The organism is Serratia sp. JSRIV002 (assembly GCF_019968725.1).
Taxonomy (GTDB): domain Bacteria; phylum Pseudomonadota; class Gammaproteobacteria; order Enterobacterales; family Enterobacteriaceae; genus Chania; species Chania fonticola_B.
In genome coordinates this window covers 5,231,729-5,289,399 of sequence record NZ_CP074143.1, presented here as the reverse complement: position 1 = coordinate 5,289,399, position 57,671 = coordinate 5,231,729, and the positions used below count along the sequence as shown (strand labels likewise).

The 57,671-nt window shown below is 50.7% G+C and carries 47 protein-coding genes and 1 tRNA gene (2 of these 48 running past the window's edge); 23 read left to right on the top strand and 25 right to left on the bottom strand.

All coding sequences use genetic code 11. The features are described from left to right. From KGP26_RS24740 to KGP26_RS24685, 12 genes are all read left to right on the top strand, one after another. Positions 1 to 1,216, top strand: the end of a protein-coding gene (locus KGP26_RS24740; protein WP_223664711.1) for a DUF2339 domain-containing protein. 1,556 nt of this gene lie to the left of the window's left edge; 1,216 of the gene's 2,772 nt are visible here — the last part of the coding sequence; the start codon falls outside the window, past its left edge; it ends in the stop codon at positions 1,214 to 1,216. Beyond that, positions 1,213 to 2,589: a DUF3999 family protein gene (locus KGP26_RS24735; protein WP_223664710.1), complete on the top strand. Its 1,377-nt coding sequence runs from the start codon at positions 1,213 to 1,215 to the stop codon at positions 2,587 to 2,589. The genes KGP26_RS24740 and KGP26_RS24735 overlap by 4 nt, the downstream gene beginning before the upstream one ends. Before the next feature lie 553 nt (positions 2,590 to 3,142). Then, positions 3,143 to 4,147, top strand: coding sequence for an HlyD family secretion protein (locus tag KGP26_RS24730; RefSeq protein WP_223664709.1), 1,005 nt, complete (start codon positions 3,143 to 3,145; stop codon positions 4,145 to 4,147). Next, entirely contained in the window at positions 4,144 to 5,070 is a 927-nt protein-coding gene (locus tag KGP26_RS24725; protein WP_223664708.1) for an ABC transporter ATP-binding protein, read from the top strand. The genes KGP26_RS24730 and KGP26_RS24725 overlap by 4 nt, the downstream gene beginning before the upstream one ends. 3 nt (positions 5,071 to 5,073) lie before the next feature. Beyond that, the gene (locus tag KGP26_RS24720; protein ID WP_223664707.1) at positions 5,074 to 6,204 is read left to right on the top strand and encodes an ABC transporter permease; all 1,131 of its coding nucleotides are present in this window, start codon (positions 5,074 to 5,076) and stop codon (positions 6,202 to 6,204) included. 43 nt (positions 6,205 to 6,247) lie between these two features. After that, positions 6,248 to 7,189: a UbiA family prenyltransferase gene (locus KGP26_RS24715; RefSeq protein ID WP_223664706.1), complete on the top strand. Its 942-nt coding sequence runs from the start codon at positions 6,248 to 6,250 to the stop codon at positions 7,187 to 7,189. Between the two features lie 17 nt (positions 7,190 to 7,206). Continuing rightward, positions 7,207 to 9,582: a phosphotransferase gene (locus KGP26_RS24710; protein WP_021806906.1), complete on the top strand. Its 2,376-nt coding sequence runs from the start codon at positions 7,207 to 7,209 to the stop codon at positions 9,580 to 9,582. Positions 9,583 to 9,679: 97 nt separating this feature from the next. After that, positions 9,680 to 12,424, top strand: coding sequence for a phosphoenolpyruvate synthase (locus KGP26_RS24705; RefSeq protein WP_245399445.1), 2,745 nt, complete (start codon positions 9,680 to 9,682; stop codon positions 12,422 to 12,424). Then, on the top strand, positions 12,421 to 13,464 hold the full coding sequence (locus KGP26_RS24700) for a hypothetical protein (RefSeq protein ID WP_021806904.1): 1,044 nt from the start codon (positions 12,421 to 12,423) through the stop codon (positions 13,462 to 13,464). Before KGP26_RS24705 ends, KGP26_RS24700 begins: the two co-directional genes overlap by 4 nt. Then, positions 13,464 to 15,053, top strand: a complete 1,590-nt coding sequence (locus KGP26_RS24695) for an AMP-binding protein (protein WP_223664704.1) — start codon at positions 13,464 to 13,466, stop codon at positions 15,051 to 15,053. Before KGP26_RS24700 ends, KGP26_RS24695 begins: the two co-directional genes overlap by 1 nt. Continuing rightward, complete coding sequence (locus KGP26_RS24690) at positions 15,050 to 15,673, top strand: CDP-alcohol phosphatidyltransferase family protein (protein WP_209523682.1); 624 nt, start codon at positions 15,050 to 15,052, stop codon at positions 15,671 to 15,673. Before KGP26_RS24695 ends, KGP26_RS24690 begins: the two co-directional genes overlap by 4 nt. Further along, entirely contained in the window at positions 15,663 to 16,208 is a 546-nt protein-coding gene (locus KGP26_RS24685) for a CDP-archaeol synthase (RefSeq protein WP_223664703.1), read from the top strand. The genes KGP26_RS24690 and KGP26_RS24685 overlap by 11 nt, the downstream gene beginning before the upstream one ends. A gap of 232 nt (positions 16,209 to 16,440) precedes the next feature. Here the strand turns inward: KGP26_RS24685 and KGP26_RS24680 are convergent. Continuing rightward, positions 16,441 to 16,517: transfer RNA gene (locus tag KGP26_RS24680), tRNA-Ile, on the bottom strand. A 148-nt stretch (positions 16,518 to 16,665) separates the two neighbouring features. Between KGP26_RS24680 and mug the strand changes: the two genes are divergently transcribed. Next, entirely contained in the window at positions 16,666 to 17,154 is a 489-nt protein-coding gene (mug, locus tag KGP26_RS24675) for a G/U mismatch-specific DNA glycosylase (protein WP_071682895.1), read from the top strand. Positions 17,155 to 17,203: 49 nt separating this feature from the next. On the opposite strand, the gene rpoD is transcribed toward mug, so the two are convergent. From rpoD to rpsU, 3 genes are all read right to left on the bottom strand, one after another. Continuing rightward, the gene (gene rpoD / locus KGP26_RS24670; RefSeq protein ID WP_021179483.1) at positions 17,204 to 19,042 is read right to left on the bottom strand and encodes an RNA polymerase sigma factor RpoD; all 1,839 of its coding nucleotides are present in this window, start codon (positions 19,040 to 19,042) and stop codon (positions 17,204 to 17,206) included. A 157-nt stretch (positions 19,043 to 19,199) separates the two neighbouring features. Beyond that, positions 19,200 to 20,948: a DNA primase gene (dnaG, locus tag KGP26_RS24665; RefSeq protein WP_021179484.1), complete on the bottom strand. Its 1,749-nt coding sequence runs from the start codon at positions 20,946 to 20,948 to the stop codon at positions 19,200 to 19,202. Between the two features lie 137 nt (positions 20,949 to 21,085). After that, on the bottom strand, positions 21,086 to 21,301 hold the full coding sequence (gene rpsU, locus KGP26_RS24660; protein ID WP_001144069.1) for a 30S ribosomal protein S21: 216 nt from the start codon (positions 21,299 to 21,301) through the stop codon (positions 21,086 to 21,088). 324 nt (positions 21,302 to 21,625) lie between these two features. Here rpsU and tsaD point away from each other — a divergent pair, with 324 nt between their 5' ends. Continuing rightward, on the top strand, positions 21,626 to 22,639 hold the full coding sequence (gene tsaD, locus KGP26_RS24655) for a tRNA (adenosine(37)-N6)-threonylcarbamoyltransferase complex transferase subunit TsaD (protein ID WP_115159962.1): 1,014 nt from the start codon (positions 21,626 to 21,628) through the stop codon (positions 22,637 to 22,639). 89 nt (positions 22,640 to 22,728) lie between these two features. Here the strand turns inward: tsaD and KGP26_RS24650 are convergent, their stop codons facing one another. The 4 genes from KGP26_RS24650 to KGP26_RS24635 all read right to left on the bottom strand — a co-directional run bounded on the left by KGP26_RS24650 (position 22,729) and on the right by KGP26_RS24635 (position 27,795). Further along, positions 22,729 to 23,274, bottom strand: coding sequence for a fimbrial protein (locus KGP26_RS24650; RefSeq protein WP_059201867.1), 546 nt, complete (start codon positions 23,272 to 23,274; stop codon positions 22,729 to 22,731). A gap of 495 nt (positions 23,275 to 23,769) precedes the next feature. Further along, the gene (locus KGP26_RS24645; RefSeq protein WP_223664702.1) at positions 23,770 to 24,327 is read right to left on the bottom strand and encodes a helix-turn-helix transcriptional regulator; all 558 of its coding nucleotides are present in this window, start codon (positions 24,325 to 24,327) and stop codon (positions 23,770 to 23,772) included. Between the two features lie 110 nt (positions 24,328 to 24,437). Continuing rightward, entirely contained in the window at positions 24,438 to 27,053 is a 2,616-nt protein-coding gene (locus KGP26_RS24640; protein ID WP_223664701.1) for a fimbria/pilus outer membrane usher protein, read from the bottom strand. 193 nt (positions 27,054 to 27,246) lie between these two features. Further along, a complete protein-coding gene (locus KGP26_RS24635; protein ID WP_223664700.1) occupies positions 27,247 to 27,795 on the bottom strand; it encodes a fimbrial protein in 549 nt (182 codons plus the stop codon). Positions 27,796 to 29,236: 1,441 nt separating this feature from the next. Here KGP26_RS24635 and KGP26_RS24630 point away from each other — a divergent pair. Next, positions 29,237 to 30,577 carry an amidohydrolase family protein gene (locus KGP26_RS24630; RefSeq protein ID WP_223664699.1) on the top strand — a complete coding sequence of 447 codons (1,341 nt, stop codon included), beginning with the start codon at positions 29,237 to 29,239 and terminating at the stop codon, positions 30,575 to 30,577. Between the two features lie 478 nt (positions 30,578 to 31,055). Here the strand turns inward: KGP26_RS24630 and KGP26_RS24625 are convergent, their stop codons facing one another. The 13 genes from KGP26_RS24625 to KGP26_RS24565 all read right to left on the bottom strand — a co-directional run bounded on the left by KGP26_RS24625 (position 31,056) and on the right by KGP26_RS24565 (position 45,689). After that, positions 31,056 to 33,578, bottom strand: coding sequence for a fimbria/pilus outer membrane usher protein (locus KGP26_RS24625; RefSeq protein ID WP_371824925.1), 2,523 nt, complete (start codon positions 33,576 to 33,578; stop codon positions 31,056 to 31,058). Between the two features lie 118 nt (positions 33,579 to 33,696). Next, on the bottom strand, positions 33,697 to 34,398 hold the full coding sequence (locus KGP26_RS24620) for a fimbria/pilus periplasmic chaperone (protein WP_223664698.1): 702 nt from the start codon (positions 34,396 to 34,398) through the stop codon (positions 33,697 to 33,699). 48 nt (positions 34,399 to 34,446) lie between these two features. Continuing rightward, entirely contained in the window at positions 34,447 to 34,623 is a 177-nt protein-coding gene (locus tag KGP26_RS24615) for a hypothetical protein (protein WP_223664697.1), read from the bottom strand. Between the two features lie 425 nt (positions 34,624 to 35,048). Continuing rightward, entirely contained in the window at positions 35,049 to 35,285 is a 237-nt protein-coding gene (locus tag KGP26_RS24610) for a hypothetical protein (protein ID WP_223664696.1), read from the bottom strand. Positions 35,286 to 35,729: 444 nt separating this feature from the next. After that, positions 35,730 to 36,233, bottom strand: a complete 504-nt coding sequence (locus KGP26_RS24605; RefSeq protein WP_071682118.1) for an NlpC/P60 family protein — start codon at positions 36,231 to 36,233, stop codon at positions 35,730 to 35,732. 162 nt (positions 36,234 to 36,395) lie between these two features. Then, positions 36,396 to 36,941, bottom strand: coding sequence for a fimbrial protein (locus KGP26_RS24600; RefSeq protein ID WP_059201050.1), 546 nt, complete (start codon positions 36,939 to 36,941; stop codon positions 36,396 to 36,398). A 730-nt stretch (positions 36,942 to 37,671) separates the two neighbouring features. Then, complete coding sequence (locus KGP26_RS24595) at positions 37,672 to 38,766, bottom strand: fimbrial protein (RefSeq protein WP_223664695.1); 1,095 nt, start codon at positions 38,764 to 38,766, stop codon at positions 37,672 to 37,674. A gap of 178 nt (positions 38,767 to 38,944) precedes the next feature. Next, positions 38,945 to 39,511, bottom strand: coding sequence for a helix-turn-helix transcriptional regulator (locus KGP26_RS24590; protein WP_223664694.1), 567 nt, complete (start codon positions 39,509 to 39,511; stop codon positions 38,945 to 38,947). 333 nt (positions 39,512 to 39,844) lie between these two features. Further along, positions 39,845 to 40,996: a fimbrial protein gene (locus tag KGP26_RS24585; RefSeq protein WP_223664693.1), complete on the bottom strand. Its 1,152-nt coding sequence runs from the start codon at positions 40,994 to 40,996 to the stop codon at positions 39,845 to 39,847. 157 nt (positions 40,997 to 41,153) lie between these two features. After that, on the bottom strand, positions 41,154 to 43,808 hold the full coding sequence (locus KGP26_RS24580) for a fimbria/pilus outer membrane usher protein (protein WP_371824924.1): 2,655 nt from the start codon (positions 43,806 to 43,808) through the stop codon (positions 41,154 to 41,156). Between the two features lie 75 nt (positions 43,809 to 43,883). Next, positions 43,884 to 44,585, bottom strand: a complete 702-nt coding sequence (locus tag KGP26_RS24575; RefSeq protein ID WP_059201862.1) for a molecular chaperone — start codon at positions 44,583 to 44,585, stop codon at positions 43,884 to 43,886. A gap of 58 nt (positions 44,586 to 44,643) precedes the next feature. Next, positions 44,644 to 45,189 carry a fimbrial protein gene (locus KGP26_RS24570; protein ID WP_059201047.1) on the bottom strand — a complete coding sequence of 182 codons (546 nt, stop codon included), beginning with the start codon at positions 45,187 to 45,189 and terminating at the stop codon, positions 44,644 to 44,646. Between the two features lie 119 nt (positions 45,190 to 45,308). After that, entirely contained in the window at positions 45,309 to 45,689 is a 381-nt protein-coding gene (locus KGP26_RS24565) for a helix-turn-helix domain-containing protein (RefSeq protein WP_223664692.1), read from the bottom strand. Between the two features lie 724 nt (positions 45,690 to 46,413). On the opposite strand from KGP26_RS24565, the gene KGP26_RS24560 reads away from it, so the two are divergent. Continuing rightward, positions 46,414 to 47,346 (top strand): transcriptional regulator, encoded by a 933-nt coding sequence (locus tag KGP26_RS24560; protein ID WP_223664691.1) that lies wholly within the window; start codon positions 46,414 to 46,416, stop codon positions 47,344 to 47,346. 187 nt (positions 47,347 to 47,533) lie between these two features. Here KGP26_RS24560 and plsY read toward each other — a convergent pair whose 3' ends face one another. Continuing rightward, positions 47,534 to 48,172, bottom strand: coding sequence for a glycerol-3-phosphate 1-O-acyltransferase PlsY (gene plsY, locus KGP26_RS24555; RefSeq protein ID WP_024528268.1), 639 nt, complete (start codon positions 48,170 to 48,172; stop codon positions 47,534 to 47,536). Between the two features lie 107 nt (positions 48,173 to 48,279). On the opposite strand from plsY, the gene folB reads away from it, so the two are divergent. Continuing rightward, positions 48,280 to 48,639, top strand: coding sequence for a bifunctional dihydroneopterin aldolase/7,8-dihydroneopterin epimerase (gene folB / locus KGP26_RS24550; RefSeq protein WP_021806879.1), 360 nt, complete (start codon positions 48,280 to 48,282; stop codon positions 48,637 to 48,639). 140 nt (positions 48,640 to 48,779) lie between these two features. Further along, complete coding sequence (bacA, locus tag KGP26_RS24545; RefSeq protein ID WP_021179489.1) at positions 48,780 to 49,607, top strand: undecaprenyl-diphosphate phosphatase; 828 nt, start codon at positions 48,780 to 48,782, stop codon at positions 49,605 to 49,607. Positions 49,608 to 49,772: 165 nt separating this feature from the next. On the opposite strand, the gene KGP26_RS24540 is transcribed toward bacA, so the two are convergent. Further along, the gene (locus KGP26_RS24540; RefSeq protein ID WP_371822721.1) at positions 49,773 to 49,922 is read right to left on the bottom strand and encodes a type II toxin-antitoxin system CcdA family antitoxin; all 150 of its coding nucleotides are present in this window, start codon (positions 49,920 to 49,922) and stop codon (positions 49,773 to 49,775) included. A 331-nt stretch (positions 49,923 to 50,253) separates the two neighbouring features. Here KGP26_RS24540 and lldP point away from each other — a divergent pair, with 331 nt between their 5' ends. The 3 genes from lldP to lldD are packed head-to-tail and all read left to right on the top strand — an operon-like array spanning position 50,254 to position 53,845. Beyond that, positions 50,254 to 51,909, top strand: coding sequence for an L-lactate permease (gene lldP, locus KGP26_RS24535; RefSeq protein ID WP_115159748.1), 1,656 nt, complete (start codon positions 50,254 to 50,256; stop codon positions 51,907 to 51,909). Then, a complete protein-coding gene (gene lldR / locus KGP26_RS24530) occupies positions 51,906 to 52,688 on the top strand; it encodes a transcriptional regulator LldR (RefSeq protein WP_115159747.1) in 783 nt (260 codons plus the stop codon). Before lldP ends, lldR begins: the two co-directional genes overlap by 4 nt. 17 nt (positions 52,689 to 52,705) lie before the next feature. Then, positions 52,706 to 53,845, top strand: coding sequence for an FMN-dependent L-lactate dehydrogenase LldD (gene lldD, locus KGP26_RS24525; protein WP_223664690.1), 1,140 nt, complete (start codon positions 52,706 to 52,708; stop codon positions 53,843 to 53,845). 28 nt (positions 53,846 to 53,873) lie between these two features. Here lldD and KGP26_RS24520 read toward each other — a convergent pair whose 3' ends face one another. Continuing rightward, positions 53,874 to 55,109 (bottom strand): multifunctional CCA addition/repair protein, encoded by a 1,236-nt coding sequence (locus KGP26_RS24520; protein ID WP_179253954.1) that lies wholly within the window; start codon positions 55,107 to 55,109, stop codon positions 53,874 to 53,876. Positions 55,110 to 55,217: 108 nt separating this feature from the next. Further along, positions 55,218 to 55,835 carry a TIGR04211 family SH3 domain-containing protein gene (locus KGP26_RS24515; protein WP_021179496.1) on the bottom strand — a complete coding sequence of 206 codons (618 nt, stop codon included), beginning with the start codon at positions 55,833 to 55,835 and terminating at the stop codon, positions 55,218 to 55,220. A gap of 278 nt (positions 55,836 to 56,113) precedes the next feature. Between KGP26_RS24515 and KGP26_RS24510 the strand changes: the two genes are divergently transcribed. Further along, positions 56,114 to 57,421, top strand: a complete 1,308-nt coding sequence (locus tag KGP26_RS24510) for an inorganic triphosphatase (protein ID WP_223664689.1) — start codon at positions 56,114 to 56,116, stop codon at positions 57,419 to 57,421. Between the two features lie 47 nt (positions 57,422 to 57,468). After that, positions 57,469 to 57,671 carry the 5' portion of a bifunctional [glutamate--ammonia ligase]-adenylyl-L-tyrosine phosphorylase/[glutamate--ammonia-ligase] adenylyltransferase gene (glnE, locus tag KGP26_RS24505; RefSeq protein ID WP_223664688.1) on the top strand. It continues 2,635 nt past the right edge of the window, so 203 of the gene's 2,838 nt are visible here — the first part of the coding sequence; the start codon lies at positions 57,469 to 57,471; its stop codon lies beyond the right edge, outside the window.

Sequence of the window (57,671 nt, the reverse complement as noted above, 5' to 3'; positions counted from 1 at the left end):
GGCATTCCTCTGGCGCGATCTGGAGAGCGAGGCTGCATTCAGGCTGGTTGTCAGCCGCGCCTTCCTGGCTGGCGGCATCCTGCTCTGGCTGGTTTGCCTGCTCGGTTTTGCCGGGCGATTGCCGCTTGATTATGGCTACGGGGCTTTCCTGGCGTTGGCCTTGTTGACGCTATCCGCAGTGCTGTGGCGTTGGGTGGCACAAAGGCTGGCCTGGCTCGAACCAGGTTATAGCATTTGGTTACTGTGGCCGGGTATGTTGGCCATGCTGTTGTTCCAATTGGTCGACTTTGATTCTTTATTGTCCTTCGGCTGGCCGAATCTGGTCTGGTTACTGGCCTTGCCGGTGGCGTACTGGCTGCTGAAGCGCGAAGCGGGCTCCCTGCCGTTACTGCGCCTGCAGCAAGGATTACACCTGTCGCTGTTCTGGATGGTGGTGTTTGCGCTGGGTTATGAAGTCTTTTGGCGCACGATGCGCTTGCCGTGGGGCATGGATGAATGGCAATTGGGCCTGCAAATGGGCTTCCTCTCCCTGATCATCTTGGCTACACATGGTGCGCTGCGCAAAGGATGCTGGCCGTTTGCCGAACATCGTCAGCTGTATGGTGCGATTGCCTTGGCCCCATTGGCGGCGTTGGCTTTGCTGCTGTTGCTGGTAGGCAACGTGTTTGATGGGGTCAGTATAGGCTGGCGTTATTTACCACTGTTGAACCCGTTGGAAGAGGGGGCTGGTTTTGCACTCTTGGCACTGGTGACTCTGGGGCTGTTTGTCCGGCGGGAATACCCGCAGTTTGCTGCATTGCTGAAACAGGCGCTACCGCTGTTTACCCTCGCGATGCTGTTCTGGTGGGGCAATGGGGTGGTCCTGCGTGCGCTGGCCTATTACGCCGATATTGCCTGGCGGGTTGATACGCTCTGGGGCTCCCGCCTGGTGCAGACCACCTTCGCTTTGCTGTGGATGCTGATAGCGCTGATCGTCATGGTGTTGTCAACTCGCCGTGGGCAGCGTGAGGTCTGGTTTGGCGGTGCGGCGTTGCTCGGAATCGTCATTGTTAAGCTGATGCTGGTTGATAGCGCCCGGGGTGGGGGATTGGCTCGTGCCATCGCGTTTATCGGCGTGGCGATACTGGTGTTGATCGTGGGATATTTTTCCCCATTGCCACCCAAAGCGGTGCGCGGTAAGGAACCCAATGTGGCAAGCGAACGAGGGAATGTATGAAAGTAAAACTGAATAACTGGTTGCTGCTGGGGTCGCTTTGTCTGGCCGGTGCGGCCAATGCGGAGCCGGTGGCTGAAAAACCGCAAGATTTCGCCTATGGCATCTCGCTAACCACTGAAGGCAGCGCGCCATTTTTCCGTATTGAACTGCCTGAGGCAGTGTATACCGAGAGCGTTTGGCCGGATCTGCGCGATGTGCGGGTGTTCAACAATCAGGGGCAGGCCGTCCCCTTTGCATTGGCCGCGAACGTCACTACTCAGGACAATAGCCAGACTTTCCCTCTGCTCCTGTTCCCGATGAAGGGGAAAAGGGTCACTAATCAGGAACAACAGGTGATTTCGTTAAAATCCGCAGGTGGTGTTGAAGTTACCTTGCCTGTGGATAGCGACCAGCCAATGGGGAACACCTATCTGCTGGAGATCCCGCAGCATGAGGGCAACTATCCCCGTCTGACCCAGTTAAAACTGGCCTGGGAGCGTCTGCCCGAGAATTGGCAGACCCGCGTTAGCCTGTTTTCTAGCCGCGATTTAAAAGACTGGTCGAGCAGCGCTGAGGATGTGCCCTTGATGGATCTGGTCTCTGGCAGCGATCGGTTGCTGTTGGATACCATCGATCTTGATGACTATGCCAGACCTCGTTATCTGCTATTGGTGTTCAACGATGCCAAAACGGCCCCTGATTTGAAGATCCAGTCAGTGCAGGGGATTGCGGCGTCCAGACACACCGAACAGCAAAGGATCGGCCTGACCTTCAACCAAAAAGCCATTTCGGCCAGTGAGGCGGAATATAGCTGGCCGAATCCTCAACCCTTGAACAATATCAGCATTCGGCCGACGCAGAGCAATACGGTATTGCCGCTCGAGATCGATTACCGCAGCGCAGCAAGTGACAATTGGCACCCTCTGACCAAGCAGGTGGTGTTCTCGGTGAATGGCCGCACCGCAGAGGCAATCCCGCTGAACGGCTTGCTGGTGCAGGGTATTCGTTTGAAAGGCATCAACCAGCAATGGGGCGATTCACTGCCAGAAGTCTCGGCACAGCGCGATAGCCAAACTTTGATATTCAATGCCCAGGGAACCACGCCATTCCTGCTGGCGTGGGGAAATAAAGCGGCCCAGCCTCAGGCGATCCCTTTAGATAGCCTGATCCCGGCAGAGCTGCGTAAAACGATAGATGCCGATGCGTTGCCAGAAGCTGGGTTGCAATCCCAAGTGACCCTGGGCGGCACCGAACGCTTGAGCGCGGTAGATGCCGCAGAAGAGGCCAGTATGTGGAAGAAAGGCCTGCTCTGGCTGCTGCTGGTTGTGGGGGCGGGGGGATTGGTGTTGCTGGCCTTGAAGCTGTGGAAAGAGGTTCAGCAGAAGCCGCAATAGGGCAAGTGATTGCTGGCTGTTAGGATAGAAAACAAGGGGTGACGCGGTGGCGTTGCCCCTTGTGCATTTATAGATATAGAAGCGCCCTATAGGCTAAGGCGCTATCCTTTAAAGATGGTGCCCATTGTTCGTAGGTAGGATCAGTTTTACCTCAGTTGGGTCTGATATATATTGATGTATGGGCATTTTTATTTCGGTACTAATAGCTAAACACCATAATAAAACCACTGAAAATTAATAACCTGCCATTGATTAAAGTAACTGACTCCTGATTTAAAGAGTATTCTAATTAATTCTCATGTATTCGGAATCTCCAGGTGGTGGATATTGGACTGTCCGTAATCGATAATAATTTCATTAACTAATAATGTTGACCGACATGGATAACATGGTTATTCTTGGCACTCTATTCATTGCTGGTGAATTGATATAAGCAGTCTGCACCCTGACATCGTATACTGCATTTAGGACGCGGCCTCGACCAGTTGTTTAACGGGGGAATAGCTCGAGTATGTAAAATAGTTTGGTTTTACTGCTTAATTATTATGGTGTTATGGAAAAGGATAATTCCCTGATGCTCTATTTGTTGTTGACTATCGCTATTAGATTTAAAAAAATAATAGCGTGCACTCTATTGTCGTGGTTGCTTTCTGCCTGTGATAATAAGAATGATCTGTTGATCCAGGGGTATGTCGAGGGGGACTTTATGTATATTGCTGCCCCAGCCTCTGGTGTGCTAAAAAAACTCCATGTCAAAAAAGGCGATCGAATTCACTCTGATGCTTTATTGTTTGCTTTGGATAATGAACGTGAAACCCAGCGCTACTTACAGGCGCAACATCAGTTAGATATAGAACAATCCACGCTTGTTGATTTACAGTCTGGTAGAAGAAAAACGGAATTAGACGTTTTGCGAGCCCAGCTCAACGGTGCCATTATTGCAACGCGGCTCGCCCATTCAAAACTGGCACGTAATGAAAAGCAGGCAAAACGCGGGGCTATTTCTGAGTTTGAACTGGAAACCTACCGCTCGGACTATAATCAAAAAGCAGCGGTAGTTGAGGAGTTACAAAATCGCCTTTCCGCTGATGAACTCCCCGCCCGCGATGCTCAACAACGGGCTCAAACAGCCCGTATTGAAGCGGCAAAGTCGGTGCTTAATCAAAGCAAGTGGGCACTGGATCAAATGACACGCGCTTCCTTGGTAAACGCACAAGTATTTGACACTTTTTATCAGGTCGGGGAGTGGGTTCCAGCAGGGAGCCCCGTCGTTAGCCTGCTACCGCCGGGTAAGCATAAAATCCGCTTTTTTATCTCTGCTGCACTGCTACCTCAGGTAAACGTCGGAAAAGAAATTAAAGTTATTCTACAGCCTGGTTCAGTACCGGTTGCGGCAACCATTGATTATCTCTCTGCCGAGGCGGAGTTCACTCCGCCTGTCATCTACAGCAATGAGCGAAGAGAAAAGCTGATCTTCCTTATCGAAGCTAAAGCCACCCAAAGTCTGGCGGGGGATTTACATCCCGGAATGCCGGTAACGGTGGATCTTTCATCATGAGCAGGTTGGCTATCAGCGTCCAGAATATGAATAAGTATTTTGGCGATCGCCACGTGGTCAACGATCTTTCTCTGGAAATTAATACCGGCAAGATTTGTGGCTTTCTCGGCCCTAACGGCAGCGGTAAAACGACCTCCATTCGTATGTTGTGCGGCCTGTTGACGCCTGATTCTGGCACCGGCCACTGCCTGGGTTTTGATCTCTACCGTGAAAAGGACACGATCAAACAGCATGTGGGCTATATGACTCAGCATTTCTCCCTGTGGGAAAACTTGACGGTGCAAGAAAATCTGCGCTTCATCGCCCGGCTGCAAACCATCCCCCAGCGGGAGAAAAAAGTTGAGGAGATCCTGCAACAAATGGGTTTACAGGATCACCGTCATCAATTGGCTAAACGGCTATCCGGCGGTTGGAAGCAGCGGTTGGCACTCTCCGCCAGCCTGCTGCATAACCCGAAACTTTTGTTGCTGGATGAACCCACCGCAGGGGTTGACCCTAACGCCCGGCAGGAGTTTTGGCAAATATTGCATCGCTTGGCAGACAGCGGCGTGACAATTTTGGTTAGCACTCACTATATGGACGAAGCGGAACGCTGCCATCAGATTGCCTATATCGCCTACGGCAACCTACTGGTCCAGGGCTGTGTGGATGAGGTGATTAAGCAGCAGCGGCTTATCACCTGGGCGGTGCGTGGGGAAAAGCTCAGCCGTCTGGAACAACAATTGATACCGCTGCCTGGCGTTGAACATACCACTCTGTTGGGCAATGTGCTGCACGTCACCGGTAGTGATCCCTTGTTGCTTAAGCAGTCGTTGGCTCGATTTCATCAGGATTATCGTCTGGCTCAGGTGGATACCGGGCTAGAGGATATTTTTGCCCGCTTAATTAAACAGCACCAACAAAGTACCGCTGTCAGGAATTAACCCATGCCTCTATTTTCTATAACCCGCTGGTGGGGAATTGTCGTCAAAGAATTACAGGAGCTACGGCGCGATGAGTTGAGCGCCGGGATGCTGATTATCCTTCCTCTGATGCAGGTTATTATGTTTGGCTACGCCATTAATACCGATCCTCACCGCTTGCCTACTGCGGTTATTGATGCGGACAAAAGCGTAATGAGTCGCAGTATGTTGTATGCACTACATAATTCCGGTTATTTCTCTTTTCAAGCGGAATGGGCCACGGAGCAACAAGCGGCAGAGGCGTTGGCACAGGGAAAAGTACAGTTTGTTATTAATTTCCCCTCTGACTTTAGTCATAAATTATTGCGCGGTGAAAAAGCCAGTATGTTGATTGAGGCTGATGCCACCGATCCGGTAGCCATTATTCAACCGCTGATAGCCGCGAATATGCTGTCGGAACGGGTGTTAAACAGAAATTTGCCTGAAGCGCTAAAGCCAGCGGCATCACGGGTTTCTATTGATGTGCGTCAGCATCGGCTGTTTAACCCCGAAGGGAACACTCAATACAATATTGTCCCCGGATTATTGGGTATTGTTCTGACTATGACGCTGGTACTGATGGCTGGCCTTGCCATTGCCCGAGAAAGCGAAAACGGCACGATGGAGAGCCTATTGGCGACCCCTGCGATGCCCTTAGAGGTGATGACCGGAAAAATTACGCCCTATGTGATGATTGGCGGGCTTCAGTCCGTTGTGATCTGTTTGATGATCGTTTACCTGTTTAATGTGCCGATCCTGGGGGATCTGTTCTCGCTGTTTATCGCTATCTTACTGTTTATCGTCTCTAGTCTGGCGGTGGGTATTGCGCTGTCTGCCTTTGCTAAAAACCAGTTACAGTCAATGCAGCTCACTTTTTTCTATTTTTTACCTTCGGTGTTGTTGACCGGGTTTATGTTCCCATTCCGGGGGATGCCAGAGTGGGCGCAGGTTATTGGCTATTTTTTACCTATGACCTATTTTCTCCGGCTGGCCCGTGGCGTGATCCTGAAAGGCAACACCATCTTTGAGATGGGGGCAGATGTTTGGCCGCTGATCGGATTCACCTGCGGATTTATGCTCCTCGGCCTCTATTTCTATCACCGCACTCTAGATTAACTAATACCGCTATCCCGATTTCAAAACCCGATGGAAGTGATTTATGAAAGATAATGGATTATATGAAAAGCCGCTGGTACGGCGCTTTATGCTATGGATACACGAACGTTTTCCTCTGCCTAATGCCCCCTTCTTTGTTCTGCTGTTTATTGTCGCGTATGCCGTGGCGGCCAGTTCAGAAAAGAGGGAAGTGATTTTCTCATGGAATATTATTATAGGCTGCCTACTATCCTGGTCCTATTTTCTGCTGTTGCGAGTTTTTGACGAACATAAGGATTATCTCATCGATTGTGAGCATCATCCTCAGCGGGTACTTCAACGGGGATTGATCACGCTCAAACATCTTAAATTTGTCGGTGCAGGTTGTATTGCACTACAGCTCTTCGCCAGTATGGCCATTGATGGGGGTATCGCTGGGGCGACCTTGGCGTGGGTACTGCTATTCGCCTGGACCTGCCTGATGGGTAAAGAGTTCTTTATTGGTCAGTGGCTCAATCAATATCTGACCTGTTATGCCATCTCCCATATGTTGGTGATGCCGTTAATCATCTGGTGGCTGGCCAATATAGCGGTTCCTGGCGTTACGCTCAGTGCTCCGATGCAAATATTGATGCTTCTCTCTTTTACTGCGGGATTTATTTTCGAAATCACTCGTAAATTTAAAGGCCCGGATGAAGATCGGCAAGAGATCCCTACCTACTCCTCAATCTATGGGATAAAAACCATTTTCATCATTCTGATCATACTGATTTCTGTGATGCTGCTCATCCAGCTAGGGTTGATTATGGCGACTATCGGGAATGTTCCTTTCTTATCCCTGATCCCGTTAGTGATTTTCTATATTTTAACCCTGTATCAGCTCGTTACGTTTTTACATCACCCCTGTATTCGCAACCGAAAGCGCAATGAAGCCATTGTTGGTCTCTACCTGGCCGTTGGTTATCTGGTGTGTGCAATAACGATTTTTATTGCCGTAATCGTTTGATATTTAAGGATGTTATCATGTCGATAAAAGGTCTGTCACCACGTCATCTGTATACCTATACGGAAAAAGCCCGGCAGCAGCGTTTAGCCTATCTGTCAAAGCACATGCAGTGTTCGCTGGATAAGGTTGCCCAGAACTCGTTTGATGCCACCGCGCTATCCAACAACATTGAAGGGTTTATTGGCTCGGTAGAAGTCCCTGTAGGTATTGGTGGCCCGCTGCAAATCAACGGGCTGCACGCTCAGGGGCTGTTCTACGCCCCGTTTGCGACAACGGAAGGGGCATTGATCGCTTCTATTTCACGGGGCGCCACGGCGATTACCCGTTCTGGTGGTGCCACGGCCAGGGTGCTGGGCCAGCGTATGATGCGTGTGCCACACTTTGAATTTCTCAGTGTGACAGAGGCGCTGGAGTTCAGTCATTGGGTAGTCAACTATCTCGATGAGTTACGCAGCGAAATTTCCAGCCACTCTCGTTATGCGCAGTTGGTGGCCTTAACACCTCAGATTATCGGGCGCAGTGTACACCTACACTTTATCTATGAAACAGGTGCTGCCGCCGGGCAGAATATGACGACAACCTGTACCTGGCATGTCTGCCGGTGGATCCAGGAGAAGCTGGCGACGACCACGGACCTTAAGCCTCATCACTTTATGATCGATGGTAATTTATCCAGCGATAAGAAAGTCTCTTATCAGTCGCTGATCCACGGCCGGGGTACGCGGGTGATTGCCGAGGTGTACCTGAGTGCCAGAGTGTGTCAATCCATCCTGCGGGTCACTCCTGTTCAGTTAGTTAATGCTTACCACCATGCTGTGGAAGGCGCCATAGCCGCCGGTATGGTCGGTATGAATATCAACGTTGCTAATGTCATTGCGGCACTGTTTACTGCCCTAGGGCAGGATATTGCCTGCATCCATGAATCTTCCGTCGCTCATTTACGCATGGAGCTGAACAACGAGGGGGCGCTTTATTGCAGCATCACATTGCCTTCTCTGGTCATAGGTACCGTTGGCGGCGGCACTTATCTCCCTCATCAGCGTGAATGTTTGAACATGTTAGGCTGTAGCGGGCCGGACGGTACCAGCAAGCTGGCGGAAATTATTGCCAGCTATTGCCTTGCCCTGGATATTTCCACGCTGTCCGCTATCGCGGCAGATGAATTTGCCAAATCCCATGAGAAGCTGGGGCGCAACCGCCCACACCTTGCCGCCGCTCCCACCACATTGGCGGAGCTCAATCTCGCTTTCTTCCACTCCGCATCCTATAACCCGGTCTGGGGCAGTAAACTGCCGGTATCCGCGGCTATATCGGCAGGTTCAGACGAAAAATACAGTCTGTTGACCACCCTCAGCGCCCAACATTCGTACAGGCTGATGGGGCTGTTTCCCGGTACTTTGACCAATGCGGCACGGCAGGATATTCCGGTGATGCTGAAGCTCAAGCCTCTGGATCAAGACATCTTCACCATGATGAAGTTTTTTGCCGGGAAGTGTTCACCGGCTCTGCTTCAGGCTCTTTCAGATGCGACACACCTGATAGAGTTTGTTAACACCCACAGCCGCGAAGTGGCGGTAATGAATCAGCATGATCCACGCCTGACGCGGTATATGCCAAAGGTTTATGGCGTTATTCGTGATGACAAAACGCGCACCTATGCCTTGATTGAAGAGCACCTCCACGATTTAGTGCTGATGGATTCCACCAACGGCATCGGCTTATGGCAACCCCGCCATATTGAAGTGGCCATCGCGGGTATTGCAGAAATCCATGCCGTTTGGCTGGGGCAGGAGGGTGCGCTGTTACAGCAATTCCCTGAAATCTGCCTGCAGGGCAAAGAGAACACTCTGGCGCAACGTCCCCTGTTACAGGCATTTGCGGGTTTTATGGCCCAAAACGTAGACCACTACTTTACCCCGTCAGAGCATGACTATTTCTTGTCATGGATAGCCAGCATAGAAATCTGGTGCAGCGAAATAGAGCAGATGCCACGCACGCTGGTACATAACGATTTTAATCCGCGCAATATTGCCTTCCGGCAGTGTGATGAGAGGCTGGAACTGTGCTGCTGGGATTGGGAACTGGCCACGCTGCACCTGCCTCAGCGGGATCTGGTCGAGCTGTTGGTTTTCACGCAGCAGGCAGATATTAGCGCTGAGACGGTGGCGCACTACCTCGAATTTCATCGCCAGCAGTTAGAGCACCATAGCCAAAGCGCTGTTGATGCCATTCAGTGGCAGAGAGGTTATGTGCTGGCGCTGCATGATTTTTGGCTACGGCGTATTCCATTCTATTTAATGGCACACCACGTCAGCCCCTATCCGTTTATCGATCGAGCTATGCAGACCCTGCGCAAACTTATTGAACTGACACGAGCTCATAGCACCACTTAATTCATTTTAGCCAAGGAGAGGCGTGCAAGATTGGTCAGTTTACTCAGCGGTTCTTCTGTTGGGCAACTGACCCGATCGGATCGCTCAAATGGACTCTATGACAAACTTATACTCTCAGCATCAGGCAGTACAATTAACTCAGGATCAATTGGGTGGAAAAGCCGAAAATCTTTTATGGTTATCGTTGGAACAGTATCCCGTACCAGAATGGTGGGTGGTGCCAAGCGATATCCTTACTCAACTGGTCACTCAGGATCCGGTTACTGCCGAAATGGTGCTGCGGTTAACCACCGTCACAGCGGATATCACCTTTGAGGCACTGGAAGAGCTTGCCACCCCGTTGCGGCAACGGATACAGCAGGCACAGTTGCCTGCGGGTCTACGAAAACCCCTGTCGGCACTGTTGGCGGACTATCCCGATACTTTCTTTTCTGTTCGTTCGTCAGCCATTGGTGAAGATGCGGATAATGCCTCTTTTGCCGGACAGATGGACAGCTATCTGTTCCAGCAGGGGGGTGAAGCGATTAGCGCAAGCATTTGTGCCGTGATGGCTTCTGCTTTTAATACCCGGGCACTGCAATATCGGCTGCACAGGGGAATACCTGTGGATAATATCCGCAGTGCCGTCATTATTCAGAAAATGGTGGACGGTGAGGTTTCCGGCGTGATGTTTACTGCAAATCCGGTGACAGGGAGCCGCCAGCATGGATTGATCTCCTCAGCCTGGGGGGTCGGTGAAGGGGTGGTTTCTGGTGAATGTGATACGGATGAGTTTAGTGTCCATCTGTTCAAGGATGAGATTGAGCGCCGTATTGTCGAAAAGCGCGTTGCGTTAGTGTTTGATAAAACCCGTCAGCGGGGTACGGTCACTCAGCATATTGATCAAGCCAGCCAGTGGGCCGAAACGCTCACCGATGTACAAATTTATGCGTTACGGGATATAGGCAATAGCATTGCCCGCCACTGCGGTTGCCCGCAGGATATTGAGTGGACCATTAAAGACCAGTTGCTCTATATTTTACAAACCCGTCCGATTACCCGCCTGCCGAAAGTCGCCGAACCGGTTGACCGCTGTCTGGTGTTTAACAACGCCAATATTCAGGAATCCTATTGTGGGGTAACCACGCCGTTGACGTTCTCGTTTGCCAGAGCCGCCTATGCGACGGTATATGAGCAAACTATGCGTATTCTTGGCTGTTCTGATGAGCAAGTTAGCCAGTCTCAGGACATGTTAGATAACATGCTGGGGCTGATTAAGGGGCGGGTTTATTACAATATCAATAACTGGTATCGCTGCTTGCTGATACTGCCATCATTCAAAACCAACAAGCAGGATATGGAACGGATGATGGGGCTGACGGAACAGGTGGATTTTGTCCAATCCAGGCAGTTCACCCTGTGGGAGAAAGCGGCCAAACTGCCGGGCATGGTGAAGGCTTTGATCCGCCTGCTGGCTTCGTTTCGCAATATGGATAACCACGTTGAACAGTTTTTACAGCAGTTCAGGACCCTCACGGCAAACATTCCGCGCGACCGCCTGCATACGCTCACGGCGAACCAACTGACAGAACTGCTTAGGTATCTGGATACACACTTGCTACGGCGCTGGACTACGCCGATCCTCAATGACTTTTACGTCATGATGTACAACGGGCGGGTATACCGTACTTTGGCTGCTGCGGGAGGTGAAAAAACTGCTGCCCTGATGGGGGATTTACTCTCTGGAGAAGAGGGTATTGAAAGTACTCAGCCGACCAAAGAACTGTTGGTCATGTGCCAGTACGTCCGCTCTAAACCCGCCTTGCGTAAACTTATTGAACAGGGGCAGGGCGCCACGCTGCTAAACCAGCTCAAGACCCAAGACGCTCATTTCCACCGGCAGTGTATTGGCTATATCGATAAATATGGCGACCGCACCATGGGCGAAATGAAGCTGGAAACCTTAACGCTTCGTTATGATCCCCGCTTTCTGTTTACCATCCTGAAAAACTATCTGACGCTGGACGACTTAACGCCAGAATCACTGGCTGCCAGAGAACGGGGATTACGCAGCGAAGCGGAAAAGCGTGCTTTTAGCATCGTGGAGTACGAGCTGGGCACGCGTCGCATGCGGCAGTTTAAACGTCATCTGGCCAGGCTTCGTCAGGCTATCCGTCATCGGGAAAATATGCGCTTTACCCGTACCAGGTTGCTCGGGATTTATCGCGATCTGTTTAATCAGCTTGGCCGACAGTATGCTCAGGAAGGCATTCTCTCTCAGGCCCGTGACATCTTTTATCTCACGCTGGATGAGATCTATAGTGGCTATGAAGGAACCGCCGTTCAAACCCAGTTAAAACCGCTGGTTGGAGCCCGCCAAGGGGAATATGCCAGCTATGAAGCGGAAGAGCTGGCCCATCACATCTGTTGTCATGGCTCCCTGTTTCAGAAGCATGACTTTGCCAACCCTTACCAGGTGGAAGCACTCCCATCAGATGAAAATCAACTGCAGGGTATCGGCTGCTATCCCGGGATCGTGGAGGCCAGCGTACGCTTAATCAAATCTCCCGAAGATGAGATGTCACTGTCTGGGCAGATCCTTTGTACCGAGCGGACCGATCCCGGTTGGGCGCCGCTGTTCCCAACGGCAGGGGGGTTGTTGATAGAAAGGGGATCTACGTTGTCCCACTCTGCCGTGGTGGCAAGGGAGATGGGGATCCCCGCCATTGTCGGCATTCCCAATATCACCCGCTTGATACGCGACGGTGAGTATGTGCGTATGGATGGTGGGGCAGGTACGGTGACACGGCTGGAGCCGTTTAAAAAGGACGCATGTGTAGACTCGGAGGAGGTTCTACCATGATTAACGTCTCTGAATGGCGGCCCAGCCAGCAGTTATCCGAGGCGTTTCTGTCTCTCCCGCAGCAAATCTATCGCCACGATCCTCTCTGGCCGGGAGAAGATCAAGCATCGCTCAAACAGCAGTTCAGCCAGGAAAACTCATGGTTTGAACAAGGTAAGGCGTGGACTGGCACTATACCGGGAAAGGCTCGCCTGGTGGGTTTTCTCCCCCCTTATTTGGTTGAAGGACAGAAGGTGGCGTTTTTTGGTTTCTGGGAAAGCATTAACGACTTGTCCTGCAATCAACACCTGTTCAACGCCCTGGCGGTGTGGGTAAAAAAGTACGGTATTACTCAGCTGTACGGGCCGATCAATTTTTCCACTTTTGGTCAGTACCGCATTCGCCTGAATCAGTTTGAAAAGGGGGCTTTCACTGGGGAGCCCTACAATCCGCCTTACTATGGCACTTTACTGGAACAGTTAGGGTTCAGCGTTAAGCACCGCTATCTCTCGACTTTCGATGATGCCAGTTTGGCGGCGGATAACTGGTCACAGCGATACCTGCGGATGAAAAAGCTCCCCATAGATATCGAAAGTCGTCCGCTGACTCCGGCTTTATGGATGCGAGAGCAACGCCGAGTGTTTGCATTTACCGATCGTCTGTTTGGTGATGGTTTCGCTTACACCCCGCTAAAGTGGGATGAGTTTCAGCAACGTTGTGGTGAACACTTTATCCGGCGCTTTTGCCCCCATTCATCTATGTTGGCTCAAACCACGGATGGAGAGATTGCCGGTTTGTCCATGGTGCTTCCGGTCTATCGGGACGGTAAAGCAGAGGCCAATTTGTGGAAAACCGTAGCGATAGATCCCCGCTATCGGCGTACTGGTGTGCTTGGCCATCTGTGTGGTCAGTATCTTCAATATACTAGCCAACATTATCCCCGCGCGGGTGGGGCGATGATGCGTGATGATAACGCCAGCCTGCTCATGGCCAAATCGCTGTTTAGAGGAACCGATCGGCGTCATCACGACTACGCACTGTATGGCAAGGAGCTATTCTGATGAACCTTTGTCAGCTCATCGTTCAGTCTGCTGAACGCTATCCCGACAGGGTCGCGCTCAATGTTCCGCTATCCAACGGCGAGTATTCCACTCTGACCTATCGGGACTTTATCAATCTGGCAGGACATTTTCAGCGCCAGCTGATCCAGTCCGGTTTTACCCGTGGCGATCGTCTGGTGTTGCTGATCCCCCCTGGCCTGTACCTCTATCCTTTGCTGATGGCTATGCTGGGAATAGGGATTGTTGCCGTTATGCCGGAGAGGGGGCTCACTAGAGCGCAGTTTCGGGCGACGCTGAGGCACTGTCGGCCCAAAGCCATCATTACTGTAGCAACAACTGGCAAGTGGTGGCCGCTGATCCCCGAGCTTTGGTGGTTAAAGCGATTTGTGGTTGGCCACCCGGTGCTGGGTATGCAGCAACTACAGGTCAGCGTTAATGCGCCGGATGGCGGTTTTATCTGTCAATCGCTGACACCTGATGCCACCGGGCTGATTACCTTTACTTCGGGTACTACCGGGATCCCCAAAGGGGCAAATCGTACTCATGGTAGCCTGATGGAGCAACAGCGCGCCCTCGAAAGCCTGATGCTTACAACAGATCATGATATTGATTTATTTAGTTTTCCCGTGCTTGTTTTGCAGACGTTGAGCATGGGGCAACAGAGCATTCTGCCCTGCTTTGACTTCGCCAGACCGGCTTGCGTTAATCCTGCTGATGTTATTCAACAAATTGGCCACTTTGGTGTCACGCGCATCAGTGGTGCGCCTGCCTATATGCAGAAAATCATTGGTTATGCTCAGGCACGGCGGCTGACCTTTTCCAAGGTGCGCCAAATCATTATTGGTGGTGCTCCGGGCAGTAAAGCTCTTTATCAGAGCTGCCTGCAGGTTTTTCCTTTGGCGCAGCAGATGGTGATTTATGGCTCAACGGAAGCAGAGCCGATTGCCTGTGTCGATATACAAACCTTAACGGAACGTTGGTCGCAGCATGATGGCTACCTGGTCGGCAAGCCGATCAAGGTTGCTGAAATCTGTCTGCGGGACATCATGCCTAACGGAGAATCAGGTACGCTGAAGCCACCCATTCCCGGAGATATTGGTGAGATCCTGGTAGCTGGCCCTCATGTATTGTCTGAATATATTGATAATCCGCAGGCAACCCGGCGGTACAAAATTCCGCGTAAACAGGGCGGCATTTGGCACTGTACCGGGGATGTGGGGTACTTCGATGAGGGGGGGCAAATATGGCTACTAGGCAGAGTTAATGACAGCATTGCCATTGATCAATACCGGGTAATTCACCCCTATATTATTGAAAAAAGGCTTAATGACCTCAAGGAAATAGAACGTTGTGCTTTGGTTGCTCATCCGCAAGGCAATGCGGCCCTGATCCTGCAATGCACCAGCCTACCGCAAGAGTTATCGGCAATTCTGGCAGAGCTACAGCTTATAGACGTCACCCAAGTGTACCAATTATCGGAGATGCCTGTTGACGTTCGGCATAACAGCAAAATTAACCGTCTGAAGCTGAAACGTTTACTGGCAAAAAATGCTTTGAAGGTATGTAGGTTGAACAGGGCGTCTTTATGAATAAGTCTCCTTTCCTGATACGTTTAAATTCCGCCGATTGTATTACGCTGGTTGGGCTACTTTTTAGCGCAGTTGCAATGGGTTGCGCCCTGCACAAACAATTATTTTTATCGGTTGCCTGGTTGTTTCTCGCCATGCTGGTGGATGCGCTTGATGGCATCTGGGCTCGCCGTAATAAGCTGGTTCGCGCCTTTGGCCGCTATCTTGATGGGTTTATGGATCAGTTGATCTACCTGATTTCACCCGCAGTAGTGTTCTACCTTTCAGGCTTTGATGGTTACTGGTCGCTATTTTTACTGTTGATGATGGCCTGCGGTTCTATCCGGCTTTCGGTGTTTAATGACGTCGGTAATATAGAAGGAAGCAGCGGGCTTTCTTACCCCGGTATGCCGGTATTCTGGAGCCTGTTTATCCTTGGAGCCTATTTGCTGCTGCGCCTGGTGCTACCACCGCTGCCAGGTTATCTGCTGCTCAGCGTTGCGCTGTTGTTGTTTAGCATAGCCATGCTGTGGCGGCGGCCGTTTTATAAGTTTAAACATCTGAGCATCATTATCTTGATTACCCTGTCTGGTGCCTTCAGCTTCGCTTTACTCCATTTCAGAGGCTTCTATGTGGTATGACATGTTATATGCGTGGTATCTGATGATCCCCGTCATATTGGGAGGCTGTACCCATATGATAATTGTTAGGTATAACTACTTTGCGGTTTTGAATGTTCCTTTGGCGGTTTCCTGCTTTGGTGCGAATAAAACCTGGCGTGGGTTGCTGCTGGTTCCTCTGTTAACCGCACTGTTTGCTCTTTTATGGCTCCCCATTGGTCAGCTTCATTCACCACAGGAAATATTACCGATACTGATTGAGGAGTGCTGCCTTGCAGGACTGCTTGCCGGATTGGGTTATATTTTGCCGGAGTTGCCTAACTCATGGATGAAAAGAAAGTTGGGCATTCCACCGGGCAAGCTGCCGGTTCGCAACCGTGCCTTTTTTATCTTCGGCGATCAGATAGATTCGGCTATTGGCGTGACGCTGGCCTATACCCTCTATTTTAAGTTGCCTGCAATGTCAGCCGCGCTGATCTTGGTTATTTTCTTGTTGAGTGCTTTTGTGGTGAAACAGTTGTTGTATTTACTGGCGTTGAAAAAGACGAGGTTTTAGGCTGGGGTCAGTGTGTCATTTGAACTATTTGCCCAAGTGTAACGGCTTGCGAGGCTGCGTTTGGTCGGTATTTTTTGCGCTAGCATTGTAATTCTGCGCTGTATTCAAGTGGGGAATGAGCTGCTGTAACGACAGCAAAAAGCCCGCCGCCATTTTGTTGCCACTTGTTCGCAGATATAAAAAAGCCACCTCGTGAGAAGTGGCTTAATCATATGCTTTTAAAGCTAAAATTTGGTGGCCCCTACTGGACTTGAACCAGTGACCAAGCGATTATGAGTCGCCTGCTCTAACCAACTGAGCTAAGGGGCCAGGCGGCGTGATTATACGGTAATCATGGGATGCAGGTCTACACCCATAAAACCATATGATGTTTTTATGCACAGTTCTAGCCTGTTGTAATTGCAGGCAGATTTTGCGATAACCGCGGTTAATTCCTTTTAACGGACTGGTGATACTCATGGAACTCTTGGCGCCAAACCTACAGGTGGTGTTCTGCGGCATCAATCCTGGCCTTTCCTCTGCCCATCAGGGCTATCCTTTTGCCAATGGCAGTAACCGTTTCTGGAAGGTGATCCATCAGGCGGGCTTCACCGATCGCCAGTTGGCCCCGGAACAATGGCTACAACTGCAAGAAAACGGTTGTGGGATCACCGCTCTGGTCGCGCGCCCAACGGTGGCGGCCAGTGAACTTTCACGCGATGAACTGCGCGGTGGCGGTGAGGTGCTCAAAGAAAAAATTCTGCGTTACCAACCTCGTGCTTTGGCGATCCTGGGCAAACAGGCGTTCAGCAGTGCGTTTGGCGTGCGTAATGCCGCTTGGGGGCGTCAGGAGATGATGCTGGGTAAAACTGAGGTGTGGGTATTGCCTAATCCCAGTGGATTGAATCGTGCCACGCTGGAGCAGCTTACCGAGAGCTACCGCGAGCTATTCCTGGCGTTAAAATAAGGCATAAAAAAACCCCGGCGAGCCGGGGTTCTTACGAGGTTGTTAAACCTTAGTCATCCAGGAAGCTACGCAGCACTTCTGAACGGCTTGGGTGGCGCAGTTTACGCAACGCTTTGGCTTCGATCTGACGAATACGCTCACGGGTAACGTCGAACTGTTTGCCCACTTCTTCCAGCGTGTGGTCAGTGTTCATATCGATACCGAAACGCATACGCAGCACCTTCGCTTCACGTGCGGTCAGGCCAGCCAGGACGTCATGCGTGGCAGAACGCAGGCTTTCAGAAGTAGCAGAATCCAGTGGCAGCTCGAGGGTGGTATCCTCGATGAAGTCGCCCAGATGTGAATCTTCATCATCACCAATCGGCGTTTCCATGGAGATCGGCTCTTTGGCGATCTTCAGTACCTTACGGATTTTGTCTTCTGGCATCAGCATACGCTCGGCCAGCTCTTCCGGCGTTGGCTCACGGCCCATCTCTTGCAGCATCTGGCGCGAAATACGGTTGAGCTTGTTGATCGTCTCAATCATATGCACCGGAATACGGATGGTACGTGCCTGGTCGGCGATAGAGCGGGTGATAGCCTGACGGATCCACCAGGTGGCGTAAGTCGAGAACTTGTAGCCACGACGGTATTCAAACTTGTCTACCGCTTTCATCAAGCCGATGTTGCCTTCCTGGATCAGATCCAGGAACTGCAGGCCACGGTTGGTGTATTTTTTGGCGATCGAGATAACCAGACGCAAGTTGGCTTCAACCATCTCTTTCTTCGCGCGGCGGGCTTTCGCTTCACCGATCGACATACGACGGTTGATGTCTTTCACCTGCTCGATGGTCAGGCCGGTTTCTTCTTCGATCTGACGCAGTTTTTGCAGGCTGCGCTGAACATCTTCATTAACGTCTTTCAGCTTCTCTGACCAGGGTTTACCCATTGCCAGTGCCGCTGCGAACCAGGTGTCGCTGGTTTCGTTGCCGGCGAACAGGGTGACGAAGTTTTTCTTCGGCATTTTGCACTGCTCAACGCACAGCTTCATGATGATACGTTCTTGCGTACGAACGCGATCCATCATGGTACGCATGCTGTTGACCAGGAAGTCGAACTGTTTTGGCACCAGGCGGAACTGCTTGAACACTTCAGACAGCTTCAGGATCTCTTCTGCTGCGCTGGCGTGGCTGCGGCCGTTCTTTTTGATAACCAGACGAGTGGCTTCGTACTGATCGCGCAGATCGGTAAACTTCTGGCGCGCCAGTTCAGGATCGATGCTGTTGTCGTCTTCAGCTTCGTCTTCTTCATCTTCGTCTTTGTCGTCGTCGTCCTGCTCTTCGGTGGTTAATTCAGAACCGATGTGAGTAGCGGTAGGGGCGATGTCTTCTTCCGCGTTAGGATCGACGAAGCCGGTGATCAGATCGGACAGGCGTGCTTCGCCAGCCTCGACACGATCGTACTGCTCCAGCAGATAGGTGATGGCTTCAGGGTACTCAGCAACCGAGCACTGCACCTGGTTGATGCCGTCTTCGATACGCTTGGCGATGTCGATTTCGCCTTCACGCGTCAGCAATTCAACGGTACCCATTTCACGCATGTACATGCGCACTGGGTCAGTGGTACGCCCGATTTCAGATTCTACGCTGGACAGCACCTGAGCGGCAGCTTCTTCCGCATCTTCGTCTGTGCTGTTGGTATTTTCAGCCAGCAGCAGGTCATCGGCGTCCGGTGCTTCTTCCATCACCTGGATGCCCATGTCGTTAATCATCTGGATGATGTCTTCGATCTGATCGGAGTCGACGATATCTTCCGGCAGATGGTCATTGACCTCAGCATAGGTCAGATAGCCTTGCTCCTTACCACGTTGGACAAGAAGTTTAAGCTGTGACTGCGGGTTTTGCTCCATAAGACGGTATCCACACTTCAGAGTATTTGGGTTGGTGTCGGTCGGCGAAACCGCCAACAATAGCATTTGGGGCGTTTTTGTTGTTGCCGCGGCCCACTGTGGCGGCATATTGCAGGGCTCTGCCCTCGCATTTATCGGCACTTAAGCCGTTTGGTATTCAGTCTTTCTTCGCCAATGCCAGTTGTAATGACCAGAGTTCCTTGCGTTCGTCTGCATTCAGGCCATGCGTTCTGTCACGTGCGATCAAATCTTCCTGACGTTTTTCCAGCACCGAGTCATAGAGATTCGTCAGAGTATCTAAAAAGTGTTGCTCAACTTGTTCCTCAACGATCATATGGTTCCATGTCGCCAAGGTTTCAAGCTGCTGGCTCAATTTGTTATCTCGGTACAGCTCCAACAACTGGCCGGTAGTCAGGCCCGGCTGCGCTAAACAGGTCTGCACCAGTTCAACAAATAGCGGTAAACCCGCCTGTTTAGTTTGCTCGAGCCCTTCCAGGGAAGGGATAAGTGTAGCCAAACGCGGATTTTGCACCAGTAATCCTATCAGTATACGCATGGTTGTGCGTTTTAGCTGGGGCGCCTGATAAGTATTCGCATTTTCCGCCTGTTTGGGCATCAGCTTGTCGAGCTGGCTATCGTCCAGCAGGCCCAGTTTGCTGCCTAGCTGTTGGCGCAGGTAGAGACGTAATGTCTCGCCCGGCACCTGAGTGATCAGCGGTAGCGCCAAGGTACTCAGTTTGGCACGGCCATCCGGGCTGCTCAGGTCGACCTGTGGCATCAACGTTTCGAACAGGAAAGTGGAAAGCGGCTGCGCCAGCTCCATTCGCTGTTCGAAGGCGTCTTTGCCTTCTTTACGGACCAGGGTGTCCGGGTCTTCACCGTCTGGCAAAAACATAAACCGTAACTGGCGCCCGTCGTTCAGATAGGGCAGTGCGGTTTCTAACGCGCGCCAGGCGGCTTCACGGCCAGCCCTGTCGCCGTCGTAACAGCAGACAACGTTATCGGTAGCGCGGAACAGCAGCTGAATATGTTCAGCCGTTGTCGAGGTTCCGAGTGAGGCAACGGCATAATCAATGCCATATTGCGCTAACGCCACCACGTCCATATAGCCTTCGACCACCAGCAAACGTTGCGGGTTGGCGTGGCTCTGCTGTGCTTCATACAGGCCGTACAACTGACGGCCCTTGTGGAATACTTCGGTTTCCGGCGAGTTCAGGTACTTGGGCATACCGTCGCCCAGTACGCGTCCACCAAAAGCGATTACCCGCCCGCGTTTGTCGCGGATGGGGAACATCACACGCTCGCGGAAGCGATCGTAAGTGCGCCCTTGATCGTTAGTCACCAACATTCCGGCATCGTTCAGTGCTGCCCGGCTGTCGGTATCACGCCCGAAACGTTTTAACGCATTATCCCAACCGGCAGGTGCAAAGCCGATGGCGAAATGGCGGATAACGTCGTCACTCAATCCGCGCTGTTGCAGGTAGTTGCGCGCCTGCGTCCCGTTGGATTGATGCAGTGACTGTTGATAGAACGCGCTGAGCTGTTCCATCAGTTGATATAGGCTTTGACGCTGATGGCGTTCGATTGGCGTCGGTCCGGTGCCTGCCTCGTAAGGCACTTCCAGCCCGTGCATGGTGGCCAGTTCCTCGATGGTTTCGACAAACTCGAGTCTGTCGTAATTCATCAGGAAGTCGACGGCGTTACCGTGCGCTCCACAACCAAAACAGTGATAAAACTGTTTGTCGCCATTAACGGTGAATGAAGGCGTTTTTTCGTGGTGGAACGGACAGCACGCGTGATAGTTTTTGCCCTGCTTTTTAAGCTTTACCCGGGCGTCGATCAGATCGACGATGTCGGTGCGAGCCAGCAAGTCATTGATAAATACACGCGGAATTCGTCCAGCCATAAGCCCCTGTTACGATTGCCTATAAACGAGAACAAGCCGCGCATTCCTTTCGGAAAGCACGGCCTTCGTATGCAACTACTCGGTCTGCGTGTTCTTGAAAAAGAAAAAAATCACGCGGTGGGGTTACCCCCGAAGGATTAATACAGACGAGTGCGGCGTGCGTTTTCGCGAGCCAGTTTCTTCGCGTGGCGTTTTACTGCAGAAGCTTTAGCGCGTTTACGTTCGGTAGTCGGTTTTTCATAGAACTCACGACGACGAACTTCAGCCAAAACACCCGCTTTTTCGCAGGAACGCTTGAAACGACGCAGTGCAACGTCAAATGGCTCGTTTTCACGTACTTTAATTACCGGCATGTGCCTCTCACCTCAATAGAATTCGGTTTGCTGCTGGCCAAGCGCCAGCCTTTTCAAAATGGTGCGGAATTTTACTTCAATGGATGCTGCTTTGTAAAGCACCATAGCAAATTGAAACACGCCGCGTTCCGGCAAACTCGCGCAATTATGCATCGGCCGCCGATTATAGACTAATCAGAAAAAATTGCTCGTTTTTAATCACCCGGCGGGCAACCTTGTGAATCATCGACATAGCGCACCATCGCGGCCAGGGTGCTGCAGGCTGGCGGTAAATGGCGTTGATTGTGATAAACTGGCGGCCGCACGTGAATGATGGGAAATGTAATGCGCGTATTGGGTATAGAAACGTCCTGCGATGAAACCGGTATTGCAGTGTATGACGATCAAGCCGGTTTGTTAGCCAACCAACTCTACAGCCAGGTGAAACTGCATGCCGATTACGGCGGTGTGGTGCCAGAACTGGCTTCCCGCGATCACGTGCGCAAGACAGTGCCGCTGATCCAGGCCGCACTGAAAGAGGCGAACCTGAAGCCTACCGATATCGATGGCGTGGCGTATACCGCCGGGCCGGGTCTGGTGGGCGCTTTGTTGGTAGGGGCAACCATTGGCCGCGCATTGGCGTTTGCCTGGGGCGTGCCTGCGGTGCCGGTGCATCATATGGAAGGCCACTTGCTGGCACCGATGCTGGAAGACAACCCTCCGGAGTTTCCGTTTGTGGCACTGCTGGTGTCTGGCGGCCATACCCAACTGATCAGCGTGACCGGGATCGGTGAATATACTTTGCTGGGGGAGTCGGTTGACGACGCCGCTGGCGAAGCGTTCGACAAAACGGCCAAGCTGTTAGGGCTGGATTATCCCGGCGGGCCGATGTTGTCGAAAATGGCGCAGCAGGGCACTGAAGGGCGTTTTACCTTCCCACGCCCAATGACCGATCGCCCAGGGCTGGATTTCAGTTTCTCCGGCCTGAAGACCTTTGCCGCCAATACCATCCGCTCTAACGGCAACGACGATCAAACCCGTGCCGATATTGCCCGTGCTTTTGAAGATGCGGTGGTGGATACGCTGGCGATCAAATGCAAACGCGCGCTGGAGCAGACCGGGTTTAAACGCCTGGTGATGGCCGGTGGCGTCAGTGCCAACCGCACGTTGCGCAGCAAGCTGGCAGAGCTAATGAAAAAACGCGGTGGCGAAGTGTTCTATGCCCGCCCGGAATTCTGCACCGACAATGGGGCCATGATCGCTTATGCTGGGATGGTTCGAATGAAAAACGGAGGTAACCCGGAGTTGGGCGTTACCGTACGCCCACGTTGGCCGCTGGCAGAGCTGCCTGCGGTGTAAAAGCCTGGCAGGTATGGTGGGGAGAAAGTTTATAAAAACGCCAAACCCAATATGAGATTGGGAGGGGGTTGTGCCCCTCCCGGCAGGTATTACTGATATTGAATCGAATAGACTACGTTGCTGACCACGGTACCCGGAGTGGTTGCACCTTCTGCGTAGTAGCGTACTGCGTATGGCAGGTTGGCGCTGCCGCTTGAGATGTCAACGTAAGCGGTATTGGTCACCTGGTTTTGGTTGCCTGCCTGAATGACCGAGCGGGAGGTGCTGGAGGCATCGAGCAGTTGCAGGCTGACGTTGGTTGCGCCACCGGTCAGGTTTTTCAGGCGGCCAGTGACCTGGTCAACAGATGCACCGGCTTCAAAGAAGGCAGAGGCCGTCTGCAGGGTACCGGAACAGTTGTTGAGTGCCATCACAAAGCCGGTTTCGCCAGCGGTTTTGGTGGCGGCATCCAGCAGGTTGGTGCCGATGGTTGGCAGCACCACGGTGGCGTCTGCAGCCTGGCCATCAACAACGACGTCACAGGTAGTGGCGGTCAGTTCACCATTAAAGTTGATGGTACCGGTAGAGGCGGCTTGCGCCATACCAACAGAACCGAATGCGGCGACCAGGGATGCAACGATGGCTAACTTTTTCATAATACTTCCTATTATCTTGTATTGAATAAACGATTCGGATATTCCGGAAAGGGGGAATGTCCTCACTCTATAAGGTGCGAAATATATAGACCTTCGCTTGATTAACAGCGTGTGAAACGTTTGGCGATAACTACAGTCGTCAATTAACCGATGTGATTAAGTAACTCACCCCGAATATTGAGCGAACTTCCTTGTTGAGTTTCTTTAATCGTGCCTTTGCTTCTTCACCCGTCACGCATCAATGATGATGTTTATCGTGCTGTCCTGCTGTTGGGATAAATACTACCCAAGAAAAGAGAATACTCTTAGTGAAGTAATATCAAGTCTTGTTGTTCACTCATATAGGTATTAAAAATCAATTGCTTACATTAAAATCTTAGGTTTGTATTATCTGATTATTTAGCGTTTCTACCTGATTGGTTTTGGTTTGAAATGCCAACAGCGTATCAGGTCAAGGTTGGATACGTGTTTGTACCCCAAGCAAGGCCGTTGTGTTCAAACAACGGCATCCCGTAAAAATTTTCCGCTGAAGGGCCATATCTCAAAAACATTTCTGCCGCCGAGTTTGTGCAATGCATTGCGTCGGTGTGCGTAAACGGTTTTGATTGAAATGGACAGGCACTGGCCGATTTTATGCACGTCCATGCCATTGATGGTATGGCGCATGACGACGTGTTCCTGTCTGGTCAGCGGATCTTGAGTCGCTTTTTGGGCATCGCTATCATTACCGATTATTTTTGCAACGATATCGTCAATGGTTGCAGAGCTGTCCAGAGCCACGTACTGATTGAACGACAGCTTGAACTTTTCCTTGCGAGAGGTTGGGATGAAAATGACCTTTCCAGGGAAATTGCCTGTTGATATCTGGAATGAAAACGCCATACCAAAATTAGACGTATGGAAAATAAAAACATCATTTTTGTCAAAATCATCCATGTCGCTGTTTTCCAAAACGTTCGGTAACAGTTGTCTTATGTCCTTGGGGCTAAAGGGCAGTTTTTCTTTAACGCCTAAATAGAAAAAATTATTCTCCGTGACAATATATATCGCCATGATTAGCTCCTTTTATAATGACTATTCGTTTACAGACGGGTTTGCAGGTGTCGTTGCATTTCCTTCTGGCGAGAGTGAGGCACTTCTATCACTCTCGCCATGTTGTGGTGTCATGCAGGTACAGCGCGACGGGTCTTGTCAACTTGCCCAGCAGAGGGCTGACACACCGAGTTAAATTGCTGTATCTGCGCCTGTTTTTGCCCTTTTACCACTGGCATCAGGATATAGCTGACGGTGCACTGCATCGTGCTGCCTTCACCCCATTTCACCCGCAACTGACCTTTGTCTTCTGCGACACGCGCATACAATTGCCCGCCTTGCCCCACCGAGCCCACGTTGTTGCCTTTGCTGTCCAGGATGTCGGCACCAAACGGCACGGGATCGCCCTGGTAGGTGGCATTAATCAGGATCGGGATCCCCCGCTTGGTGTTGTATTTCACCTTCACCACCGCGCCGGAGTAAGGCGCCACCTTCTGGCTGGTGTTGTCCAGCTCCACATCGGATGCTGTGCCCTTCGGGTCGATGCTGATGTCGTTCATCTGGTACGGGTTCAGGTACGGCACCACGGCATAGCCGTGCGAGTCAATCTTCACCCCCGGATAGGACGAGACGCTGGCCCCTTCGGCCCCCTTGGCCTCGACCAGGGCAAAGGTGTCCGCGGTGTACGGGGTGAAGCTCACACCACCGGAATGGGCGATCACCGTGCCGTTCATGCCGGCAGAGGCGCTGCGGTAGCCCTTACCGGTACCGACGGTGCCGCTCAACGCCGTTGCCGGACTGCGATAGTTGCCGCTCAACGAGCCGCTGGAGCCCGTGCCCTGGTTGGCATTCATGGCCGTTGCGCCGTAGCTGAACTGGTTTTCCGCCCCGGCGGAGCCGGACACCGTGGCCTGCTGGCCATAACGGCCACTGCTGTCATGGAACAGGTCCATACGCAGTTGTGGCGTATGGGTCTGATCGCTGCGGCCCAGTGGCACGCTGAAACTCAGCAGGTAGTTGGTCTGCGAAGTCCCCAGGCTGGACAAGCTGCGGTTGGCGCTCAGGCCGTAAGAGAGGCTCTTGTAACGGTTGTTGTAGCCCATCTGGTACTGCTTCTCACTGCCGTCCCGGTTCCAGTAGTTTTGCAACGAGCCGCTGACATACAGTTGCCCCCAGTTACCCGGCAAGCCTTGTCCGGCCGTCAGTGTCAGGCGGTTCTTGGCGCGCCAGATGGAGTCCGGAGAATACCCTTGTGCCACCGCATCGCGTGTCTGCATCGCCGTCATGAAGTCCATGTAGCCATCGGTCGAAAAGCGATGGGCCGCCAGCGACAGGTTACTGTTGGTCTCGCTGATCAGTTTGCTGTAGCTCACCTGATAGCTTTGGCCGCTGAGGCTGCTATCCGCCCCGTCGGTGCCGTTTGGCAATTGCGCGTGGGCCTGGGTGACATCAAATGCCACCGCACCAATCGGGGTGCCGACCGCGGCGCCCAATTGCAGTGCATAATAATCCTGGTTGAGCTGCATGCCGCCGTAGCCGGTGATACGGTTGGTTAGCCCGCGCTGGTAAGTGGCCTGATACAGGGCCGGTTTTTCGCGCAGGTTATCGCTGCGTACCTCCCCCCCGGTGATGCTATAGCGTGAAGATCCTGGGCGCAGCAACTGGGCGACGGAGGAATAGGGCACGGTGAAGGTCTGTTCGGTGCCGTCGGACTCGCGCACGGTGACCAGCAGATCGCCGCCGTAGCCGGTCGGGTACAGGTCGTTGATCAGGAACTCTCCCGGGGTGACCGTGGTTTCATACAGCACCTGGCTACCCTGGCGTACGGTGACGCGGGCGTTGGTCCGTGCGATACCGCGAATATCCGGCGCGTAACCGCGCAGGGACTCCGGCAGCATGCGTTCGTCGGTGGACAGTTGCACACCGCTAAACGGCAGCGTATCGAACAGATCCCCGGTGGTGTTCGACTGGCCCACTAGAGCACGGGCCTTGAGCGCCGGGATGTCGCGCTGCAGATAGGTATTGATGCTGCTGTACTGGCTTGGCCCATTATCCATCTGGGTATAAGAGCCGTTGTGCCGCAGATACCAGGCACCCAGATTCAACCCGGCGTTGACGCCGGCAAACAGCGAGCTGAACGTCTCGCCGTGGGATTCGCTGGTGTAGCCGTTGACGTTGTAGCCCAGCTGTGCGGAAGCAATACCGCTGTCCCACAGCTCCGGGCTGACGGTGCCGCGTGCGGTGTTCAGCATATAGACCTGGGGAATGAGGATATCCAGACGTTGTTCATTACTGTCAAAGTTCACCTGGGCTTCCGGCAATTTATGCTGCAGATCCAGGCACAGGTCGCCCGCTTGCTGCTGGCTTAAAAAGTCTGCCGGCAGTTTGTCGTAGTTGAAGGCGATATTTTTAATGATATCGGGGGTCAGGCAGGGATAAACGGTTTTATCTGCCCGCGCCTTGAATTCGATATCGACATTGCTGATCATCTGATCGTTGACATACAGGGCGGTTTTATACACGCCGGGCAGCGCCGAGGAGCCATTGGCAAAACGGCTGAGGTCGACCGATTTCTCATCATCAACATTCAGGAAAGAAGCATCGAATTCCAGATTCTTTGCGATTTCTTGCGGTGCGGCCGCGGCCGTGTCGGCAGCAAAGGTGCCACCCGCAAAGAAGGTCGATAAAATGGCCAGCGTCAGGGGAGAAAGCCGTCCATGAAGGCGATGTTGCAAAGATTTAGGCATAAAGAACTCCTTCAGAGCTGATTTCCTGAATAATGATGAAGACGGTCATTAATGTGATGGGACGTTGTGGATGCTTATTTCACGATGGCATCAAGGGTCAGTTCGACACTCTGATCATTCACATGGGTTCCACAGTGGACCGTGCACCCAACGCCGGGTGATTTGGGAGGGGGATACCCCCTCCCACAAGCCATTACTGGTACTGGATAGAATAAACAACGTTGCTATCAACCAGACCGGCAGTGGTTGGCGCTTCTGCATAGTAGCGAACGATGTAAGACAGGTTGGCGCTGCCACCTGAGACATCCTTGTAACCCGCAGTGGTTTTCTGGATCTGGTTACCCACATTGATCACGCTTGGTGAAGAATTGTTGGCATCCAGCAGCTCCAGGCTAACGTTGGTTGCGCCAGTACCGTTCAGGTTTTTCAGACGGCCAGTGGTCAAATCAACGGAAGAACCTGCTTCGAAGTAAGCCGCTGCGGTTTGCAGTGTGCCGGCACAGTTGTTCAGCGCCATGACGAACCCGGTGTCACCCGCTCGTTTGGTGGCGGCATTCAGTTGATTGGTACCGACGGTTGGCAGCGTAACGGTGGCGTCCGCAGCCTGGCCGTCAACAACGACGTCACAGGTGGTGGCGGTCAGTTCACCATTAAAGGTGATGGTACCGGTAGAGGCGGCTTGTACCATACCAACAGAACCGAATGCGGCGACCAAGGATGCAACGATGGCTAATTTTTTCATAATATGTCCTATTACCTTATATTGAATTAACGATTTTGAGCTCCCGAATAAGGGGAGTATTATTATGTGTAGGTCGATATAAATAGACCTTCACCCAGTTAACAGCGTGGGAAACGTTTGGCGATAACTGCAGTCGTCAATTAACCGATGTGATTAAGTAACTCACTCCGAATAATGAACGTTACTCCTTGCTGAGTATTTTTAACGATGCCTTTGTTTCTTCACCAGTCACGCATCAATTTCTCTGTCTGACGTGCTGTCTTGCTGCTGAGGAAATAGTAAGGCTTGGTAGGGAAAATTCCGAATAAAGTAATATTAAGTTGTGTTGCTCTGTTTTTTTACCTTTGTAAGTCATGGGGTTATGTGATTATCTTATGACGTAAAAACCAGGTCCTTTAACGTTCTAACAGGATCAACCATAAATACCTAAGAAAATATTATAATGGTATGATTTTTAAGGTGATATTTTGATGGTGAGAAATGCTATGGGTGGGGTGTTGACGTCGGTGAGCATCGCTATAATGATTTAACTGTTTGTAATTAATAGATTGTAAATTTAAGAAAGATTTCATTGGTAAGTAGGGGGGGATGAGAGGACTGGATGCGTTCAATAAGCTGACAGTGCTATATCGTGGAAAGGGTAAAAGTGTATACCTACTACATTATAGCCGGAAATAATGTCTTTTCTAGTCGGAAGGGGGAAGATGAACAAAGAGTGTTAGTGATCTTGCAGAGGCTGCGCCGGGTCTCGGTGGCCGTCATTAGTGTTTTTTGTAGCACATTTTAGACGCTAGCCATACACTATATGTATCATAAATCCAGCATTTTTCGAGGTTAATACTAATAATAGTCTTAAAAATTTTTTTCTGTTTGTTATTTTTTTTCATGAGTACCAAGCGGTTGCGATAGGAGATGCTTTTATTTAGGAGAACAAAGTCTTATAAGATGCTGTGATTCTGCTACTCTTAATTCTGCTATTGGCAAACACTAAACTGAATATGTCAGCTTGATTTTATCTTCGTTCCTTTCTTGGGGGGGATATGGATATTCTATTGTTGGGGATTTCATCCTTATATGGATTTTTTATCGTTGTGCTATTCACTGTTGCCATATGCCTTGGATTAATACGGCAGGATAACTTAGAGTGTAAGTGGATCATTTTCACCATCAACACCGTATGTGCCGTTAGTCTTTTTATTATTTTAGCTTGCCTATGTATAGATTGAATATTTTCGAATTATATACGTTAACCCGTGATCTTTACTGAAAAAACAACGCATTGTATTTTAATGGTATTTTTTCATGGCAACCCTATAAAAACGTTCTACACTCTATTGAGGTTGAAGTCTTTCCATGCGCTTTTGGATATTAATGGGACGGCACGCTATCGATTATAAATAATAAACACTACCTGCTTAAGGGATACGAGAGGGCTATACCAATGTCAAATGTAATCAACAGAACTTTCCTGGCTGCATGTATAACCAGCCTTCAGCTCCTGCCTGCACCATCCATTGCTCAATCGTCAATGACTATCTTCGAGGATGTACGGATCTTTGACGGCAGCACCTTGACTGCCAAGATGAATGTGGCCGTTGAAGGCAATAAAATTACGCAAATCTCTTCCCAACCGATTAGTTTAACCGCCGATGCGCTGCATATCGCTGGCAATGGCCAAACACTGATGCCTGGCCTTATCGATGCTCACTGGCACACCTTTATGGTTCGACCTACCATGGCTCAGGCATCCATGGCCCCGTTAACTTTTATTACGTTACTGGCTGGTGCTGAGGCAGAGTCAACACTGCTGCGTGGCTTTACCAGCGTTCGTGATTTGGGGGGGCCGGCATTTGGCTTAAAACTCGCTATTGATAATGGCGTCATCAAAGGGCCACGCATCTGGCCATCAGGGGCAATGATTTCGCAAACGGGTGGCCATGGTGATTTTCGTATGCTTTCCGAGATCCCCTCTACCCCTGATCAATTGAGCTATCCAGAGCGAGTGGGTATCTCTGCGATAGCGGATTCGCCCGATGAGGTTCGCAAGCGCACCAGAGAACAATTATTGCAAGGAGCCAGCCAGATCAAGCTGACCGGGGGCGGTGGCGTCTCTTCTCCCTATGGCCCGATAGATACGGTACAACTTAGCGTCGATGAAATTCACGCCGCAGTCGAGGCCGCTGCGAATTGGGGGACCTATGTGACAGTCCATGCATATACCCCGGAAGCCATTCGTAATGCCATTCAGGCCGGTGCAAAAGTGATTGAACATGGTCAACTGGCCGATGATGCAACGGCAAAATTGATGGCAGATACGGGAACATGGTGGAGTCTGCAACCATTTTTGGCTGATGAAAACGCCAATCAACTGCCCGATGCCGCTGGGCAAGCCAGAGCAGCGCAAGTTTTTGCCGGAACGGATAATGCTTATCGGTTGGCAAAAAAATATGGTGTGAAAGTCGCATTTGGCACGGACATTTTATTTGATGCTAATTTGGCAGCCCGACAAGGCTCACAGCTTTCTACTATGACGCGTTGGTACACCCCAGCCGAAGTTCTCAAAATGGCGACAGCTGATAATGCAAAGTTGTTGGCGCTATCAGATCGACGCAATCCCTATCCAGGAAAGCTGGGTGTTGTCGAAGTCGGGGCCTTAGCTGACTTATTACTGGTCAACGGCGATCCGATCGCTGATATCGGCCTGCTAGCCGATCCTGGCAAAAACCTGACTGTTATTATGAAAGACGGCCAGATAGTAAAAAACCAACTGGCTGCGAAGTAAACTCTCTTATAGCGAGGTTTGGCGCCTACTCGAGAAAATACGCCGTAAGAACCTAAAATTATAAAATCTAAATAGACGTCTCAGAGTCATTTATTATGATTCTGAGACGCTCAGGTGAGGTAATTTGGCTTCACCTTCCGCGATAAGTGTCTTGCAGTACAGTTATAAATTATTTATATTGAATTTAATCAATGCATTGCATGGTTTTATTATGTGTTAACCTTGCTCTACTCACAAGGGTAAAGGAGGCGGTTTTTTATCTAATAAATGTGACGTCGTTGTTGATAGTCAGGCTGCAGACGCCACCGTGGTGCTGCCTACCATCGGCACCAACCTGCCATACGCAGTGTGCTATTCAATATCAATAAAAGGCTTTGGGAAGTGAATTGCCTCCTTGTCTGAGCGTTGAAACGTTATCGGGCAATCAACCTTTGTATTACCCGATAACGCCAATGGCACCAGAGTTGGAGGTTGCTCCTCATTGACATTCCGAGTCGAAGACCTGAATGGACATCATAGTACCGTCTCTTGCCTCAGGCATTAGCATATATCCGATGATGCATTGCATGTTGTTGTTCTCACCCCATTTGACCGTGAGTAGCCCTTGGTCTTCCGCAACACGGGCATAGACTTGCCCGCCCTGACCGACAGATCCTACGTTGTTGCCGTTACTGTCAAAAACATCGGCCCCAAAGGGAACCGGCCCCTCTTGATAGGTGGCATTAATCAGGATCGGTGTACCCCGTTTGGTAGCGTATTGTAGTTTTACCACTGCACCGGAATACGGGGCCACTTTCTGACTGGTATTGTCCAGCTCGATATCGGACGAAGTGCCTGTCGGGTCAATGCTTATGTCGTTCATCTGGTACGGGTTCAGGTAAGGAACCAATGCATAACCGCGAGAGTTGATGTTCACCCCCGGATAAGATGACACGCTAGCCCCTTCAGCACCTTTGGCTTCAACCAAAGCAAAAGTATCCGAGGTGTATGGCGTGAAGGTCACCCCCCCGGCATGGCCGATCATCGTACCAGTTATGCCGGCCGAGCCACTCTGATAACCTCGCCCCGTGCTGTAGGTTCCACTCAATGCTGAGACTGGGCTCCGATAGTTGCCACTTACGGAGCCGCTGGTGCCCATCCCCTGATTGGCATTCATGGCGTTTATCCCATAGCTGAACTGGTTTTCTTCCCCGACGCTACCTGAAACGGTCGCCTGCTGGCCATTGCGGCCACTGCTATCGTGAGACAGGTCCATGCGCAACTGAGGTGTGTGGGTCTGGTCATCCCGTCCCAGAGGCAGGCTGAAACTCAGCAGAAAGTTGGTTTGCATTGTGCCCAGGCTGGAATGGCTTCGGTTGGCGCTGATGCCATAGGAGAGACTTTTGTATCGATTGTTGTACCCCACTTGGTACTGCATATCACTGCCATCCTGGTTCCAGTAGTTTTGCATCGACCCACTGACATACAGCTGTCCCCAGTTATCCGGCAGGCCCTGCCCGGCAGTCAGGGTCAGGCGATCTTTAATACGATATATCGTATCCGGATCGTACCCTTGCTCTACGGCATTTCGTGTCTGCATGGCCGTCAAAAAGTCCATGTAGCCTTGAGAAGAGGAGTGATGCAGCACGACGGAAAGGTTGCTGTTGGTCTCACTAATCAGCTTGCTGTAAGTGAGTTGATATCTTTGCCCGCTCTGGGAGCCGTTTGAACGATGCACTCCATTCATATCGGTACTGTCGTCCAACTGCGTCCGGGCCTGGGTAACGTCAAAGGCCAGAGCCCCTATCGGCAGACCAAAAGCGGCTCCGATCTGAAAGGCGTAATAATCCTGGCTGGCCTGAATGCCGCCATAACCGGTGATGGCGTTGTTGAGGCCATATTGATAGGTGGTCTGGAACAGCGCGGGCTTCTCACGCAGGTTTTCCGCACGTAACTCACCAGCGGTGATCGCGTACCGTGACGATCCAGGTCGGAGCAATTGGGCCACCGAGGCATAGGGGACGCTAAAAGTTTGTTCGGTACCGTCAGACTCACGTACGGTGACGACAAGATCGCCACCATAGCCGGTTGGGTACAGGTCATTGATCAGGAATTCACCAGGTGTGACGGTCGTTTCATACAAGACCTGACCATTTTGGGTTACCGTGACTCGTGCGTTGGTGCGTGCAATCCCTCGAATTTCCGGAGCATAACCGCGCTGAGATTCCGGTAACATCCGCTCGTCGGTAGCCAGTTGCACGCCGGTAAAAGGCAAGGTATCAAACAACTGGCCGGTGGTGTTCGACTCACCTAGCAGCATTCGGCCCTTCAACTGCGGGATATCACGCTGCAGATAGGAATTGATACTGGTGTATTGGCTTGGTCCGTTGCTCATCTGGTTATAAGAGCCGTTGTGACGTAGATACCAGGCTCCCAGATTCAGCCCGGTGTTGACGCCAGCAAACAGCGAACTAAAGGTTTCGCCGTGTGACTCGCTGGTATAGCCATTGACGTTATAACCAAGCAGGAAGGCGGGTACTCCGCTGTCCCAGAGTTCCGGACTGACGGTGCCGCGGGCGACATTCAGCATGTAAATCTGGGGAATAATGATATCCAGGCGTTGTTCATTGCTGTCGAAATTGACCTGTGCCTCTGGCAGCTTTTGCTGTAGATCCAGGCACATGCCACTGCCAACTGGTCCGCTCAAAAAGTCTGGCGGCAGCTTCTCGTAGTTGAAAGCGATATTTTTAATAATGTCGCTGGTCAGACAGGGGTAGACCGACTTGTCGGCCCGTGGCTTGAATTCAATATCGGTGTTACTGATCAGTTGTTCATTGACGTACAGTGCGATTTTGTAGATGCCCGGCAGAGCAGAGGCGCCCTCGGCAAAGCGGCTGAGGTCGACCGACGTTTCATCATCCACATTCAGAAAGGATGAATCGAACTCGAGATTTTTCTGGGGCGCTTGTGACGCAGAGGGGGGGGCCGCCTGAGCACTGTCCACCAGAGCAATTGAGAGCACCGTTATTCCCACAAGGGCGAAGCGATCCCAGATAATATGCCGCAAAAATTTTGACACCTTGCCCCCTCAGAGCTTGATACCGAAGTCACCACATATGTTGTGAATAGCTAAAGATGGGCTATCTAATGACAGCGTCTATGGGGATTACCGCGCCGTAGTCATTAACAAAGCTGGTGCTGATCTTACTGCCAGCATTACCCGGTAAATTCAGTGCCAGGTTTGAACGCGGTGGTACCATGGCGTTATCGAGTTTCTTGCCGTTGACCGACAGGTTCACGAAAGAAACATAATACGGGGTGGGGTTGTTGGCCTGTACTTTCCCACCTTGGGTGCTCCAGGTGACGGCTTTAGCTGCGTCGTTGGCGTTGCCTTCCAGGCCTTTTGGTCGATAGAACAGCTTGATGCGGGTACGAAAAGCCATCTGCAGTTTGTTCTCACCGGTTGCTGCCTGGCTCTTGGCCGGGACTTCCAGCACGTTCAACCAGAATACCGATTCTTTATCCATCGGCAATGTGCCACCGGTATAACTGATACGTAATGTCTGGCCTTTACCGGGTTCGACACGGTTCATTGGTGGGGTCAGCACAAACGGCACTTTGATTGCGGCGGGTTTGGCATTGGCATCACCGTTATCGATCCAGCTTTGCAGCAGTACCGGCGAGGGGCCCACATTGCTGATTTTAACGCTGACTTCTTTAGCATCAGAGGGGTAAATAACACGCGTGCCGCTCACGACGACACTGGCCAGCGAGTGGGCACTAAATAAGGCAGCAGCGGTAAGGGTAACAATCTGGCATATATTCTGAGAAAAAAGTTTCATAAAAACTCCTGACTCGCCTGAGAAAGGGAGGGGGAAGCATTACTGGTATTAAATAGAATAGACTACATTTCTGACAACGGTGCCCGGAGTGGTTGCTCCTTCAGCATAGTAAGGAACCGCATAATGCAGGTTGGCGCTGCCGCTGGAAATGTCAACGTAAGCAGTGTTGGTAACCTGGTTCTGGTTACCGGCCTGAATGACCATACGAGAGGAAGTTGGACGCATCGAGCAACTGCAGGCCGACTTTGGTTGTACCTCCGGTCAGCTTGTTCTGGATAGCTCAATTGCAGGATGCCTGGTATTTCTAGGGTGTGGCTGAAGTGTCATCCTAATCGTGATCACTAATGGTAAAAGTATCAACAAAGACTATCAGTGGTTCGAACTTTGCGACAGTAAAAAAATGAGAACGTACTATCACGATAAGCAGTAAGTGATTTATAAAACTACGTTAAAAATCATGAGTAGATACTGTGGTGGCTGTGAGTAAATAGAGATAAACACCCAAAAAAATACCCCGAGGAAGTTAGGTGTCTCGGGGTTATGAGTTTATAGAGTATATTATCTCTTCATTAGCATGTCACTAATGAGTTTATATTTAGTAGTTAAAAATAAAACTATCTATAAAAAAGCAGAATGAAATTCTATTGTCTTTATATGGCATTGAGTAATTTGCGTTTCTCAATTTCCAGTGTCTCTATACTTACCGCAGATGATAAACATTTGAACTGCTCTATCTTTTGTTTTGCAGACTCGCTCGTTAGCCCACTTGTTGGTAGCACTGCAGATAGTAGGTGAAGCGACAGTTCCGAACGTATGACTAAGTGCTCTATCACTTTATCTTGGATGGCAATTCGATTACGGAGGTCATTTATATCTCTTTCAGACATGTTTTTTTCCTTGTCTGTGGTTACGGGCTTTGAAGATAGCACTTTTGTGATTAATTGAAAACATACTGCTATTGCACCATTTTATCGAGTGCTTGAGCCCTCTATAGTCTGCAACTGAATGAAGAGTTTTGTGTTGTAGCAACATCTAAAGTTTCAAGGCTGGTTTTAATAATGATCATGATATTTCTTATTTTTCATGTTGTTATGCGATTCTGTCGTTGGTTTTTGTACGTGATTTTTTCGATGAGAATTTAATTTTTCTATTTTTGTATTGCTAAATGTTTTTTATATTCATATCAATAAGTTATATAATTACTTTGTGTTATAAAAAACCGCCTCATCATAACATTGAATATCATCGATTTGCACATATAAGAAATTCTCGTATCTAATTGATAGATATTAATATTATTCTATATGTATAAGGACCCTTTCGGAACCAGCTTATGCATTTTCCAGTTTTATACGCCGTGCCTGCTCATAGCGTGTTTTCCAGTATTGATTATCCAGCGTTGAGACGGTGACGCCAGCGCTGCTTGAGGCATGAATAAACTTTCCCTCCCCTATATAAACGCCCACGTGGCGCTCCTGCGGTGACGTTTTAAAAAACACCAGATCGCCAGTATCCAAATCATGCTTACCAATCCGCGAGCCCAATTTGGCCTGTTCATGGGAGCTTCTTGGCAAGCTTAAGGCGAATTCGTCAGCGAACACGCGCTGCATATAGGCAGAGCAATCTATCCCCTGACGGTTGTTTCCACCAAATTTGTAACTGACCCCTTCCCATCGATCGTAATGCGTCAGGATTTTATTGAGTTTCTGCTTATCGTTATGCGCATTAGCTGGGGTACTGGCAGTATGGCTGTTCTCCTGGTAGGGTTCTGCGTTAGTAGAAAAGGTCAGTAAGGAGGTTAAAACCAGAATCAATAGAATAAAAATCTTGAGCATGGTGATGTCTGAAATAGAAATGAAGTGGCTGTCCTTGATTGGGATAGTTAGTCGTTCCTTATGATGTTAATTTTAAGCCTAGGTATTTAATAACGGATGAAGCTGTTAACTGATGCCTAAATACTCAGACAGGGAGGAGCATACCCCCTCCCTGTTGCGTTATTACTGGTACTGAATGGAGTAGACCACGTTGCTGATCACGGTACCTGCAGTGGTCGGTGCTTCAGCATAGTAGCGTACGATGTATGGCAGAGTGGTGCTGCCGCCAGACACATCTTTGTAGGTGGTGTTCATCACCTGGTTGGCGTTACCGGCCTGGATGATGGCCTGTGACGTGCTTGAACCGTCGAGCAGTTGCAGGCTGACGTTGGACGCCGAGCCAGTCAGGTTCTTCAGACGCCCGGTCAGGGAATCTACTGACGCGCCTGCTTCAAAGAAGGCCGAGGCCGTCTGCAGCGTGCCGGAACAGTTGTTCAGCGCCATCACAAAGCCCGTGTCCCCAGCAGTTTTGGTGGCGCTATTCAGTTGATTGACACCCACTGTTGGTAATACCACGGTAGCATCCGCCGTCTGGCCGTCCACAACGACGTCACAGGTGTTGGCGGTCAGTTCGCCGTTAAAGGTGATGGTACCGCTAGAGGCAGCTTGCGCCATACCGACGGAACCGAAAGCGGCGACCAGAGATGCAACGATAGTTAATTTTTTCATATTCATTTACCTGTATGTAATAAGTTAAAAACTTCCGTATTCCCAGAGCGGGATATATTCAAGAGCGGGTACGATATTGAAAGTTACATCGCCCGCTAAACAGCGCTGGACAGGTCCCTATAGTCATCGACGTCGACGTAGGCATTGAGCTTAAAGTAAAACTCAGCATGCTACATTTACGTCATTTCCTTATGGGGCTATCAGAGAGCTATTGTTCACCCTGATAAACATCCTGTACTGTTCTTGTCCTGTTTTGCTGTTGGGATAAATACTATCGTGTAAAAGAGAATATTCTTAGTGAAGTGTTATTAAAAAATATCAAATGGAAAAATATTATTGTTTATCAATTGGATGCGAGTATTTCTTATGTGTGTAATGCGGTGATATTCAATATTATGATGGGATGGTGTCCATAACATAAGATTGTTACATAATTCATTGATATTATTAATAAAAATAAATATCATGAGATTTTTTGGCTTTTTGAGAACGGAGGATTGATATCTTTTATAAGTAACTTATTGAAAGTAAAGATTATAGTAATGATGATTTTCAGTATGTTGTTGCCGCATTTATCGGAATGATGATTTATTCAGGATGAATTAGCTATTTCCATTAAATAACAGATGATTAAGTAAGTAACTAATGAGTAGCTTAACATTAGTTACTTACGTAGAAATTATCATCTATCAATTTTTGATAACTGTAAGGAGTGCGGTTAGAAGAGCCTTTAGTAATAGCTTATTGTAAATGTCACTTTACCGTCAGCACGCCCCGGAGTAACGGTATCTCCCGTTTGGTAATATCTTGCTGATAGGGGTATTTTAAATGATTTAAGAGCGTTATTGCCTGGATTGAAGTTGAAATTTTGATTGAAGTTAAGCGGCTGTGGGGAACCAGAGCTATCACCCCATCCTAATTGTATTCCAACACCAGTAGCAGATGATGTCGAACTCGTCACATTCATTATGCCCTTTGCAGTATCCCAGACTGTATTTTGAGGCGTTATTTTAGCGGTCAAAAGGTTGGGTACTGCGGTTCCAGCTGTTGTTGATCCAGCACCAACAGAGGTATTATAAGAAGTATTGTTATAATAACCATAAAAACGTGGGCAGTCTTTTAATTCGATAGAAGCATCCCTCCAGGCAGTCACTGTGCCTTTGGATGTAAACGTGCTTGTCTCATAAGAGCCTAAAGGAACGTTGACATCGGGAGTGGTACAAGTCTGTGAGACAACATTAATTGAGCCAGAATAACTCAAATTGTAAATTCGTTGTGGCATTCCGGTTAATGTTGGATCTGGAGCAAACTCAAGGAAGATGCTGGGCAACGATGATGCGGTTATTACACCAGGGGTAACTGGACCAATTTTAATAAAGGAAAGCACAACATTAATACTTACGTAAAATGAGTTTACATTGGATGTTGTATAGGCAATGGTAGGCAGTGCCTGATTATTTATATCGCTCCAGGCAACAACCCCAATTCCTGGTACGGATGTATTGTAAACTTTCCCAGGGAATGGCGTACCATTCCAACTGGATAATGGCATGGGGAGACTTATGTAGTCAAGACGCTGCGGAAGATTAAATTGTTCACCAGGAGGGCAAAGAAATCCATTTATCTGTGGATGATTGAAATTAAGTCTATACACGACTGTACCCACAGGCATGTCTGGACCAACGGTGATGTTTAAGGGGGCCAATGGAACGTTATATACCTTCGGCAAGCCCGCCGGCAGTTGGCAACTGGTCAGAGCATGGGCATTTTGAGTAAAAAATACCAGTGCTCCGAATGCAATCATTAAATACCTAAATATTTTCATAATTTTCTCTCATAAATTCATTAGTAGTACAAATAGGGGCTTACATCTACAACGTTTTTAGATTCGCCGTGGTATGAACTTTCTTATTAATTATAGCTGATAATGTATGGGTTGTTCTATAAGCTTATATTTTTTAGCATGAACACACCATTCTTAATTTTTACAGGTGGCTTTGGTTTTAAGCTGCTATCGTTTGTAGGATTTTCTCTTTGAATGGCCAGATTTCAAATAAATTCCTACCGCCTAGCTTATGCAGGGCATTCCGTCGATGAGTATAGACAGTTTTTACCGAAATACAAAGAAGTCGGCTGATGGTTTGTGCATTCATGCCATTGATGGTTTTATGTAATATGTTTTTTTCCCTTTCAGTAAGCTCATCCCTAAAAATTTTCGTTTGCTCAATACTTTTTTGCTGAGTGTCAAATACTTTAGAAACAACAGTCATTAAATCTGATTTGGCATCTAAGAATGAATATCTGCTAAATGCCTCCTTGAACCTAACTTTCCCATTGGTAGGGATAAAGAATAACTTCCCAGGGAAATGCCCTGTGGAGATTAGAAAGGAAAGTTTCAAACTGTAATTTGAAGTGTGAAAGATAAAAATATCACCTTGTTTGAATTTATTATCAGGGGAAATTTCTAATTCATAGGATGACAGTTTTTCAACTGAGTTCTTATCGTTTTTTAGCGTATGCTTTAAACCAATAAAAAAATAATTGTTTTCGGTGATAATGTATACGTTCATAGCTATTGGTCCTTCTCGATGAGAGGCGAATTCCCTTTTTAGATATTGTTGCTTTAAATAAGCAGAATTAGCTGATGTAAATTGATTGTTGAGTGTTTTATTTTTGATGCTAACATTGTTGAAAAAATCTGTTACTACCCGCTCACCCCAGCGATTTACCGGAGGAGCAGATTATTTAATAATAGGTGATGATAAATCTTACAGTAGCATTTAGTTGTGTGAATTAATATTCACCCCGGTATACGATAGTACTTGGGCCTCAATCATGGCAAAGGTGTTCGAGGTATACGGTGATATAGCCAAAAGAATCGAGACCAGAAATCATATAACGCTCTAATAATAATTGATAGTAAAAGTCATTTTACCATCCGCCCGACCGCCAACCATCTGTGTATTGGTTTTTATGTAACGAGCGGCTAACGGGATCCTCAAGGTTGTTGTTCCATCTTTGGGCGCTATCACAGTCTGAACTTGACTAAAGTTAAAGGGGGTTGGTGTTCCTGAAGAATTACCGTACCCGATTTGAATACCTATACCTTGTGCTGCGGGATCAGCTGTCAATGAATTTACTGCCATAATACCTTGAAGAGGATCAATGACTGGATTCATTGGTGTCAACCCAATTGTCAACGCGTTAGGATCAGAGGTGCTTGTGCTGGTGGTGACCACTCCATTTCCTGACCTTCTTAACGAGGTGTTACTCATGTTATAAGTGCCATAGAAGATAGGACAGCTGTTTAATGTTACGGATGCGTCCACCCACGGTGTTGCAGAGTTGGCACCCGTAAAATCAATTGCAGAAAATCTACCTAAGTCTACATTAACATCAGGCGTTACACAGGTAGTCGATACGACATTGAGGCTCCCACTAAACTGCAGATATTGAAGCGGAAGGGGGAGTCCAGCAACACCTGCTGCGACTTTCGTTGTGACTACTGTCGGGAAATTTGCCGCATTAATAACTCCCGGGGTAACAGGTCCTGTTTTGACCAGCCAAACACGATAAGCCCCGCTATTTACAATGGGTTTTCCTGACTCAAAAAAGTCCGTCCTTTCTATGCGTGGCAATTTTTCATTGAAACCATTTGTTCCTGTGATGAAGACACCGATCCCAGGCAATCCACTCTCATATACCGTGCCGCTAAAACCACCGATCGCTACAGGAACGATTGGCAATGGCGTAGTGCTATATTGGGCATATTGTTGCAATGTTACATCTGCATCACAGGTTAATACCGACCCTATATTCTGGAAGGTGTAGTCAGCTCTATATAGTACGGTGCCGACAGGCGTGTCAGGGCCAACGGTAATATTGCCAGAAAGCGTTAAGATGCCTTGAAACGGAGCTACACCTTCAGTTGGATAACACGTTGCTGCCTCTGCATGTTGACTAAAAATAACACTACTGATGAAAATAGCACATATCGGCAGTGTAGATAACACTGAAAAAAGACTCTTCAATATGTTCAAGTTTTTTCGTTTCATTGAGTTATCTCTTATGCTGAGAAAACCTAGGTAGTGAGATAGGAAGTTGATAAATAAAATTCGTTTAGCACTTAGTGAAACGACTATTATTCCTGCTTCTTCTACATCTCCTGGTTATCTAACTAGCATCAATTATAGTGGCTCATGCCAGGTTTGTTTAACTTTCGCCTGCGGGTGTGCTCAGACCTGCGTTGGCCAGTATTTTGTTTCCCGGCACCGGAGCGTCATTCGGTGAACAAGCTGAGTTAAACTGTTGAATCTGCGATTGCTTCTGCCCTTTGGCTACCGGCATCAGGACATAGCTGACGGCGCATTGCATCTCGCTGCCTTCCCCCCATTTCACACGCAGTTGCCCCCGGTCTTCAGCCACGCGGGCATACAGTTGCCCACCCTGGCCGACGGAACCCACGCTGTTCCCCTTGCTGTCAAAGATATCGGCCCCAAACGGCACCGGCTCACCCTGGTAGGTGGCGTTGACGAGAATAGGGGTGCCATGTTTGGTGGCGTATTTCACCTTTACCACGGCACCGGAGTACGGCGCCACTTTCTGGCTGGTGTTGTCCAGCTCCACATCGGACGCGGTGCCTTTCGGATCAATGGTGATGTCGTTCATCTGGTACGGGTTCAGGTACGGCACCACCGCGTAGCCGCGTGAGTCGATCTTCACCCCGGGGTATGACGACACGCTGGCCCCTTCGGCCCCTTTGGCCTCGACCAGGGCAAAGGTGTCCGAGGTATAGGGGGTAAAGGTCACGCCGCCAGAGTGCGCAATGACCGTGCCGTTCAGGCCGGCGGACGCACTCTGGTAGCCTTTGCCGGTACTGTAGGTGCCGCTCAGTGCTGTCACCGGACTGCGGTAGTTGCCACTCAACGAGCCGCTGGTGCCCATACCCTGGTTGGCATTCATCGCCGTCACGCCGTAGCTGTACTGGTTATCCACCCCGGCGGAACCGGAGACGGTTGCCTGCTGGCCATACCGCCCGGTGCTGTCATGGGACAGGTCCATGCGCAACTGTGGCGTGTGGGTCTGGTCATTCCGACCCAGCGGCAGGCTGAAGCTCAGCAGGTAGTTGGTCTGCGAAGTCCCCAGGCTGGAGAAGGTCCGGTTGGCGCTGATCCCGTAGGACAGGCTCTTGTAACGGTTGTTGTAGCCCACCTGGTACTGCTTCTCGCTGCCGTCCTTGTTCCAGTAGTTTTGCAAGGAGCCACTGACATACAACTGTCCCCAGTTGTCGGGCAACCCCTGACCGGCGGTCAGCGTCAGGCGGTTCTTGGCCCGCCAGATCGAGTCGGGAGAAAAACCCTGCGCCACGGCGTCACGGGTTTGCATCGCCGTCATGAAATCCATGTAGCCATCGGTCGAGAAGCGGTAAGCTGCCAGCGACAGGTTACTGTTGGTTTCGCTGATCAGTTTGCTGTAGCTAACCTGATAGCTCTGGCCACTCAGGCTGTTGCCGGACTGGTGGCGGCCATTTTCATCGGTGCCGTTTTGCAGATGGGTACGTGCCTGGGTGGCATCAAACGCCAGTGCCCCAATCGGCGTGCCCACCGCCGCCCCCAGTTGCAGTGCGTAGTAATCCTGGCTGAGCTGCAGGCCGCCGTAGCCGGTGATGGCATTAGTCAGCCCAAGTTGGTAGGTCGCCTGGTACAGCGCCGGTTTTTCGCGCAGGTTGTCGCTGCGGACTTCACCCGCGGTGATAGAATAGCGCGATGCACCTGGGCGCAGTAACTGAGCCACCGACGCATAGGGCACGCTGAAAGTCTGCTCGGTGCCGTCGGATTCCCGTACGCTCACCTCCAGATCGCCACCGTAGCCGGTCGGGTAGAGATCATTGATCAGGAACTCTCCCGGGGTGACCGTGGTTTCATACAGCACCTGACCGCTCTGGCGCACGGTGACACGGGCATTGGTACGGGCAATGCCGCGGATCTCCGGCGCATAACCGCGCAGGGATTCGGGCAACATCCGCTCGTCGGTGGCCAGTTGGATACCGGTAAATGGCAGCGTATCGAAAAGCTGGCCGGTGGTGTTTGACTGCCCCATCAAGACACGGGCCTTGAGCGCGGGGATATCGCGCTGCAGGTAGGTGTTGATGTTGCTGTACTGGTTCGGCCCGTTGTCCATCCGGGTATAGGAGCCGTTATGTCGCAAATACCAGGCCCCGACGTTCAGCCCGGCATTCACCCCGGCGAACAGCGAGTTGAAGGTTTCACCGTGTGAATCGCTGGTATAGCCATTGATGTTATAGCCCAGCTGTGCGGAAGCAATACCGCTGTCCCACAGCTCCGGGCTGACAGTACCCCGGGCAGTATTCAGCATGTAGACCTGAGGAATGACGATATCTAGACGCTGTTCATTACTGTCGTAATTAATCTGAGCTTCAGGAATTTTTTGCTGAAGATCGAGACACTGCTCGCCTGCTTGTTGCTGGCTTAAAAAGTCCGAGGGTAATTTTTCGTAATTGAACGCAATACTCTTAATCAGCTCGCTGGTCAGGCAGGGGTACACGGTTTTATCCGCACGCGCCTTGAACTCGATATCGATATTGCTGACCAACTGTTCGTTGACATACACCGCCGTTTTGTAGACGCCGGGCAGGGCCGATGAGCCATTGGCAAAGCGGCTGAGGTCAACCGACTTTTCATCATCAACATTCAGGAAAGACGGATCAAACTCCAGGTTCTTTGCGATCTCTTGTGGCGCGGAGGGGGCGCTTTCCGCCTGGACGCCGCCAACAAAAAAGGTCGATAACATGGCCATCGCCAGAGGAGAAAGCCGACTCTGGAGATCTGATTGCAAAGATTTAGACATAAGAGATCCTTTCAAGAACGTATTTCCTGAATAATGGTGAAGACGATAATTAATGTGGTGGGACGTAGTAGGTGCTTATTTCACAACTGCATCGAAGGGCAGTACGGCACCGTAGTCGTTCACATAAGTTCCGCTGATTTTGCTTCCAGCCTGGCCCGGTAATTCCAGCGTCATGGTGCTTCGTGGGGCGATCATCGCACTGTCGAGTTTCTTGCCGTTGATGGACAGATTGACCAGCGAGGCATAGAACGGCGTCGGGTTGTTGGCCTGGACCTTGTTCCCCTGAGTACTCCAGGTGACCGCCTTGGCGGCATCGTTGGCATTACCTTCCAGGCCGGCCGGACGATAGAACAGCTTGATACGGGTACGGAACGCCATTTGCAGCTTGTTTTCAGCGGTTTTGGCCTGACTCTTGGCCGGCACTTCCAGCACGTTCAACCAGAACACCGACTCTTTATCCATCGGTAATGCACCGCCGGAGTAGCTGATACGCAGCGTCTGGCCCTTGCCGGCCTCGACTCGGTTCATCGGCGGGGTCAGGACGAAGGGCACCTTGATGGCTGATGGTTTGGCATTGGCATCGCCACTGTCGATCCAGCTTTGCAGCAGCACCGGTGAAGGGCCCACGTTGCTGATTTTGACGCTGACTTCCTTTGCATCCGACGGGTAAATCACGCGGGTACCGCTGATCACTACACTGGCCAGCGCATGGGTACTGAACAGCGCCAGGGCTGCCAACGTACAAATCTGGTGTGTCGTGTGTGTGAGAAACTTCATGATTAACTCCAAACGGTCAGACGAGTTGGGAGGGGGAAATCCCCCCTCCCGCAGTCCATTACTGGTACTGGATAGAATAAACAACGTTGCTCACTACGGTACCGGCTGTGGTTGGTGCTTCAGCGTAGTAACGCACGATGTATGGCAGGCTTGCACTGCCGCTGGAAATATCTTTATAAGTGGTGTTGGTTACCTGGTTCTGGTTACCCGCCTGGATCACTGCCGGAGACGCGCTTGAGCCGTCCAGCAGCTGCAGGCTGACGTTGGTAGCACCACCGGTCATGTTTTTCAGGCGGCCAGTTACCTGATCAACAGAAGAACCTGCTTCGAAGAACGCGGAAGCGGTCTGCAGGGTGCCAGAGCAGTTGTTCAGCGCCATCACGAAGCCAGTGTCACCAGCTGTGCGGGTAGCGGCCTGCAACTGGTTGGTACCTACAGTTGGCAGAGTCACGGTCGCGTCAGCAGCCTGGCCGTCAACAACAACGTCACAGGTAGTAGCGGTCAGTTCACCGTTAAAGGTGATGGTACCGGTAGAGGCTGCTTGAGCCATACCCAGAGAACCGAATGCTGCGACCAGGGATGCAACGATTGCTAACTTTTTCATATATATTCCTACTTACCTTAGTTTTGTTAAACCATTCTAATATCCATTGGAATGGCGTGGTTATATACCTATATCTAAATAGGTATGTTGATTTCGTTCTGTCATTAACAGAACAGAATTTATGTAATATGTAGTGATCCAATTTTTGAGTTATTTACGGCGTAACCCATGCCATGGATATTTTCAATAAAATCATCGGGGAGGCCGATGAACGACAGTTTCTTTCTTAATTCGTTTACCGTTTGCCACAGTCGTTGATTAGACGATGACAGGTTGAATTCGTCCCAAACGCTTTTCATAATGTCATCTTTATAGATAACAGCGCTGGTGCGATTCATTAGTAAACATGTTAACAGTCGTGATTGAGTCTCGTTTAAAGAGACCACTTTAAAAGACATGTTGTGCTCGGAAAGCTCTTCGGAGTAATGCACGAGCCTGCGAGTCGCAATGTTAAAGAGAACATTATCATTAAGCAGAAATCCATAAAGTCTATTTTCCATATACACTTGGTTCATTATTTCGCGGTTGTATCTCAAAATAACAAGCCTCCCTTGAGTCACGTATTATAGAAGCGATTATGTTCATGGCAACCTATTGGTTACGAGTAAGGTTGATGTCACTTTGATCCTCATTACAGAATTAAATTCCGCAGTAAGTGCATTACCTGGATTTTTCAACCATGCAAGTCCATCAACTCTAGCGATTGTGGTTGGTCATTACTCCGGAAATTTTATCAGTCAAAAAAACTTTATATAGTTATTTTAAAGTATAAAAATCTATTTTATGAAAAATAACTGATATATATCATAATGATAAATCCAGGCCGCTAGGGCTAGGATTTATCTGGCGCCATTGGCTAAATTTATCAACACAGTGATGATGAATTATCACTATTTGCTACAACGTGATGAATAGACTTAACTTAATCATCCCGTCCTGTTGATGGAAAAATAGTAACCGAATCGAGAGAATATTCTTAATGAAGTCATTTTAATTGTTCTTATTAAGAAAAAAGACTCTATTTTTCAATTTATTACGGTGGTTTTTTATGCGTTTTTGGGGTGTTCTTTAGATAAATTAATCTCATAAACTGATAGATAAGAAATGTGTTTTAACTGATTGAAATCAAAGTTGTTTTTTCGTCGGGAAATTCTTATGTGAAGTATTATACTTCATGGTAAGCGTATGCATTTTCTTGTGGCGATAACTTCCAGGTGATTGAAAATGAAAAATAAATATGTAATCAATGACACGGTCTTGTATACACCTGATGAGCATCGGTTAACCCCCCTTGGCAGACGGGGCAAGGAAACGATCTTGAATACCCCTGTTAACCGCTGTTTGCTGTTATTGCTGCAAAATCCTGGGGATGTCGTACGTCAAGAGACTCTTCTTGCTGAAGTTTGGGAAAAACACGGCCAATACGTCACTGTGAATACTCTTTACCAAAACATCTTGTTACTCAGAAGAGGTATGAGAGAGGCGGGAGTTATCATTTCGGCGATCAAGACTATTCCTAAAGTTGGGGTAAAGTTCACTGGCAAGATTCAGTTGCTTGAAGAAGACGAGAATACACATGCTAAGAGTGAGCCTAATATTGCCGCTGAAGAGCTTCCCGTTAACCGGGATGTGAAACCTGAAGCTACCACGATTAACAGCGACGTGCCGGTAGAAAGGGTATCTGACGATGAAAGAGTAGTGAAAAATGTAAGTCAGCGTTCCTGGATTAGTTATCTTAAAGAAAATACGGGGATCCGTTTCTTCTTGCCTGCTGCATGTTTCATAATGCTTGCCAGCCTGTTGACCATTGGTCCGGCAGAAAGCGTCCTTTTTTATGATACGCATGATAAAATTGCTGAGTTAGATCAATGCTCTGTTTATGTAGATCGGGGGGATAAGAGTATTAATCCTGATGAAATTAAACGCTTCATGGCAGACAGAAATCTGAAGTGCAACTCTGGTGAATTCTTATATATTACCCGAGCACCAAGAAGCGAGAATATCCGCTTCTTCTTTTGCAGAACGGCTTCTGATGGCGATATTGATTGTTCCACTCGCTTTACTGTTGCTTCGAATTCAATACAGTCAATGAATTCAGACCGATCAACGAGAGGGAATGCTCCAAACTCTAGGCTTACTCTTGATCATAATCCCTAAGTTTCCGTTGCAAACGAGATGGCAAAATTTGGTTAGGGGCGTCAGTGCGGCAGGGGGACGCGGGATCCGTCATCGCGGCACCAGCCAAAGGCGCGGCTTACGGCCCTGTGTGCCCCTTCAAAACATGGAGAAAATATGTTTCAGCGGCTTGAGCGTTTCAGAAGGCTGACGTTTCCAGCCTTGTTGATCACTCTTCCGGTTTTTCTTCTTGCTCCACAGCACCGTCTTTCTTCTTGCGGAACTTACCCCAGATCTTCCCTTCCTGGCCGCGCCATAGGCGTTGGATATTGTCGTGATGGCGCATTAGGATCAGGCAGGAGAGCATCGCTACCGGGAAGGTAAACTGCGGTTTGAACCACCAGACGTAGAACGGTGCAATCAGTGCGCTGACGATCGCCCCGAGCGAGGAATAGCCGCTCAGTAGCACGGTCAACAGCCAGGTGCCGGTCATCAGGCCGGTGAGATCCCAGCCGATCGGCGCAATGGCACCGAACGCCGTCGCCACGCCCTTGCCCCCACGGAAGTGGAAGAACACCGGGTAGATATGCCCAAGACAGGCGGCGATTGCCGTCAGGCCCAGATACAGCGGTGGGACGTTGAACGCATAGGCCAACCAGACTGGCAGCATCCCTTTTAGTATATCGAACACCAACACCGTAGCCGCCGCCAGGCGGCCGCCGATACGCAGGACGTTAGTCGCCCCTGGATTTCCCGATCCATGTTCACGCGGATCCGGTAGCCTGGCGATCCGGCAAACCAGGATCGCGCTGGAAATTGAGCCACACAGATACGCGAAGATAATCATGCCAAGCGCGGTAGCACTCATAACGCGGTTCCGTCTAATAATGGTCGTTTTACTCGCAACATCTATGGATAATACGCATATTCCGTCGGAAGTGGTATCCGGCAAGGCCAAAAACTGAGAATGACGTGATGGATATCGTATTTATTGAAGAGCTTACCGTGATCACCACCATTGGCGTTTATGATTGGGAACAAACCATTGCGCAAAAGCTGGTGTTCGATATCGAAATGGCGTGGGACAACCGCCAGGCGGCCGCCAGCGATGATGTGAATGATTGCCTAAGCTATGCCGATATCAGCGATGCGGTCATCCAGCATGTGCAGCCCAATCGTTTTGCGCTGGTGGAGCGTGTCGCAGAGGAGGTATCCGAAATTTTGCTACGGCGCTTTAAATCTCCCTGGGTCCGTATTAAGGTCAGCAAGCCGGGTGCAGTCGCGCACGCCAGCCGGGTTGGGGTGATCATCGAACGCGGTCAGCGCCCAGCCTGACAAGTTGTCACCAATATGCAACTAAAGACCGATATGCTGGTCTGTAACTAGAATTGTTTAAGCGGCAAGGTATTGAACACTGCCGCTTTTTTGTGCTCGTACCTTTAATAGCGTTAAATTTGAAATGGGGTAGTGGTCTGATGGCGGACATGCATTCGTTGTTTGTGGCATTCGTGCTTGGGGTAGTCGAAGGGCTGACAGAGTTCCTGCCGGTTTCTTCTACCGGGCACATGATTATCGTTGGTGAGTTACTGGGTTTTACCGGCGATAAGGCGAAAACCTTCGAAGTTATTATCCAACTGGGTTCGATCCTGGCGGTGGTAGTGGTGTTCTGGCGCCGTCTGTTTGGCCTGATCGGCATTCACTTTGGTGGCAAACCTGTTCCTCATGAAGGGCAGACGGCAGGGCAATTGAAGTTGGGCCATATCCTGCTGGCGATGATCCCGGCGGTAGCGCTGGGGTTGCTGCTCCACGATATGATCAAATCGCTATTTGAACCGAAAAACGTGATGTATGCGTTAGTGGTCGGGGGCCTGTTGCTGTTGGCCGCCGAATGGCTGAAACCGAAAAAACCAAGCGCGGTCGGGCTGGATGATATTACCTATCGGCAGGCCTTTTTGATCGGTTGCTTCCAGTGTCTGGCGCTGTGGCCTGGTTTTTCCCGTTCCGGCTCTACCATTTCGGGGGGCATGCTGGTGGGCGTGAGCCGTTTTGCGGCCTCGGAGTTCTCCTTTATTCTGGCAGTGCCAATGATGATCGGGGCCAGCGGCCTGGATCTGTACAAGAGCCTGCACTTCCTGACGCTCAGTGACCTGCCGATGTTTGCCGTCGGTTTCGCTACCGCGTTTGTGGTAGCGCTAATCGCCATCAAGACCTTCCTGCAGTTGATCAAGCGTATCTCGTTTGTGCCTTTCGCCATCTACCGTTTTATCGTCGCGGCGGCGGTCTACATGGTGTTTATTCATTAATCCTGGCACCAGCTCGAACGTTTTGTCCTCTCCAATAGTGGGCTCTTGGCCCACTATGTTCATATTACTTGTGTTGGCGCATTCGATTGGTCGCTACCAGTGGCTTCAAATTCCATCAATGAGGAAATCTATTGCCGTTTTTGCAGTAGACGGTGAATTGCATTGTTAAAACGTTCTGTACTCATCGCTGAAACAGCCGTGTTCATCATGAAAACGATTTAATGCCTCGAGAGTTCCCTTGTTTTCTTCCTGCCATTTTTTCGTTGCGTGATTATGTAGTTTGGCAGCAAAGCTGGCGTTAAGGTTAATACCCATATTGTTAATAAGTCTATTATTTACTGTCATGTATGTACTCCTGCTGTTGTCTGCACCACATCATACACATATTTAAAAAGGCGATAGCGCGAGGGGTCCCCAAATAATGGTGCTGCTTAATCTTGCTCATTTAGCACCCCTTCTCCCCACTTTTGGTCCGACCAATGCCGGAAAAATGTGAACCTCTGGCACATAAACGGCAAAAACCCAAACAGACACATTGCATGTTTTTAACAGTAAGTTAACTATCGGTTATCAATCATATGACTTCGCCCTGTTAGTACGACCCATTAAGCGGAGGAGTATGTAAATAATCGCGGGAGTTATCTACATGGAAGTCTGGCAACAAGTTTATGATCCCATTGGTAATATCTGGCTATCAAGTGCGGTCGCGGCGCTGCCCATTGCGTTTTTTTTCTTGGCGTTGATTAAACTGAAGCTCAAGGGGCATATTGCAGCAACGTTAACCGTTGGTATAGCTTTGCTGGTGGCGTTATTCCTCTACCGGATGCCCATCGATCGAGCGCTCGCTGCGGTGGTTTATGGTTTTTTCTATGGGCTGTGGCCGATAGCCTGGATCATTATTGCCGCAGTATTTGTCTACCAGATTTCGGTGAAAACCGGGCAGTTTGACATCATCCGCTCTTCCATTCTCTCTATCACCCCCGACCAACGTTTACAGATGCTGATCGTTGGCTTCTGTTTTGGTGCCTTTTTGGAAGGTGCCGCCGGGTTTGGCGCACCGGTAGCCATTACCGCCGCCTTGTTGGTTGGGCTGGGATTCAATCCGTTGTATGCCGCAGGGCTTTGCCTGATCGTCAACACTGCACCGGTGGCTTTCGGCGCTATGGGTATCCCGATTATCGTTGCGGGCCAGGTGACCGGGTTGGACAGCTTTGCAATCGGGCAGATGGTAGGGCGCCAATTGCCGTTCCTGACGATTATCGTGCTGTTCTGGATCATGGCGATTATGGACGGTTGGCGCGGCATTAAAGAAACCTGGCCTGCGGTGGTTGTGGCGGGGGGAAGCTTTGCCTTGGCGCAGTATCTCAGCTCCAACTTTCTTGGGCCAGAGTTGCCAGACATCATCTCCTCGCTGGTTTCACTGGTATGCCTGACGCTGTTTCTGCGCGTTTGGCAGCCAAAACGCCTGTTCCGCTTTGATAATGCCGAGGGGGCCGTCGCCGACCAAACGCTGGTGCAGCAGCACTATGCTTTAGGGCAGATAATTCGCGCCTGGATGCCGTTTATTTTCCTGACCGCTACGGTCACCCTGTGGAGCATCCCGCCGTTTAAAGCGCTGTTCGCGCAAGGTGGTGCGCTGTACGAGTGGGTGTTCTCTATTCCGGTGCCTTTTCTGGATAAGTTGGTGGCCAAAATGCCGCCGGTGGTGGCAAATATCACGCCTTATGTCGCCGTTTTCAAACTTGACTGGTTCTCTGCCACCGGCACCGCCATTATGGTTGCTGCGATCGTCTCTGTGATTTATTTGCGCATGAAGCCCAAAGATGCGCTCACCACGCTGGCTGAAACGCTAAAGGCGTTGATGTTGCCCATCTATTCCATTGGCATGGTGTTAGCCTTTGCCTTTATTTCCAACTATTCCGGTCTGTCGGCAACCTTGGCACTGGCATTGGCACATACCGGCAGCGCGTTCACCTTTTTCTCACCGTTCCTTGGCTGGTTGGGCGTGTTCCTGACCGGCTCAGACACTTCGTCCAATGCGTTGTTCGCCGCTCTGCAAGCCACCACCGCCCAGCAGATCGGCGTTTCGGATGTGCTGTTGGTTGCGGCTAACACCACCGGCGGAGTCACAGGCAAAATGATTTCACCACAGTCTATCGCGATTGCCTGTGCCGCCGTGGGGTTGGTGGGGAAAGAGTCTGACCTGTTCCGCTTTACGGTAAAACACAGCCTGATCTTCACCTGTATGGTGGGAGTTATTACTACGCTTCAGGCTTACTGGCTGACCTGGATGATCCCATGACGGTAAATCTTCAACCTACTGATCCACTCCGCTCGGCCGATCGTTTGGTTGAGCGTATCAAGGTGATGATCCGTGAACGCCAACTGGAAATGGGGATGCGTTTGCCCGCCGAGCGCCAGTTGGCCAACGAGTTGGGTGTCTCGCGTTCCTCTCTACGTGAGGCAATTCAAAAGCTGATTGGTGAAAAAACGCTTATCAGCCGACGTGGCGGCGGAACCTATGTCTGCGACGAGCTTTCCCCCTGGTCGGAGCAATGCATCGTGGAACCGCTGAGAACCTTGGTTGCCGACGATCCTGACTATCGCTATGACATTCTGGAAGCTCGCCATGCCATTGAGGCCAGCACCGCCTGGCACGCGGCAATGCGCGCCACCGCCGCAGACAAAGAGAAGCTACAGGCTTGCTTTGACGCCATGTTAGCGCTTCAGGAGAGCGATCATCCTGAACTTGCCGCTCAGGCGGATGTGCGCTTCCATTTGGCGATTGCCGAGGCTTCACACAACGTGGTGTTGCTGCAAACCATGCGCGGCTTTTTCGATTTAATGCGCTCCTCCGTCATGCATAGCCGCCAGCGTATGTACACCCAGCCGACGATTTTCACCCGGCTGACTGAACAGCACGAGGAACTGCTGCTGGCGATCCTGGCTGGCGATCCTGAACGGGCGGGTAAAGCGGCCAAATCTCACCTGGGATTCGTGCATTCCACCATTAAAAATCTGCATGAAGATGAGGCCAGGCAGGCGCGTATAACCCGCCTTCCTGATGACAATTCACCGTAACAAAGGGAGATCGTTTGATGATTATCTCAGCAGCCACGGATTATCGCGCTGCGGCACAACGTAAACTGCCGCCGTTTCTGTTTCACTACATTGATGGCGGCGCTTATGCCGAACACACTTTACGGCGTAACGTGGAAGATCTGGCTCAGGTCGCATTGAGGCAGCGTGTTCTTAAGAACATGTCGGCGCTCAGCCTGGAAACCAAACTGTTTAACGAAACTTTGGCCATGCCTGTTGTCCTTGGCCCGGTAGGGTTATGTGGCATGTATGCCCGCCGTGGGGAGGTGCAGGCCGCGCGCGCCGCAGAACAACAAGGCATTCCGTTTACGCTTTCCACCGTATCGGTGTGCCCAATCGAAGAGGTGGCGCCGGCCATCAAGCGGCCCATGTGGTTCCAGCTGTATGTGTTGAAGGATCGTGGATTTATGCGTAATGCCTTGGAGCGGGCGAAAGCCGCGGGCTGTACCACCTTGGTCTTCACCGTGGATATGCCGACACCAGGCGCCCGTTACCGCGATGCACATTCGGCAATGAGTGGCCCCTATGCCGCCCAGCGGCGCTATTGGCAAGCCGTTACCCATCCTGCCTGGGCGTGGGATGTTGGCCTGAATGGGCGCCCGCACGATCTGGGCAATATTTCCGCTTACCTCGGAAAGCCCACCGGATTAGCAGATTATATCGGGTGGCTGGGGGCCAACTTTGACCCTTCGATTTCATGGAGTGATTTGGAATGGATCCGTGATTTCTGGCAGGGGCCGATGGTGATAAAGGGCATTCTCGACGCCGACGATGCGCGTGATGCCGTGCGTTTTGGTGCTGACGGGATTGTGGTTTCCAACCACGGTGGTCGCCAACTGGATGGGGTACTCTCTTCTGCTCGTGCGTTGCCGATGATTGCCGATGCGGTGAAAGGGGATATCACCATCCTGGCAGACAGCGGGATACGTAGCGGATTAGACGTGGTGCGCATGATCGCGCTTGGGGCGGACAGCGTGTTGCTTGGGCGTGCTTATCTCTATGCGCTGGCGACAGCAGGCCAGGCTGGGGTGGAAAATCTGCTCGCATTGATCAAAAAAGAGATGTGTGTAGCGATGACGCTCACGGGGGCGAAAAGTGTCGCTGAAATCAGCCGTGATTCGTTGGTGCTGGAGGGGTAGGTAGGGGCGCATGCTGCGCCCGTTTTACCTAAGGCTGAGGTTCTTGCTGTTTCTTCCAGTCCGCCAACGCCTGCTGACGGCGGCGTTTGACCTCGTCGCGGATCGCCAGCCCTTGCAGGCCACTTTCCACCACCTCTTTGACCGAAACCGCGTTGGCGACCTGATAGGCCTGGCGCAGGTAATCGCCCTGCGGATAAGGGTTGTTTTCAAAACCGGTACGCCCGCGGGCATCGGCTTCGCTGGTGAGGATCATCTGCTCCAGCCGCTGCGGTTTACGCCACACGTCGATGGCATCAAACAGTTTTAACAGCGTTTCTGGCCGCAGTTTATTGGCCGTGTGGATCAGGTCGTGGTACTCCGCTACCAGCTTCGCCAGCTCACGTACTGGATTAGGAACACGCAGCCGTTGGCAAAGCTTCTCTACCAGCCTGACGCCCGCAGGGCCATGGCCATAGTGGTGTGGCCAGAGTTCTTGCGGCGTGATGCCTTTCCCGAGATCGTGGCACAGCGCGGAGAAGCGGATATCTACCTCGGGGCTGAGCTGGGTGGCAATCGCCAGCGTCATCAGCGTGTGTACGCCAGTATCAATTTCCGGGTGCCATTTCTCTGGGGCTGGCACGCCAAACAGGGCGTCGATTTCCGGGAACAACACTTTCAACGCTCCGCAGTCGCGAAGCACCTGGAAATACACCTGCGGGCTCTGGCTCTGTAATGCCTTCTCGGTCTCTTTCCACACGCGCTCCGCCGTCAGGGTGGCCAGTTCACCGCTTTCGGCCATCTGCTGCATCAGCGCGCTGGTTTCAGGGGCGACGGTAAAACCCAGGGAGGCAAAGCGGGCGGCAAAACGCGCCACGCGTAACACTCGCAGCGGATCTTCGCCAAAAGCGTCGGAGACATGGCGTAACAGGCGGGCGTCGAGATCGGCCTTGCCGTTATAGGGGTCAACCAGTACTCCATCATCACCCCGCGCCATGGCGTTGATGGTGAGATCGCGCCGCAGCAGATCCTCTTCCAGCGTCACGTCCGGGGCGGCGTAGCAGGTAAATCCGGTGTAACCCTGGCCGGATTTGCGCTCGGTGCGGGCCAGCGCATACTCCTCATGAGTTTGCGGGTTGAGGAATACCGGGAAGTCTTTACCCACCTGCTGATAGCCAAGAGCCAATAGGTCGGCAGGCGTTGCGCCGACCACCACCCAGTCGTGATCCACTACCGGTAAGTTAAGCAGGGTGTCACGGACGGCACCGCCGACCAGGTAAATTTTCACGGTTTAACTCCTATCAATAGCTCGTTTGATCAGATTACATCAATTGGGCAACGGATGCGTCAGGCAATAAAAAAGCGCCCGAAGGCGCTTAAACTGGCGGAACAGCAATCAGTTCATCCAGCGGTTATTCTTGCGGCGTGGGATCAGGTGCGGCAACAGCAGGCCGAGCAGCAAACCAACGCCGGCAACGCCGCCGCCGTACATGAACCATTGCAGAATAATGGTGCGCTGTTTGTCATCAAGTTGCAGATTCACCGCGTTCACCTTCTTCTGCGCCACAACCAGCTGATTTTTCAGATCCTGGTTTTCCTGCTGCAGGCCGCTGATGGTGCTATCGCTGGCGGCCACTTTCTGCTGCATTTCGGCGGTGCGCTGGTTCCAGCTATTATCAATATTGGCCAGCTTGTCGGTCAGGGTTTTCACCTGCTGTTCCAGCTCTGGCACCTGGGTGCGCAGGCTTGGCGTCTGGCTCAGCTGATCCAGCGGGATCCAGACGCTGCGTCCTTTGGAATCGCGGATCTGACCGTAGCTGGTGCTGTCATTGACGCTCAACAGCGTGACTTCTTCACCGGCATTCAAGGTGCCGACGATACGGTATTGGTTACCTGGGCCGCTATGGACATAAGTATTTAATTCATCGGAGATATAGCGTTTATCTTCGGCATGTGCGCCCCAAGTGATGCTAAAACTTAGCACGGCAAGGCAAATCAGGCGTAATTTCTGCATTATGTCATCGTTTCTGCGTGGATTTATGGAACGATAGTAGAGCGTTCAGTCTGACGGCGCAACGCCAAAACCGGAATGGGAACTATCTTACTATGCTAAATCCCGTCAGTTGCGCAGCATTCTATAACGTAACAGGTTTTTTCTGCAGTTGGCAGAGTCAAGTCAGGGGGAATCGCGGTAAGATACTCTCACTGTGCGTCGTCGGGCTGAGTGCGGCCGGCAGACTCCGCCGCCGTGAAGACTCACGCGAATGCCTAACCTATTGGTGTAAAAGAACTATGAGCGTTGAAATAGAACTGAAGTTTATTGTTTCCCCCGCAGCGATTGCCAGCCTACCGGAGCGGATTGCCGCCTGGCCTAATCAGCATTCTGCGCCGCAGAAGCTGACCAATATCTACTATGAAACCGCCGACAACTTCCTGCGCAACCATGATATGGGCCTGCGTATTCGCGGTTTTGACGATAGCTATGAAATGACCATCAAAACCGCCGGTTCGGTGGTGGGGGGGCTGCACCAGCGGCCGGAATTTAACGTCGCCATCGCCAAACCCGCGCTGGCGCTGAAAAAATTCCCGGCGGATATCTGGCCGGAGGGCTGCAAGCTGGCCCCGTTGCAAAAGGCGTTGCAGCCGCTGTTCCGTACTGACTTTGTGCGTGAAAAGTGGGTGGTCACTTACGGCGCAAGCGAGATTGAGATTGGCCTCGACCAGGGTGAAGTGCGCGCGGGTGACCTCGCTGAACCGTTATGCGAGCTGGAACTGGAGCTGAAAAGCGGTGAGACTGCTGATTTGCTGGCATTGGCAGCCGCATTGGCGGAACAGGGTGGTTTACGCCAGGGTAGCCTCAGTAAAGCGGCTCGGGGCTATCATCTGGCGCAGGGCAATGCCGAACGTGAGTTACGCCCATTAAGCGTGATGAAGCCTGCACCTAAGTCCACGGTAGAACAAGGCATGGTTGCCGCTTTCGAGCTGGCGCTGAGCCATTGGCAGTATCACGAAGAGCTGTGGCTGCGTGGCGACAAGCAGGCACGCCGTGCGGTAATGGAAGCCATCGGTCTGATCCGCCAGGCGCTGGTGATCTTTGGCGGCTTGGTTCCGCGCAAGGCAAGCACCGATCTGCGCGCTCGGCTGACGGCTTTGGAGCCTTTGCTGGTGGATAAAACCACCCAGCCGCAGGAGCTGTGCTACGGCACGGAGTATCTGCAATGTAAGTTGGCACTCACATCGTGGTTGATCACCGGCGCATGGCGGCCGTTTATCGATGCCAAATCGCAGGCTAAGCTGGAGGGTTCATTCAAGCGTTTTAGCGATATCATGCTGGGCCGTAGCGCCGCAGAGCTGAAAGAAGCCTTTACGCGCACCCTGAATGAAGATGAATATCAAGAGCAACTGCCACGCCTGACGCGCCAGGTGCTGGCGTTTATCCTGCTTTCTGGTGCCTATCCGGATAGCGAAACCGGGCCGTATATCGACAGTTGGCGCGAACTGCAATCAGCCATTGCCGAGCGTCGTCAGGGTTGGTACGAAGCCAGCCGCAAACAGGCATTATCCCATGCGCCATTCTGGTTAAACGGCGCGGTTCGTTAACTCCAGCGGGCCTGCCGGGCTGCAGGCCATAGAACGGGTCATTCACTATGTTGCCACTCTCTGCTGCGTTACAGCTTCAGGCACAGAACATCGTGCAGCGATTTCAGGAAACTCAGGGCGCGGAGTTGAAACTCAGCGCCGCAGAACAAAGCGTTCTGGCGTCGAGTGATTTTGTCAGCGACATGTTGCTCGGCCATCCTGAATGGTTGGTAACGTTACGCCAGCAGCCGCCGGTGGCCGATGAGTGGCA

Coding starts and splice junctions, on each gene's coding strand:
- KGP26_RS24640 (WP_223664701.1), bottom strand. CDS start 27,053: ATGCCTAAATCTTTGCAACATCGCCTTCATGGACGGCTTTCTCCCCTG.
- KGP26_RS24635 (WP_223664700.1), bottom strand. CDS start 27,795: ATGAAAAAATTAGCCATCGTTGCATCCTTGGTCGCCGCATTCGGTTCT.
- KGP26_RS24700 (WP_021806904.1), top strand. CDS start 12,421: ATGATTAACGTCTCTGAATGGCGGCCCAGCCAGCAGTTATCCGAGGCG.
- KGP26_RS24705 (WP_245399445.1), top strand. CDS start 9,680: ATGACAAACTTATACTCTCAGCATCAGGCAGTACAATTAACTCAGGAT.
- KGP26_RS24615 (WP_223664697.1), bottom strand. CDS start 34,623: ATGCGTCCAACTTCCTCTCGTATGGTCATTCAGGCCGGTAACCAGAAC.
- KGP26_RS24600 (WP_059201050.1), bottom strand. CDS start 36,941: ATGAAAAAATTAACTATCGTTGCATCTCTGGTCGCCGCTTTCGGTTCC.
- KGP26_RS24580 (WP_371824924.1), bottom strand. CDS start 43,808: ATGTCTAAATCTTTGCAATCAGATCTCCAGAGTCGGCTTTCTCCTCTG.
- KGP26_RS24565 (WP_223664692.1), bottom strand. CDS start 45,689: ATGGAAAATAGACTTTATGGATTTCTGCTTAATGATAATGTTCTCTTT.
- folB (WP_021806879.1), top strand. CDS start 48,280: ATGGATATCGTATTTATTGAAGAGCTTACCGTGATCACCACCATTGGC.
- KGP26_RS24590 (WP_223664694.1), bottom strand. CDS start 39,511: ATGAACGTATACATTATCACCGAAAACAATTATTTTTTTATTGGTTTA.
- KGP26_RS24540 (WP_371822721.1), bottom strand. CDS start 49,922: ATGGGTATTAACCTTAACGCCAGCTTTGCTGCCAAACTACATAATCAC.
- bacA (WP_021179489.1), top strand. CDS start 48,780: ATGGCGGACATGCATTCGTTGTTTGTGGCATTCGTGCTTGGGGTAGTC.
- plsY (WP_024528268.1), bottom strand. CDS start 48,172: ATGAGTGCTACCGCGCTTGGCATGATTATCTTCGCGTATCTGTGTGGC.
- KGP26_RS24595 (WP_223664695.1), bottom strand. CDS start 38,766: ATGAAAATATTTAGGTATTTAATGATTGCATTCGGAGCACTGGTATTT.
- lldR (WP_115159747.1), top strand. CDS start 51,906: ATGACGGTAAATCTTCAACCTACTGATCCACTCCGCTCGGCCGATCGT.
- mug (WP_071682895.1), top strand. CDS start 16,666: ATGGAACTCTTGGCGCCAAACCTACAGGTGGTGTTCTGCGGCATCAAT.
- KGP26_RS24610 (WP_223664696.1), bottom strand. CDS start 35,285: ATGTCTGAAAGAGATATAAATGACCTCCGTAATCGAATTGCCATCCAA.
- KGP26_RS24620 (WP_223664698.1), bottom strand. CDS start 34,398: ATGAAACTTTTTTCTCAGAATATATGCCAGATTGTTACCCTTACCGCT.
- KGP26_RS24560 (WP_223664691.1), top strand. CDS start 46,414: ATGAAAAATAAATATGTAATCAATGACACGGTCTTGTATACACCTGAT.
- KGP26_RS24585 (WP_223664693.1), bottom strand. CDS start 40,996: ATGAAACGAAAAAACTTGAACATATTGAAGAGTCTTTTTTCAGTGTTA.
- lldD (WP_223664690.1), top strand. CDS start 52,706: ATGATTATCTCAGCAGCCACGGATTATCGCGCTGCGGCACAACGTAAA.
- KGP26_RS24650 (WP_059201867.1), bottom strand. CDS start 23,274: ATGAAAAAGTTAGCCATCGTTGCATCCCTGGTCGCCGCATTCGGTTCT.
- KGP26_RS24685 (WP_223664703.1), top strand. CDS start 15,663: ATGTGGTATGACATGTTATATGCGTGGTATCTGATGATCCCCGTCATA.
- rpsU (WP_001144069.1), bottom strand. CDS start 21,301: ATGCCGGTAATTAAAGTACGTGAAAACGAGCCATTTGACGTTGCACTG.
- lldP (WP_115159748.1), top strand. CDS start 50,254: ATGGAAGTCTGGCAACAAGTTTATGATCCCATTGGTAATATCTGGCTA.
- KGP26_RS24710 (WP_021806906.1), top strand. CDS start 7,207: ATGTCGATAAAAGGTCTGTCACCACGTCATCTGTATACCTATACGGAA.
- KGP26_RS24575 (WP_059201862.1), bottom strand. CDS start 44,585: ATGAAGTTTCTCACACACACGACACACCAGATTTGTACGTTGGCAGCC.
- dnaG (WP_021179484.1), bottom strand. CDS start 20,948: ATGGCTGGACGAATTCCGCGTGTATTTATCAATGACTTGCTGGCTCGC.
- KGP26_RS24645 (WP_223664702.1), bottom strand. CDS start 24,327: ATGGCGATATATATTGTCACGGAGAATAATTTTTTCTATTTAGGCGTT.
- rpoD (WP_021179483.1), bottom strand. CDS start 19,042: ATGGAGCAAAACCCGCAGTCACAGCTTAAACTTCTTGTCCAACGTGGT.
- KGP26_RS24730 (WP_223664709.1), top strand. CDS start 3,143: ATGGAAAAGGATAATTCCCTGATGCTCTATTTGTTGTTGACTATCGCT.
- KGP26_RS24735 (WP_223664710.1), top strand. CDS start 1,213: ATGAAAGTAAAACTGAATAACTGGTTGCTGCTGGGGTCGCTTTGTCTG.
- KGP26_RS24510 (WP_223664689.1), top strand. CDS start 56,114: ATGAGCGTTGAAATAGAACTGAAGTTTATTGTTTCCCCCGCAGCGATT.
- KGP26_RS24715 (WP_223664706.1), top strand. CDS start 6,248: ATGAAAGATAATGGATTATATGAAAAGCCGCTGGTACGGCGCTTTATG.
- KGP26_RS24720 (WP_223664707.1), top strand. CDS start 5,074: ATGCCTCTATTTTCTATAACCCGCTGGTGGGGAATTGTCGTCAAAGAA.
- KGP26_RS24690 (WP_209523682.1), top strand. CDS start 15,050: ATGAATAAGTCTCCTTTCCTGATACGTTTAAATTCCGCCGATTGTATT.
- KGP26_RS24515 (WP_021179496.1), bottom strand. CDS start 55,835: ATGCAGAAATTACGCCTGATTTGCCTTGCCGTGCTAAGTTTTAGCATC.
- KGP26_RS24695 (WP_223664704.1), top strand. CDS start 13,464: ATGAACCTTTGTCAGCTCATCGTTCAGTCTGCTGAACGCTATCCCGAC.
- KGP26_RS24630 (WP_223664699.1), top strand. CDS start 29,237: ATGTCAAATGTAATCAACAGAACTTTCCTGGCTGCATGTATAACCAGC.
- KGP26_RS24725 (WP_223664708.1), top strand. CDS start 4,144: ATGAGCAGGTTGGCTATCAGCGTCCAGAATATGAATAAGTATTTTGGC.
- KGP26_RS24570 (WP_059201047.1), bottom strand. CDS start 45,189: ATGAAAAAGTTAGCAATCGTTGCATCCCTGGTCGCAGCATTCGGTTCT.
- KGP26_RS24605 (WP_071682118.1), bottom strand. CDS start 36,233: ATGCTCAAGATTTTTATTCTATTGATTCTGGTTTTAACCTCCTTACTG.
- tsaD (WP_115159962.1), top strand. CDS start 21,626: ATGCGCGTATTGGGTATAGAAACGTCCTGCGATGAAACCGGTATTGCA.